Source organism: Burkholderia sp. 567 (assembly GCF_040545115.1).
In the GTDB taxonomy this organism is placed as follows: Bacteria; Pseudomonadota; Gammaproteobacteria; order Burkholderiales; family Burkholderiaceae; genus Burkholderia; species Burkholderia ambifaria.
In genome coordinates this window covers 168592-225971 of sequence record NZ_JBEPLG010000009.1, presented here as the reverse complement: position 1 = coordinate 225971, position 57380 = coordinate 168592, and the positions used below count along the sequence as shown (strand labels likewise).

The following is a 57380-nucleotide window of genomic DNA, read 5'->3' as shown; positions in this document are numbered from 1 at the left end:
ATCGACGGTCCGCCGTTGCTGCCGGTGGCCGACGCGCTGGTGCTCGGCCGTCTCGCGGGAACCGTGTTCCTCGTCGCGCGTAGCGGCGCGACGACGCTGACCGAACTCGAAGAAAGCGCGCGACGGCTTGAACACGCGCATATCGACGTATGCGGCGTAGTCCTGAACGATTACAAGGGCGCGCCGGGGCGGTACGACTACGGCTACAAGGATACGAACACGCATCAGGCCGCGTCCGAATATGCGGCAGGGATGGCGTCGCGGCAACGGGTGGAACGGGCGTCATGAACCGGCGAGCGGGCGGGGCCGGGTACGGGCCGCGACGGCGTGCTGCGACGACGCGCACGGCGGCGCGCGTGCGCGGCGCCGCCGCCGGTGATATGGACGGTTACACGGGCTACTGGTGGGAAGATCCGGCACGCCTCGTGCTGATGTTCATCCTGCCGTTGTACGGCATGCTGTCGCTCAGCCTGCTGGGCGACCCGAAGGCAATCGCGCGCGTCTATTTCGACGGCTACTACGCGTTCGTCGGCGCGCTGTTCCTGATGGTGGTGATGGCAGCGGCATGGCTCGCGACGACCGAAGCGCGCACGCGACGCGGGCCGCCGCCTGCCGCGGTCGAGCTGTCGCCTCGCGTGCTCGATTTCGTGTTCGCGCTCGCGCTGTTCGGCTATGTGCTGTTGCTGAGCGGCATCCTCACGCATCCGGCACTGCTGGTCGCGTTCGTGCGCGGCGAGGCGAATGCCTACGACATGCTGGAACTGAAGGGGCGCATCACGGGCCTCAGCACCTTCACGCAGGCGACCGCACCGTTCGTCGTGCTGTATTTCTATGTGTTCAGGACACCTGTAAAGGGACTGAATCGCTACAAGATCTACTTCGCCGTGCTTGCCGTGCTGACGCTGATGCGCAGCTTCATCTTCGCCGAACGGCTTGCGCTGATCGAGATGGTGATGCCGCTTGCGCTGATGGTTGTGCGGTTCCGGCTCGGAGGCCGGTATTCGCGGCTGTTGACGCTCGGTCCGTATGCGGCGATCCCGTTGCTGTTCGGCCTGTTCATCGCGAACGAGTACAACCGGTCGTGGGAAGCCTATTACGTCAACATCTACGACAACCTGTTCGATTTCGCGCTCGAACGTCTCGGCCTGTACTACTCGACGTCGTTGAACAACGGCGCCGGAATACTGAGTGTGCTGGGCTGGGACCAGGGCCACCCGATGTTCACGTTCGACTGGCTGCTGCGCTTCCCGGTCATCGGCGCGCCGTTGCAGCCGTGGCTGGACTCGGGCGACAGCATCAACCTGTTCCTGAACGGCTACGCCGACCCGGAGTTCAACAACCCGTCGGGCATCTTCGTCCACTTCTACGAGTGGGGCTGGTTCGGTTTGCTCGATGCGCTCGCGCTCGGCTGGGCGGTCGGTCGCAGTTATGCGGGCTGGCGGAGCGGCAACGGGTTCTGGTGCTGCATCCATGCGGTGCTTTACGTGTCGGTCATGGAAGTCATGCGAACGCCGAACCTGTTCAGCGGACGCAATTTCGTGCCGGTCGTACTGCTGATCGCGATCTTCCAGTGGTTCGCCAAGGCGCCGGCACGTGCAACGCCTGCCGCCGGCGGCGGAGTCGATGGAGACGGAAACCGGCGCGTCGTTGCGCGTGGCAATCGGGCGGCCACGGATGTCGATCCGGTGGTGTCGCGATAAGGCGATGGCCGACGCATTACTCATCATGGCGACTCACAAGCAGAAGTTTGAAATTCTGGACGGGTTGCGCGGCATTGCGGCGATCAGCGTGATGCTCATGCATTTCCTTCAGGACCTGCCGATTCCGATACTGCAGAGTGCTTATCTTTCGGTGGACGTGTTCTTCATGCTGAGTGGCTTCATCCTCACGTACTCTTACGGAGAAAAATTGCGTCAGGCGTCGTGGCGGCGCGAGTATCTGAAGCGACGGGTGATTCGTCTTTATCCGATGATATGCATCGGGCTGACGATCGGGTTCGTGAGCCTCGTCGTCATGCGCGTCAATGCGTCAGCGGCGTTTTCGTTCGGCAACCTGGCCGCAGCCACCGGACAGAATTATTTTCTCGTTCCGTATCTGGGGCGTTTTTCGGTGTCTGGCTTTGTCGGTGCCACGAATCGCGGCTTGCAAGCGGTCGACGATCCCGGTGTGTTTCCTCTGAATCCGCCGGCCTGGTCGCTGTTCTTCGAGTTGTTCGCGAGCGTTGTGTTGATCGCGGCCGTCAGGATGAAAGAGCAGAGCCTGCTGAGACTCGCCTATGCATGTCTCGGTGCGTTCGTCGCGTATGGATGGCTCGTGGGCCTCGACCACGACAAAGTGACTGTCATCCTGAATCAGGGCTGGGCGGCCGACAATTTCTTCGGCGGATTCTTCAGGGTCGGCTACGGGTTCCTGCTGGGCGTGGCAATCGCGAAGATGCACGACGCCGGTCTCCCGGCGAGGCCGCACTGGTTCGCGGCCGGGCTCGTCAGGAACGACTGGATGCTGTTTGCCGTGTTTCTGCTGGTCGTCCTGTTTCCGACGTCGATCAAGGGAATTTACGCGTTGGCCGTGCTGTTGTTCGTCGCCCCCGCGCTGGTTTATCGCGGCGCCATGCTCGCGCCGAGCGGCCACGCGGTGGCACGGATCAGCGCGTTCCTCGGCTGGATTTCGTACCCGCTTTATTGCGTGCATTACCCGATCGGAAGGCTCGTGTTCGCGTATGCGCGGCAAGGCGACATCCACGTCGTCAGAACCGCAATGCTTGCCGCGAGCCTGTCGATCGTGTCGGCCGCGTTCCTCGCGAAATTCGTCGAGGAGCCGATCAGGTCGTATCTCGGCAAGCGCCTGTTCGGCAATCAACCGGCCGCGACAGGCAGCACCGTCAACGTCGCGTAATCGTGCCGATTCGGTCGCCTGCCGCTCGCGCTACAGCGTCTCGAAGATCGCCTTCATCATCTCGGCACTGCGGCTCCAGCGATATTGCTCCGCATGCGCGATCCCCTTGCGTTTGAGCTCGGCCCTGAGCTCGGGGGAATCGAGCAGGCTACGCAATTTCCGCGCGATGTCGTCCTGCGAATACGGATCGCAGTACAGCGCCGCATCGCCACAGACTTCCGGCAGCGCGGCCGATTTTCCGACCAGTGCGGGGCAGCCGTAGCGCATCGCCTCGAGCGGCGGAATGCCGAAGCCTTCATAGATCGACGGATAGAGGAAGCACGCCGCGTTCTGATACAGCGCCTTCAATTGTTCGTCGCTGATGTAGCCGACGTACTTGATGTTCGGCTCCGGCGCGCCAACCGGGTCGTGCTTGCCGAACACGGTGGTGTTCTGCATCCCGACGATGACGAGATCGACCGACGGATCGCCGATCTGCCGGAAGGCGGCGATCAGCCGGCCGAAGTTCTTGGTGGGATTCATGCTGCTGACCGCGAGCACGAACCGATCCGGCGTCAGCGCATGTTTGCCGAGGACGCTCGTGTCCGGTGCCAGCGCGTCGAGATGATCCGCACCGAGCGGCACGACCATGATCTTCTCCGCGGAAACGCCGCAGTGATGGGCGAGGCGATCGCGCGAGAAACGGGAGTTGGTCAGCACGCACACCGAGGTTCGCGCCAGGATCCAGAACATGATCCGGTACCATACGCGGAACGGCCGGGAGAAATGCGCGGGCGTGTCGAATACCGCCGCATCGTGCATGTAGATGATCTGGTTGCCGAGGAAGATCGATGCCGAATTGCCGAGATTGACGATGCGGCCGCGGCGCGCGAACAGCGGGAGAATCAGCTGCTCCCACACCACGCCCTTGTAAAAGCCGACCTCGACCGTCTTCGCGCCGTTCACCGCGACGCCGGGCCGTGGCGGCACCAGCACGGTCACCGGATCCTGCGGATGAAACTTGATCAATGCGGCGATCAGCTCGCGCGCGACGCGTTGCACGCCGGTCGTCTTCTGCGTCGTGAATCGGCCGTTGTAGACGAGTTGCTTCGATTTGCTGGCGATCATGTCGATAAGGAGATGTCGAAATCGGGATCAGGCTTCGACGTGATCCGGCGCAACCGGCTCGAAGTCGCGTGTGTCGGCACGCGGCTCGTCGGCGCCGAGTCCGTAGAGGGCATTCCACTGGCGGAAGATCGCGTTGATCGAAAACCGCTGGATCGCCCGTTGCCGGGCCGCGGCGCCCATTTGCTCGCGCAGTTGTCGATCGTCGCGGAGCACGGCCACATAGGCGGACATCTCGTTGGCGTTCGACGCGACGTAGCCGGTCACGCCGTGGATCACCACGTCGCGATTGCCGACGACGTCCGTCACCACGGCCGGTATGCCGGCAACCTGCGCTTCGATCAGCGCGACCGGCATCCCTTCCCAGCGGGAGGTCTGCACGTAGATGTCCAGCCCGGACGTGAGCGCCAGCGCCCGCGCGCGGGTCACCCAGCTGCTGCAGACGACGGCACTGCGCTGGCTGGGATCCGCAATCTCGGCCGCGTTGCCGCCGATCCACAGAAACTCGACGTCGGCGCCGTGCAGCGTGTTGGCGAGCCGCACGAATGCTTCATGGTTCTTCTGGAACGACGCACGACCGCTCATTCCGATGACGACCTTGCGATCGTCGCGCGTTCGACGCGGCGGAATCTCCGCGACATGGACGCCGTTTTCCACCAGGACCACCGATTTCGGCCGGACCTTTCTTCTGATCTCACCGAGCTCGCTGCCCGAGCAGGCGACGACGGTGCCGCCGATGCGCGCCGCGATGCGTTCAAAGCTCAGATACGCGAACTGCTTCATGCGCGACACGTCGCAGCGCAGGAACGAGAGCCCGTGCGGCGAGTAGAGGACCGTCGCATTCGGCGCGGCGATCCGGGCGGCGACCCGCCCCAGCACGCCGGCCTTCGACGAATGCAGATGGATTGCGGTCGGCTGGCAGTCGCGCAGGTTGTGGATCAGCGCGCGCAAGCTCCGCAGGTCATGTGTGACGCTGACCTCGCGCACCATGTCGACATGGACGAGCTTCACGTCGGGCCGGAATAGCGTTGCAAAATCGGCCGGCGTTTCCGCTCGGATCGAGTGCAGCACCGTGACGTCGGCGCCGGTTGCCGCGGCATGGTTGGCGAGATGCGTCAACATCGAAAGCACGCCGCCACCGAACGCTTCGGCAATATGAACGATCTTTTCTTTGGTCATCTTTGGGTCCAGCGATCCGATCGCGCCGGTCATCGCCCGTCGCGATGACGGGCAGACGGTGAATCGTGCGGTCGCGTCGTCCGGTTCCTTGAACTATGCATTCCTAATTGATAAATGCTTTCGAGTCGTGGCCATTGAATCCCGCTGCCTGGATCGCGCGTGCGAAGCGGATAAAGCGGTCGGTCGAATTGCGCCAAACACGATGCAGCGCGACGAATCGAAACCGCGTTCGACTATGGCGACTGGGAGCGACGCAACGGCGAAGTCCGGTCAGTGCGCGTGAATCCACTGGTCCGGATCATTGTGCAGCGCATGCGCGAACGACTGGGTGCGATGGCTTACCGAAGAAGCGATTCGGCGCCGGACGTCACGGCGCGACGACGCTATCGTGTGCCGACACGCTGCCCGGATGACTTGCGCACGCGCGCAAGCGGATTGGAGATATAGCGAATCGCACGGTTGCTGAGCGTCGACGACGGCAGCAGGCACGCGAGCGACAGCCCGGCGACGGCCACCTTCTTCGCGGGACGCCAGAACGGATTGCGCAGCACGGTATGCCAGTAGCGTCCGGATTCGCACAGGAACCAGCGCCAACGCCGCACGAGCGGCGCGTGATACAGCGTGCTGGCGAAGCGGGCCTTCTCGATCGCGAAGTCGAGCGGCGCGATCGGCAACGCTTCGTGCAGCCGCGTGCCGGCGAGCATGCGCAGCGTCGACCATCGGCGTTCGGCCTTCAACGCGCCCGTGGCGGCGTCTTCCGAGTTGGTGAGTGCAAGGGCCGGCGTGTCGGCGGCTGCGTCGCCGGCCGGGTGTATATCCGGCTGCTGATGCACGCGATAGCCACCGAGCGTTGCGTCGATCATATGCACGGCGCCGAGCAAAGCGATGCCGTAGATCGCATAGAAATCCGCGCCATGCAGGTTGTCGGGCGTGACCGGCACCGGAAAGATGCGCTTGAGCGCGTCAACCCGGTACGCGTTGCCGGACGCGGGCGGCGACGGATACAGCCAGCCCGCGCGCAACAGGCGGCCGCAGTCGGTGTCGACGGCCGACTGTGGCACGCTCGCGCCGGTCACCGCACCGTCACGCGCGATCACGTCGAGCCGGAAGTGGACCTTCACGAAGTCGCCGGACGCGAACGCGGCCAGCACGCGGGCCGCGGCGTCCGCATAGAGAAGGTCGTCCGCGTCGAGCAGGATCACGTAGCGCGTCGCGACATGCTCGAGCGCGCGGTTGTACGCGGCGACCTGACCGCGATTTTCCTGGAACACCGCCGTCACGCGCTCGCCATATGAGCGGATGATGTCGCCCGAATCGTCGGTGGAACCGTCGTCGACGACCAGCACGCGTACACCGTGCGCGGTCTGCGTGAGCGCCGAATCGATCGCGTCGCGCAGGTACGCGCCGTGGTTGTAGTTGCAGATGGCGATGGTCAGGTCGGTCATGAACGGGTTCTGGACGAGCGAAGAGCGGACGGCCGGATGCCCGGATGCCCGGATGCCCGGCGCCTTGCGGCGACGCCGAAGCGCGGCCGTGTCGTATGGTGGCCATGATACGGATTGCCGATCGGCGCTCGGTTCGCGAGCCTACTGTTCGGCGATGCGCCGCGCGGGCGGCACGCATCGGTCTGTTGACGCACCGACACCCGCCCGGATCGAATGATTCAATCGAAGGTATCGCGGCGTCCGCTGCGACGAGGGTGTCGCGGGCGGACAACTCGGCCGGCACGCGACGATTCGCATGCGCAGGCCGACGCGCGTGAAGTCATTCCAGAGGAAACGATTCGATATGCGTAGACCGCAATGCTCGTTCCGCGCCTGCGCGTTGATCGCCGGCATGTGCATGGCAGGCGCACTGGCGTGGCCGGATGGTGCTGCGGCAGCATCCGGCGCGCTTCATGCGAATGTGCCGGACGCCTACGTGCGTCCCGCCGCGGATGCAACCGACCAGGCCGACATGCTGCAACATACGCTGGACGCGTTGCAGCCGGGCCAGCGCCTGGTATTCGCACCGGGGCGGTACGTGGTCGGCCGTTCGCTGGTCGTGCGGCAGCCGAATGTGGTGGTGTCGGGCTACGGCGCGACGCTGATCGCGACCACCGCGGACGACCAGACGGTCGAGATGCGCGGCGACGGTACGACACTCGTCGGCTTCCGCCTGGCGGGCACCGGCACGACGCGCCTGACGACACCGGAATCGACGAAGATCGAAGTCACGGGACGCGGCGTGCAGGTGCTCGACAACGTGATCGACGGCGGCGCCGGCGCCGGCATCTTCGTGTTCGGCGGCGCGGAGGTCGCGATCGTCGGCAACGAGGTGCTGTCGACACTGGCCGACGGCATTCACATGACCCACGGCTCGCGCGACGTGCTCGTGCTCGGCAATGTCGTGCGCGGCACCGGCGACGACATGATCGCCGTGGTGAGTTACCAAGCGGAAGGCGTGCTCACACGCAACGTGCTGATTACCGGCAATTCGCTGGAAGGCAACCCGTGGGGCCGCGGCATCACGGTGGTGGGCGGCGCGAATGTCACCATCTCGAACAACATCGTGCGCAACGTGCAGGTGAGCGCGGGGATTCTCGTCGCGCAGGAAGACAGCAACCACACTTACGGCGCGTCGGACGTGCGCATCGAGAACAACGTGATCGCGGACATCCAGACGGCGACGGGCCGCACCGATCCGCGCCCGATCACGCAGCAGGCGGCGATCGAGGTCAGCACGTGGTCGGGTTCGGTGTCGCGTGTGACCGTGATCGGCAACCGCGTGTCGAATGCGCGCTTCGACGGCATTCGCCTGTGGGGAAACGTGTCCGGTGTGCGGCTCGCGGACAACCAGCTGTCGGGAATCGGCGGCATGGCGGTGCGGGTCGGCCCCGGCAAGGCGTGCGCGAGCGAGGGGCCGTCGCGGCCCGCGGCGAGCCCGGTGAAAGGGGCGACGTGTGCGACGGCTCGCCAGTCGACGGCGACGGGTGCCGACGCGCTCGGCGCGGATCCGTCGTCGCTGCCGCGAGTGCGCGAGGCCGTCAGGCACGCGCGCTGGTCACAGCGAAGCATCGATTGACCGCGCGCCCGGCGTGATCCGCACGTGCCTGTCGAACGCGCCTATCGAACCGCGTCCCGTTCCGCCGCTTCCTCCTCCGGCTCGTCCGGTTCGCACGGTGAACGTGGCGCCGGCTGCGCAGTACCGGCGACCGGACGTCCATACCGATCATCGAACCGCACGATATCGTCTTCGCCGAGATAGTCGCCCGACTGCACCTCGATGATCTCGAGCGGGATCCGGCCGGGATTCTCGAGGCGGTGGACCTCGCCGACGGCAATGTAGGTCGATTCGTTTTCGCTGAGCAGGAACGTGTCTCTGCCGCGCGTGACCTTCGCGGTGCCGCGCACGACGATCCAGTGCTCGGCGCGGTGATAGTGCATTTGCAGCGACAGTTGCTTGCCGGGTTCGACGACGATCCGCTTCACCTGGAACCGCTCGCCGAGATCGATCGAATCGTAGTGTCCCCACGGCCGCTGCACCTTGCGGTGCTCGCTCGCCTGCGGACGCTGTTCGGTCTTCAGGCGCGCGACGATGTTCTTCACGCGCTGCACGTCGTGCTTGTTCGCGACCAGCACCGCATCGGGCGTCTCGATCACGACGACGTCCTTCATCCCGACGCAAGCGATCAACCGGCCTTCCGAGCGCACGAAACTGTCCTGCGTGTCCTCGAACACGATCGGCCCGCGTGCGACGTTGCCCTGATCGTCCTTCGGCATGATTTCCCAGATCGCATCCCAGGTGCCGACGTCCGACCAGCCGGCCGAAAGCGGCACGACGATGCCTTCGATGCCGAGGTCGGGGCTTTCCGCGAGGCGCTCCATGACCGCGTAGTCGATCGAGTCGGCCGGGCACGCGTCGAAGGCCGCGGCGTCGATCCGAAAGAACGGATCCTCCGCGATGCCCGCACGCCACGCCGCATCGCAGGCCGCATGGATCTCGGGCGCGAGCGCGCGGATCGCCTTTAGCCAGATCGAGGCGCGCGTGACGAAAATGCCGCTGTTCCACCAGTAGTCGCCGGAATGCAGGTAGCGCTCGGCGAGCGCGGCGTTCGGCTTTTCGACGAAGCGTCCAATCGTATAGCCGCCTTGTCCGCCAAGTCGACCGGCGCGCGGTTCGCCGACCTGGATGTAGCCGTAGCCGGTTTCCGCGCGGCGCGGCAACACGCCGAGCGTGACGATCGCGCCTTCCTGCGCGTAGCGCGCCGCGCGCCCGATCGCTTCATGGAACGCGCCGACGTCGCCGATCACGTGATCGGCCGGCATGACCGCGAGAATGGGATCGTCCGCGAGCACGCTGGCGTCGAGCGCCGCGAGCGTCAGCGCGGGCGCCGTATTGCGCGCGGCCGGCTCGAGCAGGATGCGCGCGGGCGCGGCGCGGCCGAGCACCTGGGCGGCGCTCATGATGCGATGCTGTTCGCCGCATACCAGCAGCAGCGTGTCGCCGAGCGACGCGTTCGCGATGCCGTTCAGGCGGCGCGCGGTCGCCGACAGCGGCGATTCGTTCGACGTCAGCTCGATCAGTTGCTTCGGATACTGCTCGCGCGACAGCGGCCAGAGCCGCGTGCCCGAACCGCCGGCGAGAATGACGGGCAGGATGCGGGGCAGCTCGGGTTCGGGAACCGGGCGAAGGGTGGTCATCGATTGGCTCCGGTATCGGCGGGCAGCCGGTTGTGCGTGCGGCCGTCGGCGCGCGCGTCGTCGTTTCGCGAGCGCGGCGCCGGGGCGGCCCGCGACAGCAGCTTGCGCAGCGCGCCCGCGGCACGGTCGGCCGGCCGGACGAGACCGACGAACGGCGCGCCCTGTTCGAGATACGGGCCGTAGGCCTTGCGGAATCCGAAGCGTTTGTAGAACGCCTGGCGCGGAGCGGGAACGTGCGTGCGTACCGCCACGTCGGGCCACGCGGCCTGCGCGGCCGTGAGCGCGCGCTGCATCAGCTGCTCGAGGGTGGCGTCGTCGCGACATGCTTCGCTCGTCAGCACCTTGTCGATCACGACGTCCGGATCGACTTCGTCGCCGGGCAGCACGCGCGCGTACGCGACGACTTCGATCCTGTCGCCCGTGTGCATGCGCGCAAACACGTGCAGCGCGTGCGCATCCTTGCCGTCGATGTCGAGATGCGTGTGCGCGTCCTCGACCACCAGCACCGCGTTACGCGAGCGCAGGATTGCATAGAGATCGACGGCGCTCAGATGTTCGAATTCACAACAATGCCATTCCATGATGCGGTCCTCGTGTGAAGCCTTCAGCACGCCGTATGCACGAACGCGTTCATGCGGTACGGCGCGGCGATGCCCATGATGCGGATGCGGCGTGCGCCGGTCTGTTCGACAGCCTACTCACCCACCCGTTTGAAGCGGACAGGAACGGGCCGCGCGGCGCGTCCGCGTGCCGCGAGCGGAGCAATGTGCGGTAGCACACACTGGCCGAGCGGAGGCTTTTCCATAATTAGCCTGTCGCGACGGGCCGCTGCTCAGCACGCAGTACGGGCCGTCGGCATCGAACACGATTGAAGAAACCGGGGGCCGTACTTGAACATCGCGATTGCTCACGACCGGCGGGTCGCACATCGCCGCGCCGGGCGCATACGATCGACTACCGAATGCGGGCCAACGTCTGCCGCTTCATCGATTTCCTCGCGCGGCGCAGGTCCGTCATTCGGACACCGCCGTTTCGGCGCACCGGCACGACGCGTGCATACTTGCTACTGCGCGTCGGCTCGGTCGGAGCGACACGGAGCGCGCCGTGCATGCCGAGCATGCTGCGTTGCGCAATGAAGCGGACGAAAAGGCAGGTTGCGCCGCGACGATGCACCGCCGCTTCATTACGACGTTGTAACGACCACGCGCGGTTCGCCGGTATTCGATGTGACATTTCGGTGTCGCGCGACGCAGGCGATTACCGACGCCTGAAAAACACTGCGCGGTTCTTACACGCGATTTCATTCAGAATCGTAGGCAATGAGCAGTACCCATCTTGCAGAAAAGTGGTATTTGCCACTGATTGACGCGAATGGTCGTAGATAATCAAATCCGAGTCGCTAAATGCGGCGGGGCTGGCGGGGCGGCGGCGTAACCGGCTGAATCGATGTTTATCGTTTGGTAACAAGCCGTCTCGGTGCGGGGTGTAAATTCGGGAGTAAATGAAATGAGGCAGCCATTCCGAAAGCGGGCTGGCGGCCGTCCAGTTCAGCATCGAGCGCGACTGTCGTGTACGACGCGACGCAAATGCGGACGGGATTCCCGTTTGCCGACGTGCTCCGCCTGACAGCGCGTCGCATCAAAGCCGGAACGCCGTGGCTCCCACGGCCGCGCGTTCCCTTCGAGATCGATGACAATGAGGCCGGATGAAATCCGGCTCGACCTCCGGGGGCTCTCGCCGTGTGCAGTTTCGATCTTCGCCAAGGCTGCGGAAACGCAGCACGGACCGGCGGCCATGCGCCGCCGCCCGCAGCGCACGCGAACGGTTCGCGGAGTGGAGAAAGTGATGGTTCGCTATGAATATGCCAATAACGCGCGATAAGAGCGCCGGCGCGGGGAGGACTTCCGGGCAGCGTCCTCTGATTTACTGGACGCAGTCGCCTTCCGTCATGCTTCGCAAGGAACTCGCGCGACGCGACTGGAAAGTGACGATCGTCGCGCACGCGAGCGAGCTGCGCGACACCTCGGGCGAAATCACCTGCGGCATCCTCGACCTGAGCGGCGGCCACGCCGACGCGATCGGCAGCATCGCGTCCACCTGCGCGTCGATGCGCGATGTCGTGTGGGTCGCACTGGTCGAGACCGGTCAGACCGCGTCCCCGAACGTGCGCGCGCTGTTGCGCGACTATTGCTTCGACTACATCACGTTGCCCGCTTCGCATCAGCGAATCGCCGACACGGTCGGCCATGCGTACGGAATGGAATGCCTGTTCGCGCGCGATCGCGAACGCCTCGAATCGCAGGAGAACGGCATCGTCGGCACCTGCAGCGCGATGCTGCGGCTGTTCGATACGGTGCGGCGTTTCGCGCGCACCGACGCACCGGTGTTCGTGTTCGGCGAGACGGGAACCGGCAAGGAGCTGACGGCCGTCGCGATCCATCGTCATTCGGAACGGCGCAACGGCCCGTTCGTCGCGGTCAACTGCGGCGCGATCCCGCCGCACTTGCTGCAATCGGAACTGTTCGGCTACGAGCGCGGCGCGTTTACCGGCGCGAACGCGCGCAAGGCGGGTTACGTCGAAGCCGCGAACGGCGGCACGCTGCTGCTCGATGAAATCGGCGATCTGCCGCACGAGAGCCAGGCGAGCCTGCTGCGCTTCCTGCAGGAGCGCGCGATTCACCGCCTCGGCGGCAGCGATCCGGTGCCGGTCGACGTGCGGATCGTCTCCGCGACGCACGTCGACCTGCGCGAGGCGATGGAAGAAGGGCGCTTTCGCGCGGATCTGTTCCACCGCCTGTGCGTGATGCGCATCGACCAGCCGCCGCTGCGTGCGCGCGGCAAGGACATCGAACTGCTCGCGCATCACATGCTCGAACGCTTTCGCGGCGACGCGCGCCATCGCGTGCGCGGCTTCTCGACGGATGCGATCACGGCGCTCTACAAGCACGACTGGCCGGGCAATGTCCGCGAGCTGATCAACCGTGTGCGGCGCGCGGTCGTGATGACGGAAGGACGCCTGATTACCGCGCAGGATCTCGAGCTCGAATACTGTCTCGACGCGGCTTCGCCGTCCGTCGCCGACATCCGCAAGTCGATCGAGCGCGAAGCGATCGAAACCGCGCTGCTGCGCACGCGCGGCCGCGTCGCTGCTTCCGCGCGCGAACTCGGCGTGTCGCGCGCGACGCTGTATCGCTGGATGGAAGCGTACGGCATCGAGCGGCCGCGCGGCACGGGCTCGTCGGACTGACGCGCGCGGCGCGGCCGCGCAAACCGTATGGGCGACCCCGGCCGAGTCAGCCGGCCGGCGCGGCGCGCACGGTGCGTGCGGCGTTGACCGCGCGAATATCGACGGTCGGCGGCGCGCCGGCGGCCGCCCGGTCGTCCGTGTCGTCGAGCGGCACGAGCGCGACGTGTGCCGGCGTGCCGGGTGCGAGATCGAACCAGTCGTCGCGCGGCACGAAACCCGGTGCGTCGATCTGCACGTGACGGGCGACGTGGCGCGTGTCGATGTCGACATACCACGTATCGCCGTTGCGCGACACGCATGCTTCGATGCCGGGCTCGCGGCGTGCGAACACCGCAGGATGCGTGCGGGACGGGAAGTAGAACGCCTGCGACAGCAGCGTGCCGTCGTCCGCGCGCAACGTCGCGACGACGGTGTCGTGCTCACACGGGCCGAAGCGATACGCGTAGGTCCAGTCGAAGAAGCGGCCAAGCAATTCGGCCGAGCCGAGCCGCACCGTGTCGTGCGCGGCGATCCGGACCGGCCCGCCGGCCCGCGCGACCGGCGTGCGGCCGTCGCGCAGCGCGACCAGCTCGACGGCCGCCGACAGCGGCGCCGGCCGCTCGTTGATCACATGCACGTCGAGGCCGTTCAGCCCTTCGTCGACGAGCAGGATCTGCACCGGCTGAAGCACCTGGCGCAGCGCATACCACGCCGATTTCGGCCGATGCGTCGCATCGATCAAGCCCCATCCGGCGCCCGGCATCACATCCTGGAACTGCCAGACGAGCGCGCCCGCGCAGCGCGAGCCGGTGCGCCGCCATTCGGCGAAGGTGTCGCGCATCAGGTCCGCGATCGCCGCGCGCGACAGCTCGAAGTAGCGCGACGGATCCTCGCGTCGCAGGCGATCGGGCGCCACGTCGTACAGCGTCTGTAGATAGTGATCGCGAATATCGTCGAAATCCCACGACGTGCCGGGGTCGCGCGGCACGGCCGCCTTCCAGCGCGGCTCGTGAACGCCGGGCCAGCCGAGGCTCGCGAGCATCGCGTCGCACGGCACGTTCGCGAACGCGAGGCATTCGCTCGCGAAGCGCACGTCGGCGCGGCGCGCGTCGTCGAGCGGGCGCAGATATGCGCCGACGCCGTAGTAGTGCGACACGCGCTCGCGCGGCTGGAACGGCAGTGCGCCGCCGTCCGGCGAGTCGGGGACGTAAAGCACGTCGGGCCGCCGTGCCGCCGCATGGCCGGCGAGGCGCTCGGCGGTCAGTTCGAGGAAGCGCTGCTTCGGCGCGAGCCCCGACATCGCGGCCTGCTGTGCGATCTCGCTGCCGCCGCACAGCACCGCGAGCGACGGCGACGCGCGGTGGCGCGTGAGGAACTGTGCGGCTTCGCGATCGACGGCATCGGCGAACGCGCGATCGTCGAGCGCGTAGTCGAAGTTGGCGAACATGAAGTCCTGCCAGACCAGCAGCCCGAGCCGGTCGCACCACGCATGGAATGCGTCGGCCTCGTAGGTCATCGTGCCGCCGACGCGAATCATGTTGAAGCCGGCGTCACGCGCGTACCCGAGCAAACGGGCATAAGTCGCGTCGTCCGCGTGCAGCGCGAGCGGGTCGGCGCTGCTCCAGCATGCGCCGCGCGCGAATACGCGCACGCCATTCACGCGCAGCCCGAACCCGTTGCCGTCGTCGCCCGCGTCCGGTTCGATCGTGCGGAATCCCGTCGCGCCGAGCGGTCGCCGTTCGGCGCCGATGTGCAGCGCGACGTCGTAGAGCACCGGTTCGCCGTGCGTGTGCGGCCACCAGCGGCGCACGTTCGGCACCGCGACGCTCGCGCGCAGCCGGTCGGCGCCGCTGCGTTCGAGCGTCGCGTGGTGCTCGCCGCACGACAGCCGGGCCGCGAACGCATCGGGCAGCGGAGCGGCGAACGCGAGTTCCGCATCGAGCCAGCCGGTGTCGCCGTCGATGCGCGCATGCAGGTCGCACTGGACGAGAACCGGGCCGTCGGCCGGGTCGAGCACGTCGACGGGTCGCCACGGTCCGGTCGGCACGCAGCGCGGAAACCAGCCGGGCATGTGTCCGAGCAGCGACGTGCGCACGGTGCGCAGCGTCGCCGGTTCGGCCAGCCGCGTGCGCCAACGTGCACGGCGCGATGCGCGCGCGTCGCGCAGGTGCGGCGCGAGGGCGCGGAAGCAGACGGTGAGCCGATGTGTGCCGTCGAGCGACACGCGCACGTCGTGCGCGACGAACATGCTGTCCGAGCGCAGGATCGGCCTGTCGTCGAGCCATGCGTCGGCGAGCGTCGCGAGGCCGTGAAAGCGCAGCACGCGCGGCCCGTGTCCGCGCAGTTCGACGCGATACCAGTGATCGCGCTCGTCGAGCGACGCTACATCGTCGGGCTGGCCGGCCAGCGCGAGTGCTTGCGCGACCGTGCCGGGAACGGGGGCGGCGATCCAGCCGTCGGCGGGGAGGTCGAGCGGGCCGCGCACGATGCCCGCGGCCGTTGCGAGCATCGACCACGCGGGCGCGGCGTGCGCGGCACGCGTGCGCGTCACCGCATCACCGGCACGGGAGCCGCGTCGACGCGAACGGGCAGCGCATGCCGCAGCGGCGGGGCGATCTGCCCCGCGCAGTCGATCAGGTCGGCATAAGCCGCTTCGATCGCGTCGAGCGTCGCGTCGCCGCGTTCTTCCTTGCCGCGCGCGCAGGCTCGCGCGAGCCGGAATTCCAGCACCATCGCCTCCGATGCGATGCGGTCGCAGGCGGTGCGAATCTCCGCGAACGGCCCGACGCAGCCGCTTGCCTGCAGCCAGCGCGTGTAATGGCCGAACAGTTCGAAGTTCGCGCCGAGTTGCCGCACCGAATTGAACGAGTACGCGTGAAAGCGCTCGAGCGGTGAATCGGCGAGCGCCTTCGTATCGATCTGCAACTGGCGCCGGAACGCCGTGATCGGATTGACCACCGGCAGGCGGCGCAAGTGCCGCTGCAGCGACGCGAGCGACACTTCGCACAGCACGCGCTCGTCGAGCGGCGCAAAGCGCCGCTTCGCGCATTCGACGTAAGGCGGCAGTGGCATCGGCGAGCTGCCGCCGACGAGGCCGTTGTAGTCGAAATCCTCGGCCACGTAATAGCCGCTGTTGTGGAAGTAGCCGATCTGGCGATGCGTTCGGTCGATCGCGTCGATGCCGATCGTCGTTTTCGTATGCCGCGCGCGGTAGCTGCTGCCGCGCGTGTCGGGGAGGAACCACGCGTCGACCTCGACGATCATCAGGTGGCCGCGTGCGACCTGCGTCTCGATGTGCTGATCGAGCGGCTCGTAGATCGAGTGCTCCTGCACGACGATCCCGTAGAGCCGCTCCAGTTCGTCGTGCGGAAACTTGAAGAACGTGAACTGATCGCCCTCGAAATCGAGCGCGATCGTAAACGGCAGCGCCGCGTACGGATTCAGGCCCCACCACCGAAGCACCTCGAGCCACATGTCGACATAGCAGTTGGTCTGTTTCCAGACCATCTCCTGACTGTGCAGCGGGTGCGGCCGGTAGTGGCGTGCACGATGGCGCACGTCCTCGAACGACGCGTCCTCGCCGTCGCGGGACACGAATTTCATCGCGTGCCCCACAGCACGTCGCGCACTTCCTGCGGCCATGCGTCTAGATCGAAACCGTGATGACGGAACAGCGCGAGCGTCAGCCGCTCGAGGCCGAAACCGACGCAGCCCGTGTGCGCGACGTCGCCCGTCGCGGTGCGGATGTCCCACAGCAGCCCGAAGTGATCCATGTGGTAGTTGAAGCTCAGGCACGCGGTTTGGCGGTCGTCGTGTTCGATCGGGATCAGCAGCTCGAACTTCAGGTTCTGCTCGCGCTGGCTGTTCGCGACGATCTTGCCGCCGCGCCCGAAGAACGGATCGTTCGCGAGATCGATCGCGTTCGGCAGGCGCAGCGCGTCGATCATTCGCGTGCCGCGCTCCATCCACGTCTCGCGGAATGCGACGATCTGCTCGGGCGTGCCGATCCGCACGTATTCGCGCATCCGGAACAGCTGCATGCGGGTCGGGTCGAGCGACGGCTCGTGGCGGAAGCAGTACGAGAACACGTCGACGATGCGGCCGTCGGCGGGCAGCGCACCCGCGCGCGCGACGACCGGATAGACCGGGTAGCACGCGGCCGGCGTCATCACGACGTAGGTCGGCTTCTGGCTTTCGGTCCAGTCCTCGCCGCGATCGAGGCACTGCAGCACACGCTGGTGCCGCTGTTCGTCGCCGCAGAACGCATGCACGCTGCCCGCGAGTTGCGGGAAGCTCTTCATGTATTCGCTGCGCTCGAATTCGGTGCGGCTCATCGCCGGCGGGAAGCGCAGCACTTCGGCCTGCTGGTCGGCGCCCAGGCGCGTGACGAACGCGTCGAGCGCCTCGACGACGCGCTCGAACCGCTCGCTGCGGCCGAACAGGCCCTGGATCCCGGTCGACACGAGCAGGCCCGCATCGATCAGCTCGTCGCGCAGCGGATTGACGCCTGCGCGATCGAGCGGCGCGTCGGACGCGCTGGCGGCGGAGGCGGCGGAAGGTACGGCGAGGCGATCGTTCACGAATGTTTCTCCAGCGTCGCGGGACGCAGTGCGAGCAGCAGGCTCGAGGTATTGGCGGCGATGCGGTCGTTGCTGATCATCAGCGGCGCCGCGTGCAGGTCGCGCAGGTGGCGGCCGATGCTGAACGGCGTGCCGTGCTTGTAGCCGGCCATTCCGCAGATCATCATGGCCTGCTGGACGACCTCGAGCGCCGTCGACGACACATAGGTCTTCAGCGTGTTGATCTCCGCGGCCCACGCCATGCCGGCCGACCACGAGCGGGTGGACGCGCTCGAATGGAGGCGCAGCACGTTGTCGACGCGCGCCTGCATCGCCTGCATCAGCGCCAGCGACTCGGCGATGCGGCGCGACGCGGGCGACGGCGCGCCGTCGGTCTGGCGCGCCTGCGCGCGGAAGAACTGGTGCGCGCGGTGGAACGCGTCGCCGGCCACGCCGACCCAAACCGCCGCCCACAGGATGTGCGAAACCGGCACCATCGTTTGTTCGGCGATCTGCGCGAACGGCACCGGCAGGCATTGCACGGTCGCGCCGCGAGCGTCGAGCACGAAGCCGTTGCTGCAGGTGCCGCGCATGCCGAGCGTGTCCCATTCGCCGCGGCGCGTGAGCGTATAGCCGTCGCGCAGCAGCGTGACGAGCACCTGCTCGGACGCCGGCGCGTCGGCATCGCGCCGCGCGGTCGCGAGGATGCCGTCCGCGTAGTCGCCGTACGAGATCGTCGGCGCGGATTTGTGCAGCCGGAATTCGCCGCCGTGGGTCTCGAGTGCGCACTGGCTCGCGCGCAGGTTGCCGCCGACGCCGTCCTCTGACGTTGCCGACGCGAGCAGCCACTGATGGCGCACGAGCTGCTGCAGGAACAGCTTGTGCCAGCCCTGGTCGGCCGCGTGGTTGACGATGCACGCGACCTGGATCTGGTGCATCGCGAACACCATCGCCGACGATGCGCAGGCCTGGCCGAGGATCGAGCATGCCGACGCGATGTCGGCCAGCGACGCGCCCATCCCGCCGAGCGAGGTCGGGACCATCGCGCTCAACAGGCGGCGCGCGCGCATGGCCTCGATCGCCTCGACGGGGCAGCGCGCGTCGCGATCGACGGTATCTGCGTGCTGCGCGGCGATGTGTGCGACCGCATGCGCGGCGTCGTCGAGTCGGCGCGCTTCGTCGTCGGCCGCGAGCTCGGGAAGCAGCGCGCTCATGCGGAATGCTCGGAGCGTTGCAGGGTCGAGATCGTGTCCGCGAGCGCATCGATGCTGCGGAACAGGTTGCGGTTGAGCATCTCGTCGGGAATCTCGATGTTGAACTGCTTCTCGATCGCGAGCATCAGCTGGATCGTGTCGAGCGAGGAGAGGCCCGCTTCATAGAGGTCGTCCCCGTCACCGATCGAATCGATCGCGGCTTCGAGGTGGGCGACGTGCTTGAGGATGGTTCTGATGTCTTTTTTCACGTGCTGCTCCGGCGTGCGTGGTGTCGTCCGCTCGGGCGGACGCGCGCAGCGCGCTGACATCCCCCCGGCAGCCCGGCATCAGTAGACCATTCGCACGCACGGCGTTCTGTTCGCCACCCTACAATCGGCTGCCCGGCACGCCCGCGCACGCCGACCTGCCGTGCGCGTCACGCGCGCGCCGCGGCGCTCACGCCCGAGTCGGCCGACAGGATGCGCTTCATCTCGTCGCGCACGATCGCGCGGCAGCCGCACGACAGTTTTTCGAGGCCGCCCAGATCGGCGAGCACGATCGAGCTGCGGTACTGGCGGATCAGGCCGAGCCGCTGGATCTCGCCGGCGGCATCCGTGACCGTCTCGCGCCGCACGCCGAGCATCTGCGCCAGCATGCTGTGGGTGACCTGGATCTCGATGCTGCGCGAGCGGTCGTACGCGAGCAGGAACCATCTGCATAACTGATGTTTGAGGACGTGATGACGGCTGCAGAACGTGATCTGCGCGACCTGGGCCATCAGCAGCCGCACGCACACGAACACGAGATGGCGAATCACCGGCGACGCATCGAACGCGGCGGCGAAGATGCGCCGGTCGAGCCGGTAGACGAAGCCGTCGCGGCATGCGACGGCGCGGCACGGCATCCGGCCGCTGCCGCCGATCACGTCGTCGCACACGACGCTCTCGCTGCCGATCTGCGCAACTTCCAGCGTCATGCCGCCGGTCGACACGTACTGCAGTGAAATCGCCGTCGTGACGGGCAAGTAGACCGCGGTGAGCATTTCGCCGGGTTCGCACAGCACCTGGCCCGATTTCAGGTGCACGAGCTGAAGGTTGGCAATCAGCGTCGCGCGTTCGTCGCGGTCGACGGCGGCGAGAAACCGGTTCGCGTCGAAGCTGTGGGAAAGCTCGATCATGCCGCTCGCGGGGGCGACGGCGTCATTGGCCTGGTGAGTCACGGCGCATCCTCGTAGGGGCAATCGCGGATCGCGCGGCGGCACCCACGAGGGATTTAGCACGCGCGTGCGAATTTGTGTTCGTCGGAATTCGAATGCCGATAGTGGGAAAAGGCTAGCACGCCATTGAATTCGATAAATTACGCATTACGTCATTTCACAAAGTTTGACGTTTGGATGTATATGCAACTGTTATATGGATTTGAAGTTCATGTTTTCGTGAGTTAATCGCGTCGAAGTGGATCGATGGATAAGTGGTGAATTCAGTACCGATCGTGAATCAATCGGACGACGATGCAAATCGTACAGCGGAAATTATTCGGAGTCTCTTGAACATTATTTGACAATCGATATTCGCCCATCATTTTGTTCAATTGAATCATCGGTTTAGTGTGGATATGTGCGCCAGCTTACAAAGCTGCGAATTAGTCGATCGATTCAAATTTGAGACAGTTTCAAACGGTCATTTGAGGCGCGGGCCGCCGCTTTGGCGTCGCGCGAGACATCACGGAAACAATTGAAAACGGCCCGTAAGTATTTGAACGGTAAGCATCGCGCGCCGCTGCTGGTGCCACCGCGCGGGGCGCGAGCATTGATCAGTCGAATCGCATGCTGTGTCCGCGACGGCGGAGGGTGTCCGGAAATGAGACGCTTTTTGCGGTTTTTCGGCGGCTATTCGGGCGCTCCCAATCACGTGTCATTTATATATTAAGGATGAAGCGGGTATTGGCACGTAAATCGCTTATTCGGGCAGGCGTGTCGAAACGGGACTGCCGATTCGATGCGGCGGCGTGAAGCCGAAGGTCGATTCGGTCGAGGGTTGTGGCCGCAACCCGCGTCGTCGTCCGGGCGCGCATCGCGATAACGAGTTCCGCTGACGCAGCTGCATGCGGCGCGGACGATAAAAGGGATACAGCCATGCTTCATCTTTACTCGAGCTACTCGGCGAATGCCATTCTCGGCGCTCTCCCCGAGGACAGCATCCGTGCCATTGCACCGCATCTCGAGCTGGTCAGGATCAAGGCCGGCATGCTCGACCGGGTCGGTGAGCCGATGCGCCACCTGCATTTCCCGACCACCGCCATGATGTCCGTGCAGCACCTGATGGAGGACGGGGCGATGGTCGAAGTCGCGATGGTCGGCCGCGAAGGCACGGTCGGCCTGGCGACGCTGCTCGGCGGCACTGCGGTGTCGAACCGCATCGAAGTCCGCATCGGCGGGATGGCCTATCGCGTGCCGACCTGCATCATGCGCTCGGAATTCGAACGTTCGCCGGACACGTACCGCCTGCTGCTGAACTACTGTCAGGCGATCATGGCGCAGGTGTCGCGCAGCGCGCTGTGCAACCGGCACCACTCGGTCAGCGAGCAATTGAGCCGCTGGCTGCTGCTCGCGCACGACCGGATCGACGGCGACGAACTGGCCGTCACGCAGCAGACGATCGCGAACATGCTCGGCGTGCGTCGCGAAGGCGTGACGGAAGCGGCCGGCAATCTGCAGGAGGCCGGGCTGATCCGGCAGCGGCGCGGGCGCATCACGGTGCTCGATCGCGACGGTCTCGAGCGCCAGGCATGCGAGTGCTACGAGCTGATTCGTGCTGACTATCGCCGGCTGCTCGGCGCGCGAGCCGGTGCGCGATCGCTGCCGGTGCGACAGCGTATGCAGGACATGCACGGCGGATTCCCCGCGCACGGTGCGTGACGATGCATGCGCTGGCGGGTGGAACGAATGCGATGCGGCGTGCCGCGGTCGCAGCGGCCGACGTTGCGCTCGTGCTGGCGGGAACCCTCGCCGCGCAGGCCGCGATGGGGCTCGCGTGGCGTGATCTGTCGGATGCGCAGCGCGGCGCGATTGCATTGCTGTGCGTGCTGACCGTCGCGCTGTTGCCGCGCACCGTGCGCGTGTCGCGCGGTGGGGCGTCGCCGCATGGCGGCGGGATCGTGCTGACGCGCACGGTGGTCGCCGTCGTGTGCGCGGGTGCGCTGACGGTGGTCGGCACGATGTGGATCATGAACCGTGGCGGGACGGTCACGACGCGCTGGATCGCGCGGACGGTGCTGTCCGGCGACGCGGCGCTGCTGCTCGGCAGGCTGGCGCTAGGCGCGCTGGCGATGCAGCGCGGTGACTCGCGCGCGCGGCAGCGGCGCGTCGCGATCGTCGGCGCGACCGCTTACGGACGCGTGGCGATCGAGCGCATGCAGCTCGAGCCGGCCGGACCGTTCGCGGCGGCCTGCGTGTTCGACGACGATGCGCCGGCCGCCTCGGCGGACGGGATCGGCGGTGTGCCGGTGATCGACGACTGGGTCGCGCTGCGGCGCATGATCCGCGCCGGCGAGATCGACGAAGTGTGGCTCACGCTGCCGATGTCGCACGAGTCGCGCATCCGGCGCATCGTGCGCGAACTGCGCGACGAGTTCGTCGAACTGAGGTTGTTGCCGGACGTGCGGCAGATGGCAGTCGTCGAGCGCTCCGCGACCGATGTGCTCGGCATGCCGGCGATCAACCTCGCGACCACGCCGCGTTCCGCGCCGGAACTGTGGGCGAAGTTCGCGTTCGACAGGCTGTTCGCGGTCGCCGTGCTGATTCCGCTGCTGCCGCTGCTCGCGGTGCTGGCGATCGCGGTGAAGCTGTCGTCGCCGGGGCCCGTGTTGTTCCGGCAGCGCCGCAAGGGCGCCGACGGGCGGGAGTTCCATATCCTCAAGTTCAGGACGATGCGCGCGCATCGCGCGCAGCCGGGCGTCGTGAGGCAGGCCTCGCGCAACGACGCGCGCATCACGCCGGTCGGCGCGTTCCTGCGGCGCACGTCGCTCGACGAGCTGCCGCAGTTCTTCAACGTGCTGTCCGGCCAGATGTCGGTGGTCGGCCCGCGTCCGCATGCGATCGAACACGACGACTTCTACCGGCAACTGATCGACTGCTACATGTATCGCTATCGCGTGCGGCCGGGGATCACGGGATGGGCGCAGGTGAACGGCTATCGCGGCGAGACGCGCAAGGTCGAGGCGATGGCCGCGCGCGTGAAGCTCGACCTGTTCTACATGCAGAACTGGAGCTTCTGGTTCGACATGAAGATCATCCTGATGACGGTCGTGCGTGGCTTCGTCGGATGCAATGCGTTCTGATGAAGAGGATTGCGAAGTATCACGGGTGAGGGATGCCGCCTCGATGAGACGTGCACCGCAACCGCAACCGCGGACCCTAAACCGAAGCCGCGCTCAACTATCCGCCGGCGGTTGTCCACCCGTCGGCAACGCAGCGGGCAAGACGGCAGGCGAAGCGGTCGGTTGAGCGTCGGGCGCGGCTTGCGCGCTCGACGGCTGGATGGCGTGCTGAATCGTCGGCACGACCATCGTCGGGAACAGGGCCGCAAGGGCCACCCAGATGACGACGCCGAATACCATGACGTTCTCCCGGAAAGCCGCGGATTCGCCGCGCATGTTTTCAATCTACGACGCAACTTTGTACAGGGGATTGATCGATCTCAACGGCCGCTGCGTCGGACGAATGCGCTCGCGCGGGTGTTCAGGTCCGTCCCCGGTTTTCGTGCGCGCGGTGCGGGCGCTGACGCCGGTCAACACATGCGTGTGCATTGGGTTTATGCTGCGTCGAATGCGTCCGGCCCATCGTGCGGCCGGGCGCGGATCCGGACACGGCGGGCGACGCATGCCTGCCCGCCGTGCACCGGCGCGACAACCGCGCGCCGCATGCGTCATTGCGCGGAAACCGGGAAAAGGAGAGACGGCGATGGCGCTCGACCGAGAACAACGGCAGACGCTGCAGCGGCGGCTGACCGACAGCGAGCAGACGTTGCGGGCGGATATCCGGACGACCGAGGACCAGCGCGCGTCGGAGTCCTATGCCGAACTCGCCGGCGCGGCGCCGGACGAGGGCGACGAGGCGAATGCCGATCTGTTCGTCGACATGGATCACGCATTGATCGGGATGAAGCTGGCCGAGTTGCGCGCGATCGGGCGCGCGCAGCAGCGCATGCGCGACGGCAGCTACGGCGAGTGCATCGACTGCGATGCGCCGGTCGGCTACGAGCGTTTGCTCGCGCGGCCGAGCGCCGAGCGCTGCACGCATTGCCAGTCGGTGTACGAGCGTCGCTACGCGACGACGCCACGCGCATCGCTCTGACGTCGGCGCCGGGGCCGCGCCGGCAGCGCGCCCCGCGCGGCGCGACACCGGCAACCGGCGCAGGATGACCAACGGGCGCCCGCCGCCGTCGACATGCGGCGCCGGGCGGGCAAGCGCCGGCGCGCCAGCGCACGGCGCCATCCACGTGGAAGGGAGCCACGCCGATCATGCCGATCCACAATGCCGAGTGCGCGGCCGTATTCGCCGAAATCGCCGACATGCTCGAGATCCAGGGCGCGAATCCGTTCCGGGTGCGCGCCTATCGCAACGCGGCCCGTACGATTGCCGAGTACGGGCGCGACATTCCGGCGATGATCGTGAACGGTAGCGATCTCGGCCAGATTCCATCGATCGGCGCCGATCTCGCGGCGAAGCTGCGCGAGATCGCCGCGACCGGCACCTGCGAACTGCAGCAAACGCTGCGCCATGCGTTGCCGGGCGCGATCGTCGAGCTGCTCGACGTGCCGGGGCTCGGCGCGAAACGCGTGAAGGCGCTGCATGACGCATTGCACGTCGACTCGCTCGAGCAGTTGCGCGCCGAAGCGAAGAGCGGGCACGTGCGCGCGCTGCCGGGCTTCGGCGCGAAGACCGAAGCCCATCTGCTCGACGCGATCGACGAGCGCCTGCAGCGCGAGCCGCAGCGCTTCCCGCTGCCCGATGCCGCGCAATCGCTGCGGCCGATGCTCGAGCGGCTGCGCCAGGTGGCCGGCGTCGGCGAAGCGGTGCCGGCCGGCAGTTTTCGGCGCTGCCGCGAGACGGTCGGCGATCTCGACATCCTCGTGAGCGCACAAGATGCGGCCGCGGTGGCCGACGCGTTCGTCAGCTGCGGCGACGTCGCACGCGTGCTCGCGAACGGCAAGACGCGTTCGAGCGTGATGCTCGGCAACGGGCTGCAGGTCGACCTGCGTGTCGTCGACGCCGACGCGTTCGGCGCAGCGCTCGTCTATTTCACCGGGTCGAAGGCGCACAACATCGCGCTGCGCCGGATCGCGCAGGCCGGCGGCCTGAAGATCAACGAATACGGCGTGTTCCGCGGCGACGAACGGATCGCGGGCGCGACGGAGGCTTCCGTCTACGAGGCGATCGGCCTTCACTGGGTGCCGCCCGAAATGCGCGAGGGCCGCGGCGAGATCGACGCGTCGCGCGCCGGCACGCTGCCGGCGCTGGTCGAGCGCAGGCATCTTCATGGCGATCTGCACGCGCATACCGACGCGTCGGCCGGGCGCGACAGCCTGCGTGCGATGGCGGACGCGGCCCGCGCGCGCGGCCTCTCGTATCTGGCCGTCACCGACCGCATGCCGGATGCCGGCGGCGGCCGTACCGATTGCGACTGGCTCGTGCGGCAGATCGACGAGATCGACCAACTCAACGCATCGTTCGACGACTTCGTGCTGTTGAAGGGCGTCGAGGCCGGCATTCGCGAGGACGGCAGCCTCGATATGCCCGACGACGTGCTCGGCCGGCTCGACCTCGTCGTCGGCGCGGTGCGCGACGGCTTCGACCTGCCGGGCGACAGGCAGACCGAACGGATCCTGCGCGCGATCGATCATCCGTATTTCACGATCCTCGCGCATCCGACGGGCCGGCTGCTCGGCGAACGCGACGCCTGCGAACTCGACGTGCCGCGCGTGCTCGCCGCGGCCGCCGCGCGCCGCTGCTTCGTCGAGCTCGACGGCGACCCGCGGCGGCTCGATCTGCCGGACCTGTGGTGCCGCGAGGCGGCGAAGGCCGGCGTCGCGGTGGCGATCGGCTCGGACGCCCGCTGCGCGGACGATCTCGACAACCTCGACTACGGTATCGGCCACGCGCGGCGCGGCTGGCTCACGCGGCACGACGTGCTCAACACGCGCACGCTCGCGCAACTGCGGCCGCTGCTGGCGCGCACGATGGGCGGTGCGGGCAGCGCGAGCGGCGCGTCGAAGCACGACCGCCCGAAGGGCGCGTGACGGCGCGCCGGGCTCAGGCCAGCACGTCTTCCGCCGGGACGTACGGCAGGCCGAGCGCGAGCGCGACGGCCTCGTACGTGACGTGGCCATCGCACACGTTCAGGCCCGCGCGCAGATACGGGTCGTCGGTCATCGCGCGTTTCCAGCCTTTGTCGGCGAGCGCGAGCGCATGGCCGAGCGTCGCATTGTTCAGCGCGAACGTCGACGTGCGCGCCACCGCGCCCGGCATGTTCGCGACGCAGTAGTGCACGACGCCGTCGACGACGAAAGTCGGCTGCGCATGCGTGGTCGCGTGCGAGGTCTCGAAGCAGCCGCCCTGGTCGATCGCGACGTCGACGACGACGGCGCCCGTGCGCATCGTCGCGATCATGTCGCGCGTGACGAGCCGCGGCGCCGACGCGCCCGGCACGAGCACCGCGCCGATCACGACGTCGGCTTCGCGCACGGCTTCGTCGATCGTGTGCGCGTTCGAGCAGACGGTCGAGATCCGGTTCGCGAAGATCAGGTCGAGCTGGCGCAGCCGGCCCACGTTGGTGTCGAGCACGGTGACGCGTGCGCCGAGGCCGACCGCCATCTGCAGCGCACCGGTGCCCACCACGCCCGCGCCGAGCACCACGACGTGGGCGGCCGGCACGCCGGGTACGCCTGCCATCAGCACGCCGCGGCCGCCGCGCGGGCTTTCGAGGTGCGTCGCCGCGACCTGGATCGACATGCGTCCCGCGACCTCGCTCATCGGCGCGAGCAGCGGCAGCCCCCCGCCGGGGCCCGTCACGGTTTCATACGCGATGCAGACCGCGCCGGACTTCACGAGCGCGGCAGCCTGCTCGGGATCGGGCGCGAGATGCAGGTATGTATAAAGGATTTGCCCGCGCCGCAGCATCGCGCATTCGGCGGCCTGCGGTTCCTTGACCTTGATGATCATGTCGGCGCGTGCGAAGAGCTCGCGCGCGTCGTCGCACAGCGCCGCGCCGGCAGCCGTGTAGTCGTCGTCGAGCAGGCCGATCGCGGTGCCCGCGCCGCGCTGCACGAGCACGCGATGGCCATGCCGCGTGAGTTCGCGTGCGCCGGCCGGCGTGAGGCCGACGCGGTATTCATGGTTCTTGATCTCTTTCGGCACACCGATCAGCATGAGTCGTCTCCATGGGTATTCGTCGTTGTTGTCGTGCCCGAGCGCGCTGCGATCGTCCGACCGTGCGTGCCGGCGAACGGCCCGTGTGCGATGGGTGCATGCACGGTCCGATTGCCGCTTTGGAATAAAAGGGTAGTGGTGCCCGGAGGGAAGTCAAGCGGCGGCCCGCCGCGACGGTGCGCGCACTGCACCGCAGCACGCGGCGTGGCGCATTGCGACCGGACGTCGCAATGCGCGCGGCACGCGGTTTGGGTATCGTCTTGTGTGCCGCGGAGCGGGGCTGCGTGCCGGAATCCTTCCGGCTCGATCACGCGACACAACGACACGATGAAGCAAGGAACCTTACCGACATGACGGGCGCGTATTTCAGCGTGCCGACGCTTTGCGCGATCGCACTGGTTCACGTCTACTGGGCGTTCGGCGGAAGGCTCGGCAAGCGGGCGGCCATTCCGGAACAGGACGGCGTGCCGCTGCTGCGGCCAAGCGCGCCCGGCACGCTCGCCGTCGCGGCGGCGTTGCTGGCCGGCGCAGGCGCGGTGGCGTCGCGCGCGGGCTGGCTGTGGCCGAACCTGTATCCCGGCGCGATCGCGTTCGCGGTCGTTGCGCTCGCATTGATCTTCGCGGTGCGCGCGGTCGGCGATTTCCGCTACGTCGGCTTCTTCAAGCGGATCCGCGGGTCGCGGTTCGCGCGGATGGACAGCCTCTGCTACTCACCGCTTTGCGCGGCGCTCGCGTTGTCGATCGCCTCGATGCTGTGGCCGTGGTGAGTGCCGGGCCGATCAGGGCGGTCATCTTGCAGCGAGCGAAGCCGTAACGCGCGTCGCGGTGCCTCAACGAAGGCACCGACCGGCCGCGCGCGTTATTCCTGAACACGACCTGCACCGACCGGGCGAAACCCGCGCCTGCGTCCGACACCCCTCCGCATGCCACGATGTGATCGTGCTGCGGCTCTTGCCTCTCCCGGTTCCCGCATTTTTCAATTATTGCGATTTTCGATGCAATGAATTGCATCTAACCCTTTGGAAATGGAACCGGTTCCATCTATAATTCGCGGCACTCGTCGCCGGGCCCGAAATGAGGGTCGTGCACGTTGCGCTTGCCGTCGGGCGGCGCGGCGTCTAAGTTGAACCAGGCCCATGGCGATGGCGGGTAAATGACGTGAGAAGCCCGTTATTTGTCCGATGATAAGGCCCACAAAGAGGTCGACCCGCGCGGCGCGCCCGAACCGGTGCGCCCGCGGCTGCATGACGGCGCCGCCCGCCAATGCGCGGCCGGCGCCCGCATCGACAGTGTTTGCAATACAGCAAAAACAGGATCGCCGGCCGCGTGCGGCATGGCTACCGGTCGGGCATGGCGCATGCGGAATGCGCGTCCCCGAACCACGCTCCCCAACGATCAACATCCGACCATGTCCACGCCACCCGACAAACCCAATTCGCGTCGCCGTTTCCTGCGCACGTCGGTCGCGCTCGTGCCGATCGCGTCGGTCGCCGGTTGCGACCTGCGCTCGTCGTCCTCCGCGACCACGGCCGGCAATGCGTCCGCCGCGTCGGCCGGCGCCGAACGCGCGCCGTACAAGCCGACCTTCTTCGATGCGAAGGAGTGGGCGTTCGTCCAGGCCGCCGTCGACCGGCTGATCCCGGCCGACGCCGAAGGCCCCGGCGCGCTCGACACCGGCGTGCCCGAATTCATCGACCGCCAGATGGAAACCCCGTACGCGCACGGCGCGACGTGGTACATGCAGGGGCCGTTCCAGCAGGGCGTGCCCGAGCTCGGCTATCAGCTGAAGCTCGTGCCGCGCGACATCTACCGGCTCGGCATCGCGGCGGTCAACCGCTATTGCGAAAAGGCGCACGGCAAGACGTTCGCCGACCTCGACGCACCGACCCGCGACACCGTGCTCGGCGCGCTGGAGAAGGGCGGCGCGCAGATCGACGACGTGCCGTCCACAGTGTTCTTCGGCCAGTTGCTGCAGAACACGCGCGAAGGCTACTTCTGCGATCCGGTGCATGGCGGCAATCACGACATGGCCGCGTGGAAGATGATCGGTTTTCCGGGCGCGCGCGCCGACTTCATGGATTTCGTCAACCAGAACGGCAAGCCGTATCCGTACGGCCCGGTTTCGATCAACGGGGAGCGCAGCTGATGGCCGCGGAAAAGAAGCCGCACGTCGATGCGGTGATTGTCGGCTTCGGCTGGACCGGCGCGATTCTCGCGAAGGAACTGACCGAAGCGGGCCTGAACGTCGTCGCGCTCGAGCGCGGCGAGTATCGCGACACCTATCCGGACGGCGCGTATCCGAACACGATCGACGAGCTGACCTACAACGTTCGCAAGAAGCTGTTCCTCGATCTGTCGAAGACGACCGTCTCGATCCGCCATGGCGTGCAGGACACCGCACTGCCGTACCGGCAGCTCGCCGCGTTCCTGCCGGGCGAGGGCGTCGGCGGCGCGGGGCTGCACTGGTCGGGCGTGCACTTCCGGATCACGCCGGAGGAGCTGCGCCTGCGCAGCCACTACGAAGAGCGCTACGGCAAGAAGTTCATCCCGGAAGGCATGACGATCCAGGACACGGGCGTGAGCTACGACGAGCTCGAGCCGTATTTCGACTTCGCGGAGAAGGTGTTCGGCACGTCGGGGCAGGCGTACAAGGTCGGCGGCAAGGTGGTCGGCGACGGCAACGTGTTCGAGGCGAACCGCAGCGACAACTTCCCGCTGCCCGCGCAGCTCAACACCTACTCGGCGCAACGCTTCTCCGACGCGGCGAAATCGCTCGGGCTGCATCCGTACCGGCTGCCGTCGGCGAACACGTCGGGGCCGTATACGAACCCGTACGGCGTGCAGATGGGGCCGTGCAACTTCTGCGGCTACTGCAGCGGCTACGCGTGCTACATGTACTCGAAGGCGTCGCCGAACCTGAACATCCTGCCCGCGCTCAAGCAGATGCCGAACTTCGAACTGCGTTCGAAGTGCCACGTGCTGCGCGTGGATCTGGACGACACGAAGAAGCGCGCGACGGGCGTCACCTACGTCGACCCGGCCGGCCGTGAAGTGCATCAGCCGGCCGATCTCGTGATCGTCGCCGCGTTCCAGTATCACAACGTGCACCTGCTGCTGCTGTCGGGCATCGGCAAGCCGTACGACCCGATCTCGGGCGAAGGCGTCGTTGGCCGCAATTTCGCGTACCAGAACCTGTCGACGATCAAGGCGTTCTTCGACAAGGACACCTACACGAATCCGTTCATCGGCGCGGGCGGCAACGGCGTCGCGGTGGACGACTTCAACGCGGACAACTTCGACCACGGCCCGCTCGGCTTCGTCGGCGGCTCGCCGCTGTGGGTGAACCAGGCCGGCGTGAAGCCGATCAGCGGCATCGCGACGCCGCCCGGCACGCCGCAGTGGGGCTCGGCGTGGAAGAAGGCGGTGAAGGACAACTACGCGCACACGATCTCGATGGACGCGCACGGCACGAACATGTCGTACCGCGACGTGTACCTCGACCTCGATCCGACCTACCGCGATTCGTACGGCCAGCCGCTGTTGCGGATGACCTTCGACTGGAAGGACAACGACATCAGGATGGCGCAGTACGTGACCGGGCAGATGAAGAAGATCGCGGAGGCGATGGGGCCGAAGGCGATCGGCGTGTCGACGCGCGAGTTCGGCAAGCATTTCGATTCGCGCGCATACCAGACGACTCACCTGGTCGGCGGCGCGATCATGGGCACCGATCCGAAGACGAGCGTGCTGAACCGCTACCTGCAGTGCTGGGACGTGCACAACGTGTTCGTGATGGGCGCGTCGGCGCTGCCGCAGGGCATCGGCTACAACCCGACCGGGATCATCGCCGCGCTGGCCTACTGGTCGGCACGCGCGATCCGCGAGCAATACCTGAAAAATCCCGCCCCGCTGGTGACCGTATGAAGAGGACAGTGAACCATCCCAACCACCACCACGCCGCGCGCCGCATGTCCCCGCTGCGGCGCGCACTGGCGATCGGCACTGCATGGGCGGCGCTCGGTCTCGCCGGCGGGTCGGCCTTCGCGCAACCGGCGGCGCCGGCGGCGGCTTCAGGCCCGGCAGCCGCACCGGCCGCACAGTCGGCCGACGCGGCCCTCGTCAAGCGCGGCGAATACCTGGCCCGCGCGGGCGACTGTATCGCGTGCCACACGGCGAGCGGCGGCAAGCCGTTCGCGGGCGGCCTGAAGTTCGACACGCCGATCGGCGCGATCTATTCAACCAACATCACGCCGGACCCGAAGACGGGCCTCGGCGGCTGGACGCTCGAGGACTTCACCCGCGCGGTGCGCGAGGGCGTCCGCAAGAACGGCGACACGATGTACCCGGCGATGCCGTTCCCGTCCTACGCGCGTCTGACCGACGACGACATGAAGGCGCTCTACGTGTACTTCATGCATGGCGTGGCGCCGGTCGAGCGCGAGAACCGCGCGGTCGACATCGTGTGGCCGCTGTCGATGCGCTGGCCGCTGACGTTCTGGCGCAAGCTGTTCGCGCCGACACCGAAGCCGTTCGATGCGACGCCGTATACCAATCCGGTGATCGCGCGCGGCGCGTATCTGGTGGAGGGGCTCGGCCATTGCGGCGCGTGCCACACGCCGCGCGCGGTGACGATGCAGGAGCGCGCGCTGACCGATGCGGGCGGCCTCGACTTCCTGGCCGGCGGCGCGGCGATCGACGGCTGGGTGCCGACGAGCCTGCGCGGCGAGCCGCGCACCGGGCTCGGTGCGTGGACCGAAACCGAGATCGTGCAGTTCCTGAAGACTGGCCGCACGCTGCGCACGGCCGCGTTCGGCGGGATGACGGACGTGGTCGGCCACAGCATGCAGCACATGACCGACGACGACCTGACCGCGATCGCACGCTACCTGAAGACGCTGCCGCCGCGCGTGCAGGGCGAGCAGCCGCACGTGTACGACGCGGCCGCCGCGAAGGCGCTGCAGGGCGGCGACGCGAGCAAGCCGGGCGCGGCCGTCTATCGCGACAACTGCATGGCCTGCCACCGCAGCGACGGCCACGGCTACACGCGTGTGTTCCCGGCGCTCGCCGGCAACCCGGTCGTGCAGGGCGAGGATCCGACCTCGCTGATCCACGTCGTGCTGGAAGGCAGCGCGCTCGCGGGCACGCGCACCGCGCCGTCGACCTTCACGATGCCGCCGTTCGGCTGGCGCCTGTCGGACCAGGAAGTCGCGGACGTGTCGAACTTCGTGCGCACGAGCTGGGGCAATACGGGCGCGGCGATCACGGCCGCGCAGGTCGCGAAGGTGCGCAAGAGCGTGCCGTCGACGCGACCGGAGCCGCCGCCGGGCGCGCGGTTCCCGCAGGCATCCCGCTGACGCGGGGGGCGGGGCGGCTGCCCCGCCCGATCGCGCCTCTCGTGGACTCGCGGCGCCGGCCGGCGCGCGTGACACGTTCCTTCCGACCGGGGTAGTACCCCCGCAATGGCGCGCCGCCGCGTGAAAATTTCGCGGCGGCGCGCCATTTTTTCGCCTCATCCCTTATCCTTTGCCTCTTGAACCTTACTAAATCGTTACAAGAGCCTGGGAGGGGGGATGCCTCATGACGTCAGCCTGATTGCGTTGCTCGCGGCCGGTTTCGGTCTCGCGATGATCTTCGGTTACCTTGCGTCGCTGCTGAAAATGCCGCCGCTCGTCGGCTATCTGCTCGCCGGTATCGTGATCGGCCCCGGCACGCCCGGTTTCGTCGGCGACCTGTCGCTCGCGCAGCAGCTTGCCGAAGTCGGCGTGATGCTGCTGATGTTCGGCGTCGGCCTGCATTTCTCGCTCGGCGATCTGCTCGCGGTGCGCAAGATCGCGCTGCCGGGGGCCATCGTCCAGATTACCGTCGCGACGCTGCTCGGCGGCGGGCTTGCGCTCACGTGGGGCTGGAGTCTTGGCGCGGCGCTCGTGTTCGGGCTCGCGCTGTCGGTCGCGAGCACGGTCGTGTTGCTGCGGGCGCTCGAGGGGCGCGGGCTCGTCGAGACGGTCAACGGGCGCATCGCGGTCGGCTGGCTCGTCGTCGAGGATCTCGTGATGGTGCTCGTGCTCGTGCTGCTGCCGCCTGTCGCCGGGTTGCTCGGCGGCACGCCGCCCGGCGACGCGCACACGGCCGGCGGCAGCGTGTGGGGCACGCTCGGCATCACGATGCTGAAGGTCGCCGCGTTCATCGTGCTGATGCTGGTGGTCGGCAAGCGCGTGTTCCCGCGCATCCTGTGGCTCGTCGCGCGCACCGGTTCGCGCGAGCTGTTCACGCTGTGCATGATCGCGGCAGCGGTCGGCATCGCGTTCGGCGCGGCGAAGCTGTTCGACGTGTCGTTCGCGCTCGGCGCGTTTTTCGCCGGGATGATGATGCGCGAGTCGGAGTTCAGCCGGCGCGCGGCCGACGAGACGCTGCCGCTGCGCGACGCGTTCTCGGTGCTGTTCTTCATTTCGGTCGGGATGCTGTTCGACCCGACAGTGCTGCTCACCGAGCCGCTGCACGTGATCGAGGTCGCGGCGATCGTGCTGATCGGCAAGACGCTCGCGGCGGTCGCGCTCGTGATTGCGTTCCGTTACCCGCTGAACACCGCGCTGACGGTCGGCGCGGGCCTCGCGCAGATCGGCGAGTTCTCGTTCATCCTCGCGGGCCTCGGCCGGGCGCTCGGTTTGCTGTCGGCCGAGGGGCAGAGCCTGATTCTCGCGGTTGCGCTGATCTCGATTGCGATGAACACGCTGCTGTTCGCGATGATCGATCCGGCGCTCGCCTGGATTCGCAAGCATTCGGCGTTCGCGCGCAAGCTCGAGGCACGCGACGATCCGCTCGCCGCGCTGCCGATGTCGACGCCGCAGACGCACCTGACCGGTCAGGTCGTGATCGTCGGCTACGGCAAGGTTGGCACGCGCATCGCGCATGCGCTGGACGAGCGCGGGATCGCCTATGTCGTCGTCGAGCAGAACCGCGAGCTCGTCGAGAAGCTGCGCGCGGACGGCGTCGCGGCCGTGTCCGGCGACGCGATCGAGCCGGTCGTGCTCGTGCAGGCGCATATCGCGCGTGCGGGGATGCTGGTCGTCACGCTGCCGGACGTGTTCGACGTGCGGCAGATCGTCGAGATCTCGCGCACGCTGAACCCGACGCTGGAGGTGGTGCTCTGCACGAACAGTGGCGACGAGGCCGACTTGCTGGCGAGCGAGGGCGTCGGCACCGTGTTCATGGGCGAGAGCGAACTTGCGCGCGGGATGACCGAGCATGTGCTCGGGCGGATGGTGAAGCCGGTGGCGGCTGCGCATTGATGGTGGCGCGTGCGCGTATTCGACGGGCCTGTCACACGCCCGGCCGCGTTCGCGCGGGTAGCGGGATCGCGCCGGCTGTCGGGACTGCGCCGGCTGTCGGGATCGCGCCGGCTGTCGGGATTGAGCCGGCCGTCGGGACTGCGCCGGCCGTCGGGATTGAGCCGGCCGTCGGGACTGCGCCGGCCGTCGGGATTGAGCCGGCCGTCGGGACTGCGCCGGCCGTCGGGATCGCGCCGGTCGTCGGCACGGCGACAGAGCGCATGAGCGGCATTCGACGCGGCGACTAGCGGACGCATTCGCCGGCAGCCACGCCCAGTCTCACCCGGCGGGTTTCAGCCCGCCGCCTTCACCTGTACGGTCGCGCCGGATTGCGCGGCCGTCTTCACCGGCGTCGCCGCCTTCTGCGCGGCCGCCGTCTTCGGCTGCGCCGCTGCCTTCGGCGCCGCGCCCGGCTTCTGCGGGGCCGCGCCCCTGGCCGGCGCGTTCGGCGTCGGCTCGACCGGTGCATCGGGCGGCACGCCGAGCAACTGCAGCGCGCCGCTCGTGACCGACGAAAACACCGGGCCGGCCACCGTGCCGCCGTAATAGCCCTTGCCGCGCGGCTCGTCGATCATCACTGCGACGATCAGGCGCGGGTTGCTCATCGGCGCCATCCCCGCGAACAGTGCGCGGTACTTGCCCTTTGCATAGGTCGCGCCGACCTGCTTGCGCGCCGTGCCCGTCTTGCCGCCGATCCGGTAGCCGTCCACACGCGCGCGGCGCCCCGTGCCGCCTTCGCCGACCGCCGACTCGAGCATCGCGCGGATCGCCGCCGCGGTTTGCGGCGACGTCACGCGGTGCCCGCGACGGGAATCCATCGTCAGCGGGTCGGTGCCGCTCTTCAGCAGCGACACCGGGTGCAGCGTGCCGTCGCCCGCATAGGCGGTGTAGGTCTGCGCGATCTGCAGCAGCGACATCGACAGCCCGTAGCCGTACGCCATCGTCGCCTGCTCGATCGGCCGCCAGCGCTTGTAGCCGCGCAGGCGGCCCGACGCGACGCCCGGGAACGTCAGCTCCGGCGCGCGGCCGATCCCGTATTCCTGGTACTTGTTCCAGATCGTTTCGGCGGGCAGGTTCAGCGCCAGCTTGGCGAGCGCGACGTTGCTCGACTTCTGCAGCGCTTCCGATACGGTCAGTGAGCCGTGGTTCGACGTGTCGTGGATCACGGCCGGGCCGATCTTGTAGGTGCCCGGCGACGTGTTGATGATCGTGTTCGGCGTGACCTTGCGCTCGTCGATCGACAGCGCGACGACGAGCGGCTTGATCGTCGAGCCGGGCTCGAACGTGTCGATCACCGCGCGGTTGCGCAACTGCTGGCCGGTCAGCCGGAAGCGATCGTTCGGATCGAAGGTCGGGTAGTTCGAGAGGGCGAGGATTTCGCCGTTCTGCGCGTCGAGCACGACGACGCTGCCGGCCACCGCGTTGTTCTCGAGCACCGCGGCCTTGAGCTGGCTGAACGCGAGCTGCTGGATGCGCCGGTCGATCGTCAGTTCGATCGTCGCGCCGTGTTGCGCGGGGACGAGCGGACGCGTGTCGGACACGATGCGCCCGAGCCGGTCGCGGATCACCTCGCGCTGCCCGGACGTCCCCGACAGCCGCGCGTTCGCCGCGAGTTCGACGCCTTCCTGGCCCTTGTCCTCGACGTTGGTGAAGCCGACCACGTGCGCGGCCGACTCGCCTTCCGGATAGAAGCGCTTCGAATCGGCGATCTGCGTGATGCCGTCGATCGCGAGCTTGTCGAGCCGGCCCGCGGTATCGGCGTCGACCTGCCGCTTCAGCAGCACGAACGTACGGTCGTTGCGCAGGCGGCGTTTTATTTCCGCGAGCGGCATGTCGAGCAGCTTCGCGAGCTGCGGATAGTCGATGTCGGCAACCTGTTTCGGGTTCGCCCAGATTTCATAGGTCGACAGGCTGACCGCGAGCATCGCGCCGTTGCGATCGACGATGCGGCCGCGCATCGCGTCGAGCTCGATCGTGCGCTGGTAGCGCTTCTGGCCTTGCCCGACATAGAAATCCTGGTTCGCGACCTGCACCCAGAACGCGCGTCCGATCAGCGCGGCGAATCCGAGGGACACCATGATCACGACCAGTTTCGAGCGCCACATCGGCAGGCGCGACGCGAGCATCGGATGCTTGGTCGCGGCGGCGTACGGATCGGCGGGGTGGGTCTTCTTTTTCACGCTCATGCAAGGGCCGGGTCGGGCCGCCGGACGGCGGCAAGTCAGTCTGAATAATGCGATTGTAATAAAGGAGTAAACATTGTGTGGGGAAAGTATGTTTCGGCCCCGGAAAAGAGGCGCAGCGGGAGCGGGGGACTAGGAGGAAAGCGGAGGAAGTCCGGGAGGGCGGCGCGGCGCCAACCGGGGAAAAATCGACGGCGCTCGTTTCGATTATCCGACCCCGATTAATTTCGAGACGACAAAATAAAAATCGCCTCGAAGCGAGGCGATTTTATTTCTGAATATCGAAATGAATATCGTGGAAACCGGAATAAACCCGAAAACCGCAGAGGATTGCCGTCGGAAATATCTAGCGCGCGACGGAAGTAAATTCGTGGTTTTCCGAGTCCACCTTGGAGCGATCGACCGCCTGCAGGCGCCACGCGCCCGCGGGGTGTTCGCCGGCGAGCACCGCCGGCCCCTGCTCGCGCTGCGTTGCACTGGAGGACAGGCCCTTCAACTGGCACACGGCCTTCCCGCCGTCCGCCGGGCAGAGGGCCATGGCACCCTCCACGTCCCGAACCTTGCCCCAGGTCGGAAGATCGATGCCCTGGTGTGCCTCGCGCGACCACAGCCCCTCGTCGGTATCGACCCACAGCACTGCGAACGCGTGTCGGGTTGCCGATTCGCTGCCATTAATGCGAATAGTGAGGCGCATTGGATCGTCTCCTGAAGAAAAAGACACATTTGACCGTTTGGGTTTGACCAGTCTAGATAGACTGTGGTGAAACGCAAGTGATAATCCTCAATAAATCCCGATTAATTTTATTGGCGTTTGCAGATGGAACGACGTCTGACGATTCGTCGGGATCCGACGTCGCGCACACACGGAGGCCACAGCGTGAACCGCGCGCCGTGACCGGCCGATGGCGTACCGCGGACATGCGATGACTCGGGGGAAGTCCCGGTCGAAGCCGCGCGCCGAAGCGAGGGCCGACGGCGCCCCGGGCCAACCGGCCGTGCACGCGCCGCGAATGCCGACCGACCGGACGTTTTAACGATCCGGCGCCCAGCCGCCACGACACACTCCGACATTCGCATACAAATCCGCACACTTTCACGAAACTTTCGGGACAGACATGCGGGCGATCGGGCCCCACACTGCGAGTTTCCCGATCCTGCGCCGTGGACGCCCGTCCGTGGTGAGCTGCCGAGACGCGATCGACCCGATCGCGGGCCGCAGCGCGATCGGGACCGCCGGGGCGAGCGTCGGCCCCGGCCCGGCCGAGCGCCGCAGGCGACCTCGCCATCCGGGGCAGCCGCGCTGTCCGGCCGACTCTTCGAAGGAGACTATCGTGCTGATCTGGAAAACCGCGTTGTCGCTCAACTGGCGCACGAGCCTCGTGTCGCCGGCCAGCGCACCGGTCGCGGCGGCCAACGTCGGACACCTGGTGCTCACCGGCGCCACCGGCTTCATCGGCAGCACCGTGCTGACGGCGCTCGTCAATGCAGGATTGCTCGAACGGATCGTGTGCGTCGTGCGCGCCGAGAATCGCGGCCATGCGGTCGCGCGTCTGCGCGAAGCGGCGCTGCGCGCGGGGCTCGCGCCGTACTGGGCGTCGCGTCTGGGTGATGCGAACGTGGTCGTCGGCGCGCTCGGCGACGTCTGGCAGGGCGCCGACGCGCCGCGTCTCGCCGGCGCGACGCACGTGATCCACTGCGCGGGCCATGCATCGCCGGCCGACGGCGCGCACCTGCAGGCGGACATCGCCGACTCGCTGGGCTTCGCCGCTCGCTTCGCGCACACGCCGCGGCTGCAGCGTTTCGTATATGTCGGCACCGCGTATGCGCATGCGGGCCGCGGCGGGATCGTGCATGAGGACGCGACGGGCCTGGCGGCGAGCGGCGCGGTGCAAGGCGGAGACGGGCTGCCGGGCGCGGTGCTCGCGGCGGACTACCTGCACGCGAAGGCGCAAACGGAACAGCGCCTGCGCGAACTCGGGCTGCCGCTGGTCGTCGTGCGTCCGTCGCACGTCGTCGGTCACACGGTGCTCGGCACGCGTCCGGCGCCGAATTCGTTCTGGATGTTCCGCGTCGCACACGCGGCGCGCCGCTTCACCGCGCGGCCGATGACGCGCATCGACATCGTGGCGGTCGACGACGTCGCGCGTGCGACGATGCTGCTGGCCGTGAAACCGACGCTGATGCACGACGTGTACCACGTGTCGGCCGGCGACGACGCGCCGCAGGTCGCGCAGATCGTGCGCGCGATGGACGAGGCGGCCGGCATGACGGGCGCGCCGCGCTACGCGGCTTGCGCGCCGGCCGAACTGCCGCTCGTGGTGCGTGACGTGCTCGGGCGATCCGATCCGGCGCTCGAGCGCGTGATCGGCCGGGCGTTGCAGCGTTGCGCGGAATTCGCGACGGTCGATCGCGTATTCGACAACCGCCGCGTGCGCGACGAAATCGATTTCGAGCCGCTGCCGTTCATCGATTACGTCGAGGAATGCATGCGCACGTCGCGCGGCGTCGCGGTGACCGAGCTGATGCGCGGCGCGTTGCACTGACCGCCCGCGCGACGCCGGGCCTGCCGGTTCAGGTTCGCCGCCGCTCGCGGCGGCCCGGTGACGGCAGGCGCTACGACGCGTTGCCGAGCTCGATCAGCCGATCGAGCGCACGGTACACGTCGTCGAGGCCGTCCTGGCCGAAACGCGCTTCGAGCTGACGGTACTGCTCGTCGATGCGCGGACCGATTTCGGTCACCAGTTTCCTGCTTTGCGGCGTCAGGCTCACCAGCAGCCGGCGCTGATCCTCCTGCGCGCGCGTGCGCGTAATCAGGCCGTCGCGTTCCATCCGTTCCAGCACGCCCGTCAGACTCGGGCTCAGGATGCAGCAGCGGCGCGCGATCTGTCCCGCTTCGAGCGCATGCGTCGGCTCGCCGTCGAGCACGCGGATGATCCGCCATTGCTGTTCGGTCAGCGCGAATTCCTTGAGAATGGGGCGGAACAGGCCCATCAGCGTTTCGCGGGCCTCGAGCAGCAGCATGGCCAGGTTGCGATGGTCGAGCGTACGGTTCATCGGGGTGGGGAATGGACGGGGACGCATCAATCTTAACAGCCGATGGTGACGAATTTCGTGAATCAGGGTAATCGAGGTTGTCAGCGCACGATTGTTTACTTAAGATGTTAAGTATTGACGATGCGCCGCGACGCGCGGCAGGGGAATGACGCATGGAGCTGTCTTGCAGGACCGCCGCGGCGCCGCCGCTGCCGGTCGCCATCGGTACCGTCTACGGCGCGCTGCTCAACGAGCGCGCGGCATTCGACGCGCTCGGCGACGCCGTGCACGCGCCGCCTTACGGCCGCCCGCCCGAGGCGCCGATCCTGTACATCAAGCCGGCCAACACACACGCGGCGGACGGCGCGGCCGTCGTGGTGCCGGCCGGCGTCGATGCGCTGGAGATCGGCGCGTCGGTGGCGGTCGTGTTCTCGCGGCGCGCGACGCGCGTGCCGGCCGCGCAGGCGCTCGACTACGTGCACGGGTTCACGCTTGCGAGCGACGTGTCGGTGCCGCATCCCGATTACTACCGTCCCGCCGTGCGCTTCAAGTGCCGCGACGGCTTTTGCCCGCTGGGTCCGGTGATCGCGCCGGCGGCGGCGCTTGCCGACGTCGACGCGATCGGCCTGACCGTGCGGATCGACGGCGACACCGCGGTGTCCGCTTCGACGGCCACGCTGATTCGCTCGGTGCGCGAACTGATCGCCGACGTGACGGCCTTCATGTCGTTCGACGCGGGCGACGTGCTGCTGCTCGGCGTCGCGGGCGGCGCACCGCGCGCCCGCGCGGGCAGCACGATCGAGATTACGGCCGCCGGCATCGGCACGTTGCGGCATACGCTGATTGCGGAGGACGCACGATGAAGACGGCACGCGTGATCTACAACGGCGCGCTGCATGCGGCCGAGCCGGCCGGCGACGGCGCGATCCGCCTCGACACGGGGCGCGTGCTGGCCGAGGACGACGTGACGTGGCTGCCGCCCGTCGCGCCGCGCACGACGTTCGCGCTCGGTCTGAACTACGCGGACCACGCGAAGGAACTCGCGTTCAACGCGCCGAGCGAGCCGTTGATCTTCCTGAAGGGGCCGAACACGTTCATCGGCCATCGGTCGCGCACCGTGCGCCCGACGGATGCGACGCACATGCACTACGAGTGCGAGCTGGCCGTCGTGATCGGCCGTCCGGCGCGCAACGTGAGCCGCGCGCAGGCGATCGACTACGTCGCCGGCTACACGGTCGCGAACGACTACGCGATCCGCGACTATCTCGAGAACTACTACCGCCCGAACCTGCGCGTGAAGAACCGCGACACCTGCACGCCGCTCGGCCCGTGGTTCGTCAGCCGCGACGAGATCGGCGAGGCGGGCGACCTGATGCTGCGCACGACGGTCAACGGCCAGGAGACGCAGCGCGGCAGCACGCGCGACATGATCTTCGACGTGCCGGCGCTGATCGAGCACATCAGCAGCTTCATGACGCTCTCGCCGGGCGACCTGATCCTGACCGGCACGCCGGAAGGGCTCGCGGACACGAAGCCGGGCGACGAGGTCGTGACCGAAATCGAAGGGATCGGCCGGCTCGTGAACACGATCGTCGGCGAAGCAGACTACTATCGCGCCGGGTGAGCCCGTCGCCCAAGGAGAGCAGATGACCATCAAGCACTGGATCGACGGCCGCGAAGTCGAGAGCCGCGAGACCTTCACGACGCTGAACCCCGCGACGGGCGACGTGATCACCGACGTCGCGTCGGCCGGCGAGGCCGAAGTCGACGCGGCCGTGCGCGCGGCGAAGGCAGCGTTCCCCAAGTGGGCGAACACGCCCGCGAAGGAGCGCGCGAAGCTGATGCGCAAGCTCGGCGAGCTGATCGAGAAGAACGTGCCGATGCTCGCCGCGCTCGAGACGCAGGACACCGGCCTGCCGATCGCGCAGACGAGCAAGCAGCTGATTCCGCGCGCGTCCGAGAACTTCAACTTCTTCGCGGAAGTGTGCGTGCAGATGAACGGCCGTACCTATCCGGTCGACGACCAGATGCTGAACTACACGCTGTACCAGCCGGTCGGCGTATGCGCGCTGGTGTCGCCGTGGAACGTGCCGTTCATGACCGCGACGTGGAAGACGGCGCCGTGTCTCGCGCTCGGCAACACGGCCGTGCTCAAGATGTCGGAGCTGTCGCCGTTGACGGCCGACCAGCTCGGCCGGCTCGCGCTCGAAGCCGGCATTCCACCGGGCGTACTGAACGTCGTGCAGGGTTACGGCGCGACCGCCGGCGATGCGCTGGTGCGCCATCCGGACGTGCGTGCGGTGTCATTCACGGGCGGCACGGTCACCGGCAAGCGCATCATGGAACGCGCGGGCCTGAAGAAGTATTCGATGGAGCTCGGCGGCAAGTCGCCGGTGCTGATCTTCGACGATGCCGATTTCGATCGCGCGCTCGACGCGTCGTTGTTCACGATCTTCTCGATCAACGGCGAGCGTTGTACGGCGGGATCGCGGATATTCGTACAGCGAACGATCTACGATCGTTTCGTGCAGGAATTCGCGCGGCGCGCGAACAACCTGGTGGTCGGCGACCCGTCCGATCCGGGCACGCAGCTCGGCGCGATGATCACGCGTCAGCACTGGGAGAAGGTGACCGGCTACATCCGGATCGGCGAGCAGGAGGGCGCGCGCATCGTCGCGGGCGGCGCGGACAAGCCGGCGGGCCTCGCGAGCCATCTGCGCAACGGCAACTTCGTGCGGCCGACCGTGTTCGCGGACGTCGACAACCGGATGCGCATCGCGCAGGAAGAGATCTTCGGGCCGGTCGCGTGCCTGATCCCGTTCGACGACGAGGAAGAAGGGCTGCGGCTCGCGAACGATACCGCCTACGGGCTCGCGTCGTACATCTGGACCCAGGACGTCGGCAAGGTGCATCGTCTCGCGCGCGGCATCGAGGCCGGGATGGTGTTCGTGAACAGCCAGAACGTGCGCGACCTGCGCCAGCCGTTCGGCGGCGTGAAGGAGTCGGGCACCGGGCGCGAGGGCGGCGAGTACAGCTTCGAGGTGTTCGCGGAAATCAAGAACGTCTGCATCTCGATGGGTTCGCATCACATTCCCCGCTGGGGCGTGTAACGGCGCGGGTCGTCGCGCCGCAAGAACGAACGATACGGAGACTCAACGATGGGCAAACTGTCCCTCGCCGCGAAGGTCACGCACGTGCCGTCGATGTACCTGTCGGAGTTGCCCGGCAAACATCACGGCTGCCGCGATGCGGCGATCCGCGGTCATCGGCTGATCGGCGAGCGCTGCCGCGCGCTCGGCGTCGACACGATCGTCGTGTCGGACGTGCACTGGCTCGTCAACGCCGGCTACCACGTGAACTGCAATGCGAGGTTCGCGGGCACCTATACCAGCAACGAGCTGCCGCATTTCATCCGCGACATGCAGTACGCGTATCCGGGCAACCCGGCGCTCGGCCGGTTGATCGCCGAGACGGCCAGCGCACGCGGGATCGCGACGCGCGCGCACGAGATCGACAGCCTCGAACTCGAATACGGCACACTCGTGCCGATGCGCTACATGAACGCCGACCAGCACTTCAAGGTCGTGTCGATCGCCGGCTGGTGCATGTGGCATCAGCTCGACGAGAGCCGCCGCTTCGGCGAGGCGTTGCTCGAAGCGATCGAGAAGAGCGACTCGAACGTCGCGTTCCTCGCGAGCGGCTCGTTGTCGCATCGCTTCAACGACAACGGCAGCCCCGAGGAATCGATCCACCAGATCAGCCGCGAATTCTTCCGGCAGGTCGACCTGCGGGTGGTCGAGCTGTGGAAGCAGGGCGATTTCAAGACCTTCTGCGCGATGCTGCCCGAGTACAACGTGCATTGCCACGGCGAAGGCGGCATGCACGACACGGCGATGCTGCTCGGCCTGCTCGGCTGGGATCGCTACGACAAGCCCGTCGAGATCGTCACCGACTATTTCGCGAGCTCGGGCACCGGGCAGATCAACGCGATCTTCCCGCTCGCCTGAGCGCCGCATCACCTGACCGGAGCGTTGCCATGCCACACATCGTCGTCGAATACACCGCGAACATCCGCGACGACGCGCGCATCCCCACGCTGCTGCGCACGATCAACGCAACGCTGATCGCGCAGGGCGGCGTGTTCCCGACGGGCGGCATCCGCTCGCGCGCGATCGAGCTGCAGGATTACTGCGTCGCCGACGGCACCGGGGACGACGCGTTCGTCCACGTGACGCTGAAGATCGGCTCGGGCCGCAGCGACGAGACCAAGAAGGCCGCGTGCGACGCGCTGTTCGACGCGATCAAGGTGCATTTCGCAGAGCTGTACGCGAAGCGCTATCTGGCGCTGTCGATGGAGCTGACCGAGTTCAGCGAAAGCGGCTCGTACAAGCACAACAACATTCACGCCCGCTACGAGCGGGCCGACTGAACCCATCCCCGATCCGACCATGCTCGAACCCGCCCTCATCGACCAGCTCGCCCGGCGTCTGAACGACGCGGAGCGCGAGCGCACGCAGATCCGCCAGATCTCGCTCGACCATCCCGACATCACGATCGACGACGCGTATGCGATCCAGCGCGCGTGGGTGGCCATGAAGCTCGCGGAAGGCCGCACGCTCAAGGGGCACAAGATCGGCCTCACGTCGAAGGCGATGCAGAACACGTCGCAGATCGACGAGCCCGATTACGGCGCGCTGCTCGACGACATGTTCTTCGACGACGGCGGCACGATCCCGACCGCGCGCTTCATCGTGCCGCGCGTCGAGGTCGAGCTCGCGTTCGTGCTCGGCAAGCGGCTCACAGGCCCGAACTGCACGATCTTCGACGTGTATGACGCGGTCGATTACGTGGTGCCCGCGCTCGAGATCATCGATGCGCGTAGCCAGTCGATCGATCCCGATACGAAGCGGCCGCGCAAGGTGTTCGACACGATCGCCGACAACGCGGCGAACGCGGGCGTCGTGATCGGCGGGCGGCCCGTGCGGCCGCAGGACGTCGACCTGCGCTGGGTCGCGGCGATCATGTCGCGCAACGGCGTGGTCGAGGAAACGGGCGTCGCGGCCGGCGTGCTGAATCATCCGGCCAATGGCGTCGCGTGGCTGGCGAACCGGCTGTCGCGATTCGACGTCGCGCTGGAACCGGGACAGATCGTGCTCGGCGGCTCGTTCACGCGGCCGTGCGCGGCGCGCCAGGGCGACACGTTCAGCGTCGACTACGGCCCGCTCGGAACGATCCAGTGCTACTTCGAGTGAGGTGAGCGAGCGATGCAGATTCCGTCCAATGTCTTCAAGGCCGCGCTCGCGCGCGGCGACGCGCAGCTCGGGCTGTGGCTCGGTCTCGCGAATCCATACAGCGCCGAAGTCGTCGCGGGCGCCGGTTTCGACTGGCTGCTGATCGACGGCGAACATGCGCCGAACACGGTGCCGACGATCCTCGCGCAGTTGCAGGCGATCGCGCCGTATCCGTCGCATCCTGTCGTGCGCGTGCCGTGGAACGACCCGGTGATCGTCAAGCAGGTGCTCGATCTCGGCGCGCAGACACTGCTCGTGCCGATGGTGCAGAGCGCGGACGAAGCGCGCGCGGCGGTGGCCGCGACGCGTTATCCGCCGCACGGGATTCGCGGCGTGGGCAGTGCGCTCGCGCGCGCGTCGCGGTGGAATCGCGTCGGCGATTACCTGCACCGCGCGAACGACGAGATGGCCGTGCTCGTGCAGGTCGAGACGCGCGCGGGGCTCGAAGCGATCGATGCGATTGCGCGGGTCGACGGCGTGGACGGCGTGTTCATCGGGCCGGCCGACCTGGCGGCCGATCTCGGGCATCTCGGCAATCCGGGGCACCCGGACGTGCAGGCCGCGATCGACGGCGCGATCCGCACGATCAAGGCGGCCGGCAACGCGCCGGGCATTCTGAGCGCGGATGAGGCGGCGGCGCGGCGGTATCTGGAAGCGGGGGCGCTGTTCGTCGCGGTCGGTGTGGATACGACGCTGCTGGCGAGGAGTGCGCAGGCGCTGGCGGCGCGGTTCAAGGAGAAGGGTGAGGCCGTGAAGGCGGGCGACGGGACGTATTGACGAAGCCGCGGCGAGCTGACCGACGCGATGCTCGACGCCGCACGTCACTTGCAATGAGCGCGGCGCGCGCCGCCTCGCACGAGAACGGTAGATCGTCGCATGACGAATACCTGCCCGTCTGTCGCACACGGTGCGCGTCATTCGAGCATAGAGCCCCTTAACCCGCTCGCCGTCCCGCTTCCATATACTTTCCCGGCGTCGTCCCCATCGCCCGCCGGAACATGTCGATGAACGCGCTCACGTTGTCGTAGCCGAGATCGAGCGCGATCGTCGTAACCGGCACACCATCGGCGATTTTCTCCAGCGCCCGCAGCAGCCTTGCCTGCTGACGCCATTGCGCGAACGTCAGCCCCGTCTCGGCGACGAAGCGCCGGCTCATCGTCCGCGCGCCGATGCCGGCCCAGTCGGCCCATTCCTCCAGCCGCCGGTTGTCCGCGAGATCCATGGCAAGCGCATCCGTGATCTTCATCAGCCGCGGGTCCTGCGGGCGAACCAGTCCCAGCGCTTCGGCCTTCGACGACACGATTTCATCGAGGATCACGTCGGCGATCCGCGCTTGCGCGGCATCCAGTTCCGAATCGCCCCAACTCGCCGCGCGTTGCACGGCCTCGCGCAACAGCGGCGTCGTGCGGATCGCGCGCGGCGTGTCGGGCAATGCCGCGCAGCGCGCTTCGGCGACGAACGCCGACCAGCCGGAAATAGGCCCGAACGAGTGCAGCGAATGCCGGCAATACGGCGGAATCCAGATTGCGTGAATCGCCGGCACGACCCACTCCTGATCGTCGAGGCCGATCGTCACCAGCCCGCTCTGCGCGCCGACCAGCTGGCCGCGCGCATGCGCGTGCGGCGGGGTCACGCGCGGGTCGCGCTGCGTCAGCACGGCGGCGACGACGAACGGGCCGTCATCGGACGTGACGAGGTGGGCAGGCAGCAGGGGATCGGACATGGCGGGATTTCCGTATCGAATGGCTTTTATACCGGAGATCGGCCCGTATTGCACGCCTACACTGCCTCCATCGACCACCACTGGAGGACTGCACGATGCGAGCCGAACACCTTCTCCCCGACTACGCCGACCGAATCGAGGCCGGCGGAACGACGATCCGCAAGGGCACCGTCGGCGCGTTCCTGGCGAACGCGCGTGTGCTGACCGATCCGCACGCGGCGCCCGCCGACCGCTCGCGCGCGGAAGCCGACACGATCGACGCGTTGCCCGCGCTGCGCGCGCTCGGCCTGTTCGACGTGCTGGAAGTGCGCGATCCCGCGCTGCGTGCGTGGCTCGCCGCGCAATGACGCCCGCTCGAGCAGTCGATCGAGCACGCCGTTTCAAGGAGACAGCATGAAAGCAGCAGTCGTGACGGGCGCGGGCGAAAGCCCGGTCTATATGGAATTCGAAGCGCCGCACGCGAGGCCGGGCCACCGTGCGGTCGCCATGACGGCATCCGCGTTGAGCCGGCTCGCGCAGGGGCGCGCGTCGGGCACGCATTATTCGTCGGGAAGCGGCTATCCGTTCGTCGTCGGCGTCGACGGCGTGGGCCGGCTCGACGACGGGCAGCGCGTCTATATTTTCGGCGCCCCCGCGCCGTTCGGCACGATGGCCGAGCGCACGATCGTGCCCGACGCCCAGTGCGTGCCGTTGCCGGACGGGCTCGACGACATCACGGCCGCGGCGATCGCGATTCCCGGGATGTCGTCGTGGGCGGCGCTGATCGAACGCGCGCGCTTCGCGGCGGGCGAGACGGTGCTCGTCAACGGTGCGACGGGAACGTCGGGGCGGCTCGCGGTGCGGATCGCCAGGCATCTCGGCGCCGCGAAAGTGATTGCGACGGGCCGCAACGCGGTTGCGCTGGAGGCATTGCTGAGTGCCGGCGCGGACGCCGTCGTGTCGCTGCAGCAGGACGATGCGGATCTGGCGCGTGCGCTCGAACCGCATTTCCGCGCGGGGGTGGACGTCGTGCTCGACTATCTGTGGGGCGCCAGCGCGCACGCGTTGCTGATCACGGCTGCGAGGGCGGCGCCCGATGGCCGGCGGCTGCGCTTCGTGCAGATCGGCTCGATCGGTGGTGCGGACGTGCTGTTGCCGGGGGCCGTGCTGCGGGCGACGGCGATCGAACTGATGGGCAGCGGCCTCGGCAGCGTGTCGCCGGCGGGGTTGCTGGCGGCCGTGCGCGGCGTGTTCGCCGCGGCCGGGCCTGCACGGTTGACGATCGACACGCGGGCGGTACCGCTGTCGGCGGTCGGCGAACACTGGAACGATACGAACAGTCTCGTGCGCCCGGTGTTCACGATGCGCGACGGTGCGTGATCGGCATCGCCTCGCATCGTCTCGCATCGCAGGGCGGAGGCGGGCGATGATGCCTGCCTCCGCCCGCGCCGTCAGAACCGCTGCTGAATCCCCGCCGTCACGCCCACCTGCGTGGTGCCATACCCATTGAAATCGCGCGACACACCGACCTTCTGCCCATGCTGCGCGATCGCGAACGCGCCGGCCGCATACAGCACCGTGCGCTTCGACAGTGCGTAGTTCGCCCGCACCGACACCAGCGTCGGATCCGCATCCGTGCCGCCCTTGATGTTCTGGTGATAGACGGCCGCGATCAGCGAGAACGTCGGCGTGAACTGGTACGACCCGCCGACCCAATACATGTCGCTCAGCAGGTTCGCGGCGCTCGTGTGATACGTGCGCCGATAGTTGCGATAGCCGGCCATCGTCTTCAGGTCGCCGAAGTCGTAGCTCAGGCCCGCGTGGATGCCCTGGATATAGTTGACGGTATCGGCCGGCGTGACGCTGTCGGCCGCGCCGTTCTGCCGGTCGAACGTGACCACCGCCGCGAACGGGCCGGCGTCGTAGCCGAGCGCGAAGTCGTACTTCGAGCTGGTCTTCACGCTGCCCGGCACGTTGCCGAAGCCGTACAGCGCGCCGAACTTGAAGCCGCCGAATTCGCCGTCGTAGCGCACGGCGTTCGACGAACGCGTGAACAGGCCGTCCTTGCGGCCGCCGGTCGCCATCGACGACGTTGCCCACGAGTAATTCTGCGCGTAACCCATCGGGTCGAACGGCAGCATGTAGTCGTAGGTGACGGTGAAGTTGCGGCCGAGCGACACTTCGCCCCACTTGCCTTTCAGGCCGACCGTCGCGCGGCGCGCGAAGATCGAGTCGGGGCCGTCGTCGGACGCGCCGTTCGCGAGATCGATCCCGCTTTCGAGGCGGAACACGGCCTTCAGCCCGCCGCCGAGATCCTCGGTGCCGCGCAAGCCCCAGCGCGACGTGTTCTTGTTGCCGGATTTCAGCTTGAACGAATTGCCGCCGTCCGGCGCCGCATGGTTCGCGTATTCGATGCCGGCATCCATGATCCCGTACATCGTGACCGACGACTGCGCGTGCGCGGCGCCTGCCGCGAGGCCGGCGACCGCAGCCGAACCGGTAACGATAGCAGTGCGAATCGAACGTTCTGCGCGTGACTTCATTGACGGTGTCTCCTTGTTTGTTGTGGGTTGGGTGAAACGGATTGGGGTGAAACGGATTCGCAGGGATACGCGGCGCGCGACACGCCACGGCGGACGCCGCGAAGCGTCCGCCGATCCTGAGTCGAAACGGGATGCGCGCTGGAATGCTGGCGCGGCGGCGCGCAGGCCGTCGCGCCCCGGGGTCAGCCCGCTTTCGCGAACGCCCAGCAGTCGTTGGCCGGAAATTCGATCCAGTGCGTGCCGGCCGCGCGCGGCACGTGGCCGAATGCGCGCAGGCGCATCTCACCGCAATGGAACAGGTATTCCCAGCGGTCGCCGAGATACATCGACGTGACGAGGTCGGCCTGCAGCCGGTTCGCGCCCGGGCCGTCGGCGACCTGCACGCGTTCGAGGCGAATCACGGCCTGCGCGTCCTGGCCCGGTGTGAACGTATCGCGGGCGAGCGCCTGCAGCTCCCAGCCGTCGCCGGCGAGCGTCACGCGTTCGCCGTCGACGGCCGCCACGCGTGCGTCGATGCGGTTGTTGCTGCCCATGAATTCGGCCGTGTACAGCGAGCGCGGCGCGCCGTACAGCTCGGCCGGCGTGCCTTCCTGCTCGATGCGCCCGTTGCGCAGCAGCAGGATGCGGTCGGACATCGCCATCGCTTCGGTCTGGTCGTGCGTCACGCAGAGCGCCGACAGCCCGAGCGACACGATCAGCTCGCGCAGCCATGCACGCGCTTCTTCACGCAGCTTCGCGTCGAGGTTCGACAGCGGCTCGTCGAGCAGGATCACCGGCGGGTTGTAGACGAGCGCGCGCGCAATCGCGACACGCTGCTGCTGGCCGCCCGACAACTGGTGCGGAAAGCGTTCGGCGAGATGGCCGAGGCCGAGCTGGTCGAGCGCGGCCTGCACGCGGCGCTTCTGTTCGGCCGGCACCACGCGGCGCAGCTTGAGCCCGTAGCCGACGTTGTCGGCGACCGTGCGGTGCGGCCACAGCGCATACGACTGGAACACGAGGCCGAGCGAACGCTGTTCGACGGGCAGATCGACGCGCCGCGCGCCGTCGAAGAACACGCGGTCGTCGAGCTGGATGCGCCCGTCGGATGGCTGTTCGAGGCCGGCCACCGCACGCAGCAGCGTGGTCTTGCCGCTGCCCGACGCGCCGAGCAGGCACACGACTTCGCCCGCGTTCAGTTCGAACGACACGCCCTTGAGGATCGGGTTGGCGCCGTAGCTGAGATGCAGGTCGTCGACGATGAGCTTATCCACGAAGTTTCACTCCGAAGCGCAGGGCCACGCCGAGACCGGCGCCGACCATCGCGATGTTGATGACAGAGAGCGCGGCGACCTGGTCGACGGCGCCGGTCGCCCACAGCGACACGAGCAGCGCGCCGATCACTTCGGTGCCGGGCGACAGCAGATAGACGGCGGTCGAGTATTCGCGCTCGAAGATCATGAAGATCAGGAGCCACGCGGCGAGCAGGCCGAAGCGCACGAGCGGCAGCGTCACGTCGAGCGACACGCGGCTGCGCGTGGCGCCGACGCTGCGGCCGGCTTCCTCGAGCTCCGGGCCGACCTGCAGCAGCGCGCTCTGGATCAGGCGCATCCCGTATGCGAGCCACACGACCGTGTACGCGATCCAGATGCTCCACATCGAGTTCTTCAGCTCGCGCAGGCCCGGGACGAACAGGAAGATCCACAGGAACGCGAGACCGGCGAGCAGGCCCGGCACCGCGCGCGGCAGCAGCACGAGGTAGTCGAGCAGCTTCGTCGCCCAGTCGTTGCGGCGATGGCCGGCGAACGCGACGAGCGAGTAGAAGCCGATCGCGAGCGCGCCGCCGATCACGCCGATGCCGAGCGTGTTGAGCATGGCGCGCACGAGGTTGTCCTGTTCGAACAGCTCGACGAAGTTCGCCAGCGTCAGCACTTCGGCGAGCGCGACGCCTTCGCCCCAGTTGGTCACGAACGCGCGCAGCACGATGCCCGAGATCGGCACGATCACGGTCAGCATCAGCCACAGTGCGACGATCGCGAGCGCGACCCAGCGCCACACGCCGAGCGGCAGCACCGTCGAGCGGCCGGCCTTGCCCTTCACGGTGACGAAGCGGTTCGCCGTCTTCAGCAGGCGGCGCTGCAGCAGCACGAGCGGGAACGTGATCGCGACGATGCACACCGCGACCGCGGCCATCAGGTGATACGACGGCACGCCGAGCTTGTTGGTCAGCTTGTACAGGTAGGTCGCGAGCACGAGGTGGCCTTCCGGATCGCCGAGCACGAGCGGCAGCCCGAACACCTCGAAGCCGAGGAAGAACACCAGCACGCCGGCGAACAGCAGCGCGGGCATCGTCATCGGCAGGCTCACGTCGAGCGCGACGCGGAACGGGCGGGCACCCGACACGCGCGCCGCTTCCTCGACGTCCGAGCCGAGGTTGCGCAGCGCGGCCGACGAGTACAGGTACACGTGCGGCACGTGCGTGAGGCCGACGATCACCGTGATCGCGAAGATCGAATAGATGTTCCAGGGCACGTTCTGCACCCCGAACAATTCCTTGAACCACACCGAGTAGAAACCGACCGGGCCGGCGGCGACCACGTAGCCGAACGCGAGCACCATCGGCGACACGAACACCGGCGTGAGCAGCAGCGGTTCGAGCCAGCGGCGGCCGGGCAGGTCGGTACGGACCATCAGGAACGCGAGGATGCCGCCGAGCGGGATCGAGATGAACAGCATGCCGCCGGCGATGATGAACGAGTTCTTCACGGCCAACCAGAAGTCCGGATCGGTGAAGATGAAGCGGAAGCCTTCGACGCCGAGCGTCTTGTTCGCGTCGAAGAACGGCGCGGACAGCAGGCTCTGGAACAGGATGAAGCCGAGCGGCAGCGCGACCGCGACGGTCAGCACAGCGACGACGATCCAGCGCAGCATGCCGGCGAGCGGCTGCAGGCCGCTGGCCCGCAGCGCGGGAATCGCATCGTCCTGGCCGGTGGAGGGCGGAACGGCCGGCGCCGGTCCGCGTGTGCTGGTTGAAAGCATGAGTTCACCCCTGCGGCCATCCGGATGGCCGCCTCTAGGAAGTCGGTAAGGGGAAGGGGCCGCCCGCGCGCGGTGCGGCGGGCGGCCCGAGGTCAGCGGATCAGCGCTTGATCGCCTGCTGCCATTGCTTCAGGAACGCGAGCCGCTTCGACTGGTCGAGGTAGACGAGCAGGCCGGTGCCGATCGGGATCGGCTTCAGCGAATCGCCGAGTTCCTTCGTGAGGCTCGCGGCCGACGTTTCGCCGCTCACGTCCGTGCGGATCGCGTACAGGTCCACCTGGTTCGCGATCACCGTCTGGCCGCGCTTGGACAGCAGGTAGTCGACCCACAGCTTCGCGGCATTCGGGTTCTTCGCCTTCTTCGAGATCGTCGCGAGGCGGCTCACGACCTGTGTGTAGTCCTTCGGAAACACGTAGCCGATCGACTTGTCCTTCTTCGCCTTCGAGTACGCATACGAGCCGATGATGTTGTAGCCGATCAGGTTCTCGCCCGACGAAATCCGCTCCATCATCGCGCCGGTGCTCGACTGCAGTTTCGGGCCGGTGGCGCCGATCGCCTTCACGAGTTCCCACGTGACCTTCTCGTTCACGTGCGCGTCCTGCGTCAGGTAGTTGAAGCCGACCCCCGACTTCTCGATGTCGTAGGTCGTGACCTTGCCCTTGAACTTGTCGGCTTGCGTGGTGAGCAGCTTGATGAGGTCGGCGCGGGTTTTCGGCACCTCGTTCTCGGGGATCAGGCGCTTGTTGTAGACGATCGCGAGCGGCTCGAACGTCGTGCCGTACGCCTGCTTCTGGTATTGCGCCCATTGCGGCACGTTCGGGCTTTCGGGCGAATCGTACGACGCCATCAGGCCGTCGTTGACGAGCTTGACCTGCAGGTCCATCGCGGAGCTCCACAGCACGTCGGCGCTGGTGCTGCTGGCCGCGTTCTCGCTGATGTAGCGGTTGTACAGCTCCGTGCTGTTCATGTCGTTGTACTCGACCTTCACGCCGTACAGGCTTTCGAAGTCCTTGATCAGCGGGCGCACGAGGCCCGTGTCGGTCGTCGAGTAGACGATCAGTTTTCCTTCCTTCTTCGCGGCGTCGACGACACCCTGGTAGTTACCCGGATATCCGGCCGGAACCTGTGCGACGGCAGCGCCGGCGGCGGTGCCCAGGACGATCGCCAGCGCGGCGGCGAGCTGTTTCGGTGCAAACGGCATGTCTTCCTCCAGTTGTGCGTGTGTATTGTTCGAGTGACGCGGATGTTAAGTGCGACGCACTTTCAGCCCGCTTTCATTTCGGTTCACAATAGCGTCCTTTGTGTTATGGATTTCCCGAGGTCCCCATGCGTGTGCTGCTCGTCGAAGACAACCCGAACCTGGCCCAGTCGCTGAACGACGCGCTGACCGCCGCGCGCTTCGCGGTCGATCACATGGCGGACGGGGAGGCGGCGGATCACGTGCTGCGCACGCAGGACTACGCGCTGGTGATCCTCGATCTCGGGCTGCCGAAGCTCGACGGGCTCGAGGTGCTGCGGCGGCTGCGCGCGCGCCGCAACCCGGTGCCCGTGCTGATCCTCACCGCGCACGGCTCGGTCGAGGACCGCGTGAAGGGGCTCGATCTCGGGGCCGACGACTATCTGGCGAAACCGTTCGAGCTGACCGAGCTGGAAGCGCGCGCCCGCGCGCTGATCCGGCGCAGCCTCGGCCACGAGCATTCGCGGGTCGAATGCGGGCCGCTTTCGTATGACAGTATCGACCGGAGCTTCCATCTCGCCGGCGAACCGCTGTCGCTCACGCCGCGCGAGCGCTCGGTGCTGGAAGTGCTGATCCTGCGCAACGGCCGCGCGATCAACAAGGAGACGCTGTCGGAGAAGATCTTCGGGCTCGACGAGTCGGTGAACGCGGATGCGATCGAGATCTACGTGTACCGGCTGCGCAAGAAGCTGGAGAACACCGGCGTCGCGATCGTCACGCTGCGCGGGCTCGGTTACTTGCTCGAAGCGAAGGCCGTGGAATGATCCGCCCGAACCTGCGCACGCAGGTCGCGCTGTGGCTGCTGCTGCCGCTGCTCGGGCTGCTCGCGCTCGACTCGTGGCTCACGTACCAGCGCGCGATGAGCGCCGCGCACGTCGCGTTCGACCGCACGCTGTCGTCGTCGCTGAAGTTGATCCGCGAAGGCGTGCGCCTCCATGAAGGCGAGATCGAGGTCGACCTGCCGTATCTCGCGCTCGAGATGTTCGAATCGGGCGACGGCGGCAAGATCTACTACCTGATCCGCGCGGACAACGGCCACACGATCACCGGCTATCCGGACCTGCCGCTGCCGCAGGGCGACGGCGCGCTGTTCGTCACGCGCTACTACGACGTCGTGTATCGCGGCGACCAGTTGCGCATGGCGGCGCTGCGCGTGCCGGTGCACGACGTGCCGACCGCGCAGACGCGCATCGTCTGGGTGATGGTCGGCGAGACGATCGAGGCGCGCCAGGCGCTCGCGCGCGAGATCCTGGTGGGCTCGCTGCTGCAGGAGGGGCTGCTCGTCGTGCTCGCGCTCGGGATCGTGTGGCTCGGCGTCGGGCGCGGGTTGCGGCCGCTGAACCGGCTGTCGGCGACGGTGGCCGCGCGCAGCGACGGCGATCCGACGCCGCTCGACACCGGCGGCATGCCGAGCGAACTCGCGCCGCTCGTCGAGTCGATCAACCAGTACATCGGCCGCACGCAGCGGATGCAGGTCGCGCGGCGGCGCTTTTTCGCGGACGCGGCCCATCAGCTGAAGACGCCGCTCGCGGCCGTGCAGGCGGGCGTCGAGCTGGCGTTGCGACCGGCCGAGCAGCCGCGCGTGAACGTGCATCTGCGGCGCGTGAACGGCGCGGTGCGGCAGGCCGTGAAGATCGTCCAGCAGCTGCTGTCGCTGTCGCGGCTCGATTCGGACAGCGGCCAGGCGGTCGCGCACCAGCCGGTCGCGCTGCATCGGCTCGCGCGCAGCGTGACGCTCGACTGGTCGCCCGTCGCGCGTTCGCGCGACATCGACCTCGGTTTCGAGCACGAGGCCGATGTCGACGTGCTCGGCCAACCGGACCTGCTCGGCGAAATGATCGGCAACCTGATCGACAACGCGATCCGCTACTCGGGCGACCGCGCGGTGATCACGGTGCGCGTGTCGCGCGACGGCGAGCATGCGCGGCTCGACGTGATCGATAACGGGCCGGGCATTCCGGCCAGCGAGCGCGACGCGGTGTTCGAACGCTTCCATCGCGGCAGCAAGACGCAGACGGTCGAGGGCACGGGGCTCGGGTTGTCGATCGTGCGGGAGATCGCGCGCGTGCATCAGGGCAGCGTGACGCTGGCCGATGCGCACGGCGGCGGGTTGGTGGTCACGGTGCGGCTGCCGGCGGCGAGCCATCGTTAGAGACGGGTTCAAGCCGAGTGGTGGCCGTTCCAGCCGAGTGGCGGGCGGCGCGGCACTCACGGCTTCAGCAGCAGCTTGCCGATCGACTTGCGGCTTTCCATGTCGGCATGCGCTTGCGCCGCGTCCGCCAGCGGATATTCGCCGCCGATCCGGACCTTGAGCCGGCCTTCCGCGATCCAGTCGAACAGCTGCGCCGAATGCGCGCGGAGCAGTTCGGGCGTGTGGATATGATCGAAGAAGGTCGTATAGCCGATCTTGATGCTCCTCGGCAGGCTCATGAGGTCGATCGGCCCCGGCCCGCCGAGCACCGGACCGTACCAGCAGAAGGTGCCCGAGCGGCGCAGCACGTCGAGCGATCCCTGAAAGGTCTTCGGCCCGGAGCCGTCGTAGACGACGTGCACGCCTTCGCCCTTGGTCAGTCGCAATGCCTTCGCGGCGAACCGGCCGCCGGTATCGACGATCACATGATCCGCGCCCGCTTCCGTGGCCGCGGCGACCTTGTCTTCGGACGAAACGCGACCGAGCACATGGCCGCCTCGCAGCTTGATGATCTGCGTCAACAGCAGGCCCAGGCCACCGGCAGCCGCGTGGACGAAAGCGACGTCGCCCGGCTGCACGGGATAGAAATCGGTCGCGAAATGGCTCGCGGTGAGACCCTGCATCATCACGGCGGCGGCCGTGCGATCGTCGATCGTGTCCGGAACCGGCACCAGCGACGTGGCGGGGATCGCGATCTGCTCCGCATAGCTGCCGGGCGCGTAGACCCACGCGACGCGCTGGCCGGGTTCGATGCCCTCGACGTCGTCGCCGACCGCCAGGACCCGGCCCGCGCCTTCGACGCCAAGAATCTTCGGGTTGGGCCACCCGGTCCACGCCATGCCCTGTCGCACGCCGATGTCCATGAAGTTGACGCCCGCGAAGGCGATCTCGACCAGCGCCTCGCCCGTACGCGCCACCGGGGCGGGCCGCTCGACCTGCTCAAGCATGTCGCGGCCGCCGATGCCGTTCATCACAATGGCTTTCATGATTTACCTCGTTATTGAATGATCGTTCATTAATTTGCCAAAAAAAATCTACCGCAGCGCCCGCAGCGTCATGTCGGCCAACGCGGTCAGGGTCGCGTGGTCGGCGCCGCCGCGACCGGCCACGCGGATGCCGGTGATGTTCGCGATCAGGAACTTGGCGGTCGCTTCGGGGACGAGGCCGGCGGCCACGTCGCCTTCGCGCTGCGCATCGCGGACCCGGGCCGCGATCGCGGCGATCAGGCTGTGGGCCAGCACCGCGTGGATCTCCGCGAGCTCGGGGCGGGACGCGCCGAATTCGTAGACCGAAATCGTGCCAAGACAGGGCTGGGCGGCCGTTTCGACCACGCGGCGAAGCAACGCGTCGATCCCGTCGATCGCGCGTGCGCCGCTGCGCAGCGCGTCGAAGTGCGCAGCGCATTCGCCCATCCCGTAGCGGCGCACGGCCGACAGATAAAGCTGCCATTTGTCGCCAAAGGCCGCGTAGAGGCTCTGCCGCCCGATGCCCATCGCGCTGACGAGCATCTGGGCCGAGCTGCCCTCGAACCCATGCTCGCTGAAAACGGCGATCGCGCCATCCAGCGCTGCGTCCGTGTCGAATTCCCTTGGTC

The 57380-nt window shown here is 67.5% G+C and carries 49 protein-coding genes (2 of these 49 only partly in view); 26 read left to right on the top strand and 23 right to left on the bottom strand.

Translation table 11 applies throughout. The annotated features are described in order from the left end of the window. The 3 genes in view from ABIC50_RS25415 to ABIC50_RS25405 are tightly spaced (each overlapping or abutting the next) and all read left to right on the top strand, a layout consistent with a single transcriptional unit that may run on beyond the window. On the top strand, positions 1-288 hold the final stretch of the coding sequence (locus tag ABIC50_RS25415) for a polysaccharide biosynthesis tyrosine autokinase (RefSeq protein ID WP_354167670.1). Its footprint begins 1995 nt before the window's first position; 288 of the gene's 2283 nt are visible here — the last part of the coding sequence; its start codon lies off the left edge, out of view; the stop codon is at positions 286-288. Next, positions 285-1700 (top strand): oligosaccharide repeat unit polymerase, encoded by a 1416-nt coding sequence (locus tag ABIC50_RS25410; RefSeq protein ID WP_354167667.1) that lies wholly within the window; start codon positions 285-287, stop codon positions 1698-1700. The genes ABIC50_RS25415 and ABIC50_RS25410 overlap by 4 nt, the downstream gene beginning before the upstream one ends. Continuing rightward, entirely contained in the window at positions 1594-2895 is a 1302-nt protein-coding gene (locus ABIC50_RS25405) for an acyltransferase family protein (protein WP_354167664.1), read from the top strand. The genes ABIC50_RS25410 and ABIC50_RS25405 overlap by 107 nt, the downstream gene beginning before the upstream one ends. A gap of 30 nt (positions 2896-2925) precedes the next feature. On the opposite strand, the gene ABIC50_RS25400 is transcribed toward ABIC50_RS25405, so the two are convergent. The 3 genes from ABIC50_RS25400 to ABIC50_RS25390 form a co-directional block, all read right to left on the bottom strand. Then, positions 2926-4002 carry a glycosyltransferase family 4 protein gene (locus tag ABIC50_RS25400; protein WP_354167662.1) on the bottom strand — a complete coding sequence of 359 codons (1077 nt, stop codon included), beginning with the start codon at positions 4000-4002 and terminating at the stop codon, positions 2926-2928. A gap of 27 nt (positions 4003-4029) precedes the next feature. Further along, positions 4030-5178 (bottom strand): glycosyltransferase, encoded by a 1149-nt coding sequence (locus tag ABIC50_RS25395; protein WP_354167822.1) that lies wholly within the window; start codon positions 5176-5178, stop codon positions 4030-4032. Between the two features lie 383 nt (positions 5179-5561). Beyond that, the gene (locus ABIC50_RS25390; RefSeq protein ID WP_354167659.1) at positions 5562-6623 is read right to left on the bottom strand and encodes a glycosyltransferase family 2 protein; all 1062 of its coding nucleotides are present in this window, start codon (positions 6621-6623) and stop codon (positions 5562-5564) included. A 343-nt stretch (positions 6624-6966) separates the two neighbouring features. Between ABIC50_RS25390 and ABIC50_RS25385 the strand changes: the two genes are divergently transcribed. Further along, positions 6967-8241: a right-handed parallel beta-helix repeat-containing protein gene (locus tag ABIC50_RS25385; RefSeq protein ID WP_354167656.1), complete on the top strand. Its 1275-nt coding sequence runs from the start codon at positions 6967-6969 to the stop codon at positions 8239-8241. A gap of 41 nt (positions 8242-8282) precedes the next feature. On the opposite strand, the gene ABIC50_RS25380 is transcribed toward ABIC50_RS25385, so the two are convergent. Continuing rightward, positions 8283-9860, bottom strand: coding sequence for a mannose-1-phosphate guanylyltransferase/mannose-6-phosphate isomerase (locus ABIC50_RS25380; protein WP_354167653.1), 1578 nt, complete (start codon positions 9858-9860; stop codon positions 8283-8285). Next, positions 9857-10441: a GNAT family protein gene (locus ABIC50_RS25375; RefSeq protein ID WP_354167650.1), complete on the bottom strand. Its 585-nt coding sequence runs from the start codon at positions 10439-10441 to the stop codon at positions 9857-9859. Before ABIC50_RS25375 ends, ABIC50_RS25380 begins: the two co-directional genes overlap by 4 nt. A gap of 1274 nt (positions 10442-11715) precedes the next feature. Between ABIC50_RS25375 and ABIC50_RS25370 the strand changes: the two genes are divergently transcribed. Continuing rightward, entirely contained in the window at positions 11716-13107 is a 1392-nt protein-coding gene (locus ABIC50_RS25370) for a sigma-54 dependent transcriptional regulator (RefSeq protein WP_011658652.1), read from the top strand. Positions 13108-13153: 46 nt separating this feature from the next. Here ABIC50_RS25370 and ABIC50_RS25365 read toward each other — a convergent pair whose 3' ends face one another. From ABIC50_RS25365 to ABIC50_RS25340, 6 genes are all read right to left on the bottom strand, one after another. Further along, positions 13154-15595: a glycoside hydrolase family 2 protein gene (locus ABIC50_RS25365; RefSeq protein ID WP_354167819.1), complete on the bottom strand. Its 2442-nt coding sequence runs from the start codon at positions 15593-15595 to the stop codon at positions 13154-13156. A 38-nt stretch (positions 15596-15633) separates the two neighbouring features. Next, positions 15634-16689 carry a DUF1839 family protein gene (locus ABIC50_RS25360; protein WP_354167647.1) on the bottom strand — a complete coding sequence of 352 codons (1056 nt, stop codon included), beginning with the start codon at positions 16687-16689 and terminating at the stop codon, positions 15634-15636. After that, positions 16686-17666, bottom strand: coding sequence for an amino acid--[acyl-carrier-protein] ligase (locus ABIC50_RS25355; RefSeq protein WP_105832739.1), 981 nt, complete (start codon positions 17664-17666; stop codon positions 16686-16688). Before ABIC50_RS25355 ends, ABIC50_RS25360 begins: the two co-directional genes overlap by 4 nt. Continuing rightward, complete coding sequence (locus tag ABIC50_RS25350) at positions 17663-18859, bottom strand: acyl-CoA dehydrogenase family protein (protein WP_126225279.1); 1197 nt, start codon at positions 18857-18859, stop codon at positions 17663-17665. The genes ABIC50_RS25355 and ABIC50_RS25350 overlap by 4 nt, the downstream gene beginning before the upstream one ends. Next, a complete protein-coding gene (locus ABIC50_RS25345; RefSeq protein ID WP_354167646.1) occupies positions 18856-19107 on the bottom strand; it encodes an acyl carrier protein in 252 nt (83 codons plus the stop codon). Before ABIC50_RS25345 ends, ABIC50_RS25350 begins: the two co-directional genes overlap by 4 nt. 167 nt (positions 19108-19274) lie before the next feature. Then, the gene (locus tag ABIC50_RS25340) at positions 19275-20057 is read right to left on the bottom strand and encodes a Crp/Fnr family transcriptional regulator (protein WP_354167643.1); all 783 of its coding nucleotides are present in this window, start codon (positions 20055-20057) and stop codon (positions 19275-19277) included. 915 nt (positions 20058-20972) lie between these two features. On the opposite strand from ABIC50_RS25340, the gene ABIC50_RS25335 reads away from it, so the two are divergent. Both ABIC50_RS25335 and ABIC50_RS25330 read left to right on the top strand, forming a co-directional pair. Continuing rightward, a complete protein-coding gene (locus ABIC50_RS25335) occupies positions 20973-21755 on the top strand; it encodes a Crp/Fnr family transcriptional regulator (RefSeq protein WP_126225281.1) in 783 nt (260 codons plus the stop codon). Positions 21756-21787: 32 nt separating this feature from the next. Further along, positions 21788-23176: an undecaprenyl-phosphate glucose phosphotransferase gene (locus ABIC50_RS25330; protein WP_354167640.1), complete on the top strand. Its 1389-nt coding sequence runs from the start codon at positions 21788-21790 to the stop codon at positions 23174-23176. Between the two features lie 93 nt (positions 23177-23269). On the opposite strand, the gene ABIC50_RS25325 is transcribed toward ABIC50_RS25330, so the two are convergent. Next, on the bottom strand, positions 23270-23455 hold the full coding sequence (locus ABIC50_RS25325) for a hypothetical protein (RefSeq protein ID WP_041491641.1): 186 nt from the start codon (positions 23453-23455) through the stop codon (positions 23270-23272). A gap of 343 nt (positions 23456-23798) precedes the next feature. Here ABIC50_RS25325 and ABIC50_RS25320 point away from each other — a divergent pair, with 343 nt between their 5' ends. Together ABIC50_RS25320 and polX are read left to right on the top strand one after the other, a co-directional pair. Next, complete coding sequence (locus tag ABIC50_RS25320) at positions 23799-24191, top strand: TraR/DksA family transcriptional regulator (protein ID WP_006753534.1); 393 nt, start codon at positions 23799-23801, stop codon at positions 24189-24191. Positions 24192-24358: 167 nt separating this feature from the next. After that, positions 24359-26137: a DNA polymerase/3'-5' exonuclease PolX gene (gene polX, locus ABIC50_RS25315; protein ID WP_354167637.1), complete on the top strand. Its 1779-nt coding sequence runs from the start codon at positions 24359-24361 to the stop codon at positions 26135-26137. Positions 26138-26150: 13 nt separating this feature from the next. Here the strand turns inward: polX and ald are convergent, their stop codons facing one another. Beyond that, the gene (ald, locus tag ABIC50_RS25310; protein ID WP_354167634.1) at positions 26151-27266 is read right to left on the bottom strand and encodes an alanine dehydrogenase; all 1116 of its coding nucleotides are present in this window, start codon (positions 27264-27266) and stop codon (positions 26151-26153) included. 350 nt (positions 27267-27616) lie between these two features. Between ald and ABIC50_RS25305 the strand changes: the two genes are divergently transcribed. From ABIC50_RS25305 to ABIC50_RS25285, 5 genes are all read left to right on the top strand, one after another. Next, positions 27617-28033 carry a DUF3995 domain-containing protein gene (locus ABIC50_RS25305; protein ID WP_354167632.1) on the top strand — a complete coding sequence of 139 codons (417 nt, stop codon included), beginning with the start codon at positions 27617-27619 and terminating at the stop codon, positions 28031-28033. Between the two features lie 641 nt (positions 28034-28674). Further along, entirely contained in the window at positions 28675-29412 is a 738-nt protein-coding gene (locus tag ABIC50_RS25300) for a gluconate 2-dehydrogenase subunit 3 family protein (RefSeq protein ID WP_354167629.1), read from the top strand. Further along, positions 29412-31190, top strand: coding sequence for a GMC family oxidoreductase (locus tag ABIC50_RS25295; protein WP_354167626.1), 1779 nt, complete (start codon positions 29412-29414; stop codon positions 31188-31190). Before ABIC50_RS25300 ends, ABIC50_RS25295 begins: the two co-directional genes overlap by 1 nt. Beyond that, the gene (locus tag ABIC50_RS25290; RefSeq protein ID WP_354167624.1) at positions 31187-32620 is read left to right on the top strand and encodes a cytochrome c; all 1434 of its coding nucleotides are present in this window, start codon (positions 31187-31189) and stop codon (positions 32618-32620) included. Before ABIC50_RS25295 ends, ABIC50_RS25290 begins: the two co-directional genes overlap by 4 nt. A 216-nt stretch (positions 32621-32836) precedes the next feature. Beyond that, complete coding sequence (locus tag ABIC50_RS25285; protein ID WP_354167621.1) at positions 32837-34552, top strand: cation:proton antiporter domain-containing protein; 1716 nt, start codon at positions 32837-32839, stop codon at positions 34550-34552. 332 nt (positions 34553-34884) lie between these two features. Here ABIC50_RS25285 and ABIC50_RS25280 read toward each other — a convergent pair whose 3' ends face one another. After that, positions 34885-36777 carry a peptidoglycan D,D-transpeptidase FtsI family protein gene (locus ABIC50_RS25280; protein WP_126225289.1) on the bottom strand — a complete coding sequence of 631 codons (1893 nt, stop codon included), beginning with the start codon at positions 36775-36777 and terminating at the stop codon, positions 34885-34887. 343 nt (positions 36778-37120) lie between these two features. Beyond that, positions 37121-37468, bottom strand: a complete 348-nt coding sequence (locus ABIC50_RS25275) for a DUF3564 family protein (RefSeq protein WP_105832750.1) — start codon at positions 37466-37468, stop codon at positions 37121-37123. A 637-nt stretch (positions 37469-38105) separates the two neighbouring features. Between ABIC50_RS25275 and ABIC50_RS25270 the strand changes: the two genes are divergently transcribed. Continuing rightward, positions 38106-39317 carry an SDR family oxidoreductase gene (locus tag ABIC50_RS25270; protein WP_175662876.1) on the top strand — a complete coding sequence of 404 codons (1212 nt, stop codon included), beginning with the start codon at positions 38106-38108 and terminating at the stop codon, positions 39315-39317. A 70-nt stretch (positions 39318-39387) separates the two neighbouring features. Here the strand turns inward: ABIC50_RS25270 and hpaR are convergent, their stop codons facing one another. Beyond that, positions 39388-39828, bottom strand: a complete 441-nt coding sequence (gene hpaR, locus ABIC50_RS25265) for a homoprotocatechuate degradation operon regulator HpaR (protein WP_012365929.1) — start codon at positions 39826-39828, stop codon at positions 39388-39390. 152 nt (positions 39829-39980) lie between these two features. Between hpaR and ABIC50_RS25260 the strand changes: the two genes are divergently transcribed. From ABIC50_RS25260 to hpaI, 7 genes are read left to right on the top strand one after another with little or no spacing between them, the layout of a single operon-like run. Further along, on the top strand, positions 39981-40670 hold the full coding sequence (locus ABIC50_RS25260) for a fumarylacetoacetate hydrolase family protein (RefSeq protein ID WP_354167618.1): 690 nt from the start codon (positions 39981-39983) through the stop codon (positions 40668-40670). Then, on the top strand, positions 40667-41431 hold the full coding sequence (locus tag ABIC50_RS25255; protein ID WP_354167615.1) for a fumarylacetoacetate hydrolase family protein: 765 nt from the start codon (positions 40667-40669) through the stop codon (positions 41429-41431). The genes ABIC50_RS25260 and ABIC50_RS25255 overlap by 4 nt, the downstream gene beginning before the upstream one ends. A 22-nt stretch (positions 41432-41453) precedes the next feature. Further along, a complete protein-coding gene (gene hpaE, locus ABIC50_RS25250) occupies positions 41454-42917 on the top strand; it encodes a 5-carboxymethyl-2-hydroxymuconate semialdehyde dehydrogenase (RefSeq protein ID WP_354167612.1) in 1464 nt (487 codons plus the stop codon). A gap of 48 nt (positions 42918-42965) precedes the next feature. Then, positions 42966-43814, top strand: coding sequence for a 3,4-dihydroxyphenylacetate 2,3-dioxygenase (gene hpaD, locus ABIC50_RS25245; protein WP_012365933.1), 849 nt, complete (start codon positions 42966-42968; stop codon positions 43812-43814). A 29-nt stretch (positions 43815-43843) separates the two neighbouring features. Next, positions 43844-44236 carry a 5-carboxymethyl-2-hydroxymuconate Delta-isomerase gene (locus ABIC50_RS25240; RefSeq protein ID WP_354167609.1) on the top strand — a complete coding sequence of 131 codons (393 nt, stop codon included), beginning with the start codon at positions 43844-43846 and terminating at the stop codon, positions 44234-44236. 19 nt (positions 44237-44255) lie between these two features. After that, positions 44256-45059 carry a 2-oxo-hept-4-ene-1,7-dioate hydratase gene (gene hpaH, locus ABIC50_RS25235; RefSeq protein WP_175676984.1) on the top strand — a complete coding sequence of 268 codons (804 nt, stop codon included), beginning with the start codon at positions 44256-44258 and terminating at the stop codon, positions 45057-45059. Positions 45060-45071: 12 nt separating this feature from the next. Then, the gene (hpaI, locus tag ABIC50_RS25230) at positions 45072-45875 is read left to right on the top strand and encodes a 4-hydroxy-2-oxoheptanedioate aldolase (protein WP_354167606.1); all 804 of its coding nucleotides are present in this window, start codon (positions 45072-45074) and stop codon (positions 45873-45875) included. A 157-nt stretch (positions 45876-46032) separates the two neighbouring features. Here hpaI and ABIC50_RS25225 read toward each other — a convergent pair whose 3' ends face one another. Continuing rightward, on the bottom strand, positions 46033-46821 hold the full coding sequence (locus ABIC50_RS25225; protein ID WP_354167816.1) for an AraC family transcriptional regulator: 789 nt from the start codon (positions 46819-46821) through the stop codon (positions 46033-46035). Between the two features lie 95 nt (positions 46822-46916). Between ABIC50_RS25225 and ABIC50_RS25220 the strand changes: the two genes are divergently transcribed. Together ABIC50_RS25220 and ABIC50_RS25215 are read left to right on the top strand one after the other, a co-directional pair. Beyond that, positions 46917-47168 carry a hypothetical protein gene (locus ABIC50_RS25220; RefSeq protein WP_354167603.1) on the top strand — a complete coding sequence of 84 codons (252 nt, stop codon included), beginning with the start codon at positions 46917-46919 and terminating at the stop codon, positions 47166-47168. A 46-nt stretch (positions 47169-47214) separates the two neighbouring features. Continuing rightward, the gene (locus tag ABIC50_RS25215; protein WP_354167601.1) at positions 47215-48180 is read left to right on the top strand and encodes a quinone oxidoreductase family protein; all 966 of its coding nucleotides are present in this window, start codon (positions 47215-47217) and stop codon (positions 48178-48180) included. Between the two features lie 71 nt (positions 48181-48251). On the opposite strand, the gene ABIC50_RS25210 is transcribed toward ABIC50_RS25215, so the two are convergent. The 4 genes from ABIC50_RS25210 to ABIC50_RS25195 all read right to left on the bottom strand — a co-directional run bounded on the left by ABIC50_RS25210 (position 48252) and on the right by ABIC50_RS25195 (position 53559). Then, positions 48252-49343, bottom strand: coding sequence for a porin (locus ABIC50_RS25210; RefSeq protein WP_354167598.1), 1092 nt, complete (start codon positions 49341-49343; stop codon positions 48252-48254). A gap of 182 nt (positions 49344-49525) precedes the next feature. Next, positions 49526-50593 carry an ABC transporter ATP-binding protein gene (locus ABIC50_RS25205; protein ID WP_354167595.1) on the bottom strand — a complete coding sequence of 356 codons (1068 nt, stop codon included), beginning with the start codon at positions 50591-50593 and terminating at the stop codon, positions 49526-49528. Continuing rightward, the gene (locus tag ABIC50_RS25200) at positions 50586-52358 is read right to left on the bottom strand and encodes an ABC transporter permease (protein WP_354167592.1); all 1773 of its coding nucleotides are present in this window, start codon (positions 52356-52358) and stop codon (positions 50586-50588) included. The genes ABIC50_RS25205 and ABIC50_RS25200 overlap by 8 nt, the downstream gene beginning before the upstream one ends. Before the next feature lie 100 nt (positions 52359-52458). Beyond that, a complete protein-coding gene (locus ABIC50_RS25195; protein WP_012365943.1) occupies positions 52459-53559 on the bottom strand; it encodes an ABC transporter substrate-binding protein in 1101 nt (366 codons plus the stop codon). 125 nt (positions 53560-53684) lie between these two features. Between ABIC50_RS25195 and ABIC50_RS25190 the strand changes: the two genes are divergently transcribed. Together ABIC50_RS25190 and ABIC50_RS25185 are read left to right on the top strand one after the other, a co-directional pair. Then, a complete protein-coding gene (locus ABIC50_RS25190) occupies positions 53685-54359 on the top strand; it encodes a response regulator (protein ID WP_105832763.1) in 675 nt (224 codons plus the stop codon). Next, positions 54356-55747: a sensor histidine kinase gene (locus ABIC50_RS25185; protein WP_165753005.1), complete on the top strand. Its 1392-nt coding sequence runs from the start codon at positions 54356-54358 to the stop codon at positions 55745-55747. Before ABIC50_RS25190 ends, ABIC50_RS25185 begins: the two co-directional genes overlap by 4 nt. A gap of 56 nt (positions 55748-55803) precedes the next feature. Here ABIC50_RS25185 and ABIC50_RS25180 read toward each other — a convergent pair whose 3' ends face one another. Together ABIC50_RS25180 and ABIC50_RS25175 are read right to left on the bottom strand one after the other, a co-directional pair. Continuing rightward, positions 55804-56772: a quinone oxidoreductase family protein gene (locus ABIC50_RS25180; RefSeq protein ID WP_354167590.1), complete on the bottom strand. Its 969-nt coding sequence runs from the start codon at positions 56770-56772 to the stop codon at positions 55804-55806. A gap of 48 nt (positions 56773-56820) precedes the next feature. Next, positions 56821-57380, bottom strand: partial view of a TetR/AcrR family transcriptional regulator gene (locus tag ABIC50_RS25175; RefSeq protein ID WP_105832766.1) — the 3' portion only. Its footprint extends 7 nt past the window's final position; only the last 560 of its 567 coding nucleotides appear in the window; its start codon lies off the right edge, out of view; its stop codon occupies positions 56821-56823.

Bases quoted from the DNA above. Each gene is read 5' to 3' on its own strand.
- ABIC50_RS25410 (WP_354167667.1), top strand. From the start codon at position 285: ATGAACCGGCGAGCGGGCGGGGCCGGGTACGGGCCGCGACGGCGTGCT.
- ABIC50_RS25400 (WP_354167662.1), bottom strand. From the start codon at position 4,002: ATGATCGCCAGCAAATCGAAGCAACTCGTCTACAACGGCCGATTCACG.
- ABIC50_RS25395 (WP_354167822.1), bottom strand. From the start codon at position 5,178: ATGACCAAAGAAAAGATCGTTCATATTGCCGAAGCGTTCGGTGGCGGC.
- ABIC50_RS25390 (WP_354167659.1), bottom strand. From the start codon at position 6,623: ATGACCGACCTGACCATCGCCATCTGCAACTACAACCACGGCGCGTAC.
- ABIC50_RS25385 (WP_354167656.1), top strand. From the start codon at position 6,967: ATGCGTAGACCGCAATGCTCGTTCCGCGCCTGCGCGTTGATCGCCGGC.
- ABIC50_RS25380 (WP_354167653.1), bottom strand. From the start codon at position 9,860: ATGACCACCCTTCGCCCGGTTCCCGAACCCGAGCTGCCCCGCATCCTG.
- ABIC50_RS25375 (WP_354167650.1), bottom strand. From the start codon at position 10,441: ATGGAATGGCATTGTTGTGAATTCGAACATCTGAGCGCCGTCGATCTC.
- ABIC50_RS25370 (WP_011658652.1), top strand. From the start codon at position 11,716: ATGAATATGCCAATAACGCGCGATAAGAGCGCCGGCGCGGGGAGGACT.
- ABIC50_RS25365 (WP_354167819.1), bottom strand. From the start codon at position 15,595: ATGCTCGCAACGGCCGCGGGCATCGTGCGCGGCCCGCTCGACCTCCCC.
- ABIC50_RS25360 (WP_354167647.1), bottom strand. From the start codon at position 16,689: ATGAAATTCGTGTCCCGCGACGGCGAGGACGCGTCGTTCGAGGACGTG.
- ABIC50_RS25350 (WP_126225279.1), bottom strand. From the start codon at position 18,859: ATGAGCGCGCTGCTTCCCGAGCTCGCGGCCGACGACGAAGCGCGCCGA.
- ABIC50_RS25335 (WP_126225281.1), top strand. From the start codon at position 20,973: ATGCTTCATCTTTACTCGAGCTACTCGGCGAATGCCATTCTCGGCGCT.
- ABIC50_RS25330 (WP_354167640.1), top strand. From the start codon at position 21,788: ATGCGGCGTGCCGCGGTCGCAGCGGCCGACGTTGCGCTCGTGCTGGCG.
- ABIC50_RS25325 (WP_041491641.1), bottom strand. From the start codon at position 23,455: ATGGTATTCGGCGTCGTCATCTGGGTGGCCCTTGCGGCCCTGTTCCCG.
- ABIC50_RS25320 (WP_006753534.1), top strand. From the start codon at position 23,799: ATGGCGCTCGACCGAGAACAACGGCAGACGCTGCAGCGGCGGCTGACC.
- polX (WP_354167637.1), top strand. From the start codon at position 24,359: ATGCCGATCCACAATGCCGAGTGCGCGGCCGTATTCGCCGAAATCGCC.
- ald (WP_354167634.1), bottom strand. From the start codon at position 27,266: ATGCTGATCGGTGTGCCGAAAGAGATCAAGAACCATGAATACCGCGTC.
- ABIC50_RS25305 (WP_354167632.1), top strand. From the start codon at position 27,617: ATGACGGGCGCGTATTTCAGCGTGCCGACGCTTTGCGCGATCGCACTG.
- ABIC50_RS25300 (WP_354167629.1), top strand. From the start codon at position 28,675: ATGTCCACGCCACCCGACAAACCCAATTCGCGTCGCCGTTTCCTGCGC.
- ABIC50_RS25295 (WP_354167626.1), top strand. From the start codon at position 29,412: ATGGCCGCGGAAAAGAAGCCGCACGTCGATGCGGTGATTGTCGGCTTC.
- ABIC50_RS25290 (WP_354167624.1), top strand. From the start codon at position 31,187: ATGAAGAGGACAGTGAACCATCCCAACCACCACCACGCCGCGCGCCGC.
- ABIC50_RS25285 (WP_354167621.1), top strand. From the start codon at position 32,837: ATGCCTCATGACGTCAGCCTGATTGCGTTGCTCGCGGCCGGTTTCGGT.
- ABIC50_RS25280 (WP_126225289.1), bottom strand. From the start codon at position 36,777: ATGAGCGTGAAAAAGAAGACCCACCCCGCCGATCCGTACGCCGCCGCG.
- ABIC50_RS25275 (WP_105832750.1), bottom strand. From the start codon at position 37,468: ATGCGCCTCACTATTCGCATTAATGGCAGCGAATCGGCAACCCGACAC.
- hpaR (WP_012365929.1), bottom strand. From the start codon at position 39,828: ATGAACCGTACGCTCGACCATCGCAACCTGGCCATGCTGCTGCTCGAG.
- ABIC50_RS25260 (WP_354167618.1), top strand. From the start codon at position 39,981: ATGGAGCTGTCTTGCAGGACCGCCGCGGCGCCGCCGCTGCCGGTCGCC.
- ABIC50_RS25255 (WP_354167615.1), top strand. From the start codon at position 40,667: ATGAAGACGGCACGCGTGATCTACAACGGCGCGCTGCATGCGGCCGAG.
- hpaE (WP_354167612.1), top strand. From the start codon at position 41,454: ATGACCATCAAGCACTGGATCGACGGCCGCGAAGTCGAGAGCCGCGAG.
- hpaD (WP_012365933.1), top strand. From the start codon at position 42,966: ATGGGCAAACTGTCCCTCGCCGCGAAGGTCACGCACGTGCCGTCGATG.
- ABIC50_RS25240 (WP_354167609.1), top strand. From the start codon at position 43,844: ATGCCACACATCGTCGTCGAATACACCGCGAACATCCGCGACGACGCG.
- hpaH (WP_175676984.1), top strand. From the start codon at position 44,256: ATGCTCGAACCCGCCCTCATCGACCAGCTCGCCCGGCGTCTGAACGAC.
- hpaI (WP_354167606.1), top strand. From the start codon at position 45,072: ATGCAGATTCCGTCCAATGTCTTCAAGGCCGCGCTCGCGCGCGGCGAC.
- ABIC50_RS25225 (WP_354167816.1), bottom strand. From the start codon at position 46,821: ATGTCCGATCCCCTGCTGCCTGCCCACCTCGTCACGTCCGATGACGGC.
- ABIC50_RS25220 (WP_354167603.1), top strand. From the start codon at position 46,917: ATGCGAGCCGAACACCTTCTCCCCGACTACGCCGACCGAATCGAGGCC.
- ABIC50_RS25215 (WP_354167601.1), top strand. From the start codon at position 47,215: ATGAAAGCAGCAGTCGTGACGGGCGCGGGCGAAAGCCCGGTCTATATG.
- ABIC50_RS25210 (WP_354167598.1), bottom strand. From the start codon at position 49,343: ATGAAGTCACGCGCAGAACGTTCGATTCGCACTGCTATCGTTACCGGT.
- ABIC50_RS25200 (WP_354167592.1), bottom strand. From the start codon at position 52,358: ATGCTTTCAACCAGCACACGCGGACCGGCGCCGGCCGTTCCGCCCTCC.
- ABIC50_RS25195 (WP_012365943.1), bottom strand. From the start codon at position 53,559: ATGCCGTTTGCACCGAAACAGCTCGCCGCCGCGCTGGCGATCGTCCTG.
- ABIC50_RS25190 (WP_105832763.1), top strand. From the start codon at position 53,685: ATGCGTGTGCTGCTCGTCGAAGACAACCCGAACCTGGCCCAGTCGCTG.
- ABIC50_RS25185 (WP_165753005.1), top strand. From the start codon at position 54,356: ATGATCCGCCCGAACCTGCGCACGCAGGTCGCGCTGTGGCTGCTGCTG.
- ABIC50_RS25180 (WP_354167590.1), bottom strand. From the start codon at position 56,772: ATGAAAGCCATTGTGATGAACGGCATCGGCGGCCGCGACATGCTTGAG.